The sequence below is a fragment of the Rhodovulum kholense genome (assembly GCF_003053725.1).
Taxonomy (GTDB): domain Bacteria; phylum Pseudomonadota; class Alphaproteobacteria; order Rhodobacterales; family Rhodobacteraceae; genus Rhodovulum; species Rhodovulum kholense.
The window spans coordinates 57,035-113,616 of record NZ_QAYC01000003.1 but is presented as its reverse complement, the minus strand read 5'-3'; the positions used below and the strand labels follow the sequence as shown (position 1 = coordinate 113,616).

Annotated in this window: 48 protein-coding genes and 2 pseudogenes (2 of these 50 running past the window's edge); 28 read left to right on the top strand and 22 right to left on the bottom strand. The window is 68.3% G+C overall.

Annotation, left to right across the window (positions count from 1 at the left end; translation table 11 throughout):
- On the top strand, window positions 1-104 hold the end of the coding sequence (locus C8N38_RS05245; protein WP_075785070.1) for a hypothetical protein. The gene continues 112 nt to the left of window position 1, outside the view; 104 of the gene's 216 nt are visible here — the last part of the coding sequence; its start codon lies off the left edge, out of view; it ends in the stop codon at window positions 102-104.
- On the opposite strand, the gene C8N38_RS05240 is transcribed toward C8N38_RS05245, so the two are convergent.
- The 3 genes from C8N38_RS05240 to C8N38_RS05230 form a co-directional block, all read right to left on the bottom strand.
- Window positions 91-2,208: an enoyl-CoA hydratase/isomerase family protein gene (locus tag C8N38_RS05240; protein WP_108024650.1), complete on the bottom strand. Its 2,118-nt coding sequence runs from the start codon at window positions 2,206-2,208 to the stop codon at window positions 91-93. The genes C8N38_RS05245 and C8N38_RS05240 overlap by 14 nt on opposite strands.
- Window positions 2,209-2,359: 151 nt before the next feature.
- Window positions 2,360-2,572: a hypothetical protein gene (locus C8N38_RS05235; RefSeq protein WP_075785068.1), complete on the bottom strand. Its 213-nt coding sequence runs from the start codon at window positions 2,570-2,572 to the stop codon at window positions 2,360-2,362.
- A 278-nt stretch (window positions 2,573-2,850) separates the two neighbouring features.
- Window positions 2,851-3,168, bottom strand: a complete 318-nt coding sequence (locus tag C8N38_RS05230; RefSeq protein ID WP_108024647.1) for a TraR/DksA family transcriptional regulator — start codon at window positions 3,166-3,168, stop codon at window positions 2,851-2,853.
- A gap of 154 nt (window positions 3,169-3,322) precedes the next feature.
- On the opposite strand from C8N38_RS05230, the gene C8N38_RS05225 reads away from it, so the two are divergent.
- Both C8N38_RS05225 and trpA read left to right on the top strand, forming a co-directional pair.
- The gene (locus C8N38_RS05225; protein ID WP_245895521.1) at window positions 3,323-3,793 is read left to right on the top strand and encodes a protein tyrosine phosphatase family protein; all 471 of its coding nucleotides are present in this window, start codon (window positions 3,323-3,325) and stop codon (window positions 3,791-3,793) included.
- Window positions 3,794-3,931: 138 nt separating this feature from the next.
- On the top strand, window positions 3,932-4,723 hold the full coding sequence (trpA, locus tag C8N38_RS05220) for a tryptophan synthase subunit alpha (protein ID WP_108024645.1): 792 nt from the start codon (window positions 3,932-3,934) through the stop codon (window positions 4,721-4,723).
- A gap of 88 nt (window positions 4,724-4,811) precedes the next feature.
- On the opposite strand, the gene C8N38_RS05215 is transcribed toward trpA, so the two are convergent.
- Window positions 4,812-5,612, bottom strand: a complete 801-nt coding sequence (locus C8N38_RS05215) for an ABC transporter permease (RefSeq protein ID WP_245895518.1) — start codon at window positions 5,610-5,612, stop codon at window positions 4,812-4,814.
- A 143-nt stretch (window positions 5,613-5,755) separates the two neighbouring features.
- On the opposite strand from C8N38_RS05215, the gene C8N38_RS05210 reads away from it, so the two are divergent.
- On the top strand, window positions 5,756-6,385 hold the full coding sequence (locus C8N38_RS05210) for a GcrA family cell cycle regulator (protein WP_108024641.1): 630 nt from the start codon (window positions 5,756-5,758) through the stop codon (window positions 6,383-6,385).
- Between the two features lie 63 nt (window positions 6,386-6,448).
- On the opposite strand, the gene C8N38_RS05205 is transcribed toward C8N38_RS05210, so the two are convergent.
- Window positions 6,449-8,449, bottom strand: coding sequence for an AsmA family protein (locus tag C8N38_RS05205; protein WP_158272305.1), 2,001 nt, complete (start codon window positions 8,447-8,449; stop codon window positions 6,449-6,451).
- Window positions 8,450-8,585: 136 nt separating this feature from the next.
- Here C8N38_RS05205 and rimO point away from each other — a divergent pair, with 136 nt between their 5' ends.
- Window positions 8,586-9,974: a 30S ribosomal protein S12 methylthiotransferase RimO gene (gene rimO / locus C8N38_RS05200; protein WP_108024637.1), complete on the top strand. Its 1,389-nt coding sequence runs from the start codon at window positions 8,586-8,588 to the stop codon at window positions 9,972-9,974.
- A gap of 121 nt (window positions 9,975-10,095) precedes the next feature.
- Here the strand turns inward: rimO and C8N38_RS05195 are convergent, their stop codons facing one another.
- Window positions 10,096-10,584, bottom strand: coding sequence for an Lrp/AsnC family transcriptional regulator (locus C8N38_RS05195; protein ID WP_108024635.1), 489 nt, complete (start codon window positions 10,582-10,584; stop codon window positions 10,096-10,098).
- Window positions 10,585-11,489: 905 nt separating this feature from the next.
- Between C8N38_RS05195 and C8N38_RS05190 the strand changes: the two genes are divergently transcribed.
- The 5 genes from C8N38_RS05190 (at window position 11,490) to C8N38_RS05170 (ending at window position 16,585) form a co-directional block, all read left to right on the top strand.
- Entirely contained in the window at window positions 11,490-12,422 is a 933-nt protein-coding gene (locus C8N38_RS05190) for a sulfate ABC transporter substrate-binding protein (protein ID WP_215731095.1), read from the top strand.
- Window positions 12,423-12,425: 3 nt separating this feature from the next.
- Window positions 12,426-13,265, top strand: a complete 840-nt coding sequence (gene cysT / locus C8N38_RS05185; protein ID WP_108024631.1) for a sulfate ABC transporter permease subunit CysT — start codon at window positions 12,426-12,428, stop codon at window positions 13,263-13,265.
- Window positions 13,258-14,121, top strand: coding sequence for a sulfate ABC transporter permease subunit CysW (gene cysW / locus C8N38_RS05180; protein WP_108024629.1), 864 nt, complete (start codon window positions 13,258-13,260; stop codon window positions 14,119-14,121). The genes cysT and cysW overlap by 8 nt, the downstream gene beginning before the upstream one ends.
- Before the next feature lie 13 nt (window positions 14,122-14,134).
- On the top strand, window positions 14,135-14,854 hold the full coding sequence (locus C8N38_RS05175; RefSeq protein WP_108024627.1) for a sulfate/molybdate ABC transporter ATP-binding protein: 720 nt from the start codon (window positions 14,135-14,137) through the stop codon (window positions 14,852-14,854).
- 387 nt (window positions 14,855-15,241) lie between these two features.
- Complete coding sequence (locus C8N38_RS05170; RefSeq protein WP_108024626.1) at window positions 15,242-16,585, top strand: RsmB/NOP family class I SAM-dependent RNA methyltransferase; 1,344 nt, start codon at window positions 15,242-15,244, stop codon at window positions 16,583-16,585.
- Between the two features lie 9 nt (window positions 16,586-16,594).
- Here C8N38_RS05170 and C8N38_RS05165 read toward each other — a convergent pair whose 3' ends face one another.
- Window positions 16,595-18,619, bottom strand: a complete 2,025-nt coding sequence (locus C8N38_RS05165) for a YgiQ family radical SAM protein (protein ID WP_108024624.1) — start codon at window positions 18,617-18,619, stop codon at window positions 16,595-16,597.
- Window positions 18,620-18,854: 235 nt separating this feature from the next.
- Entirely contained in the window at window positions 18,855-19,829 is a 975-nt protein-coding gene (locus tag C8N38_RS05160; RefSeq protein ID WP_245895516.1) for a murein L,D-transpeptidase catalytic domain-containing protein, read from the bottom strand.
- A gap of 267 nt (window positions 19,830-20,096) precedes the next feature.
- Here C8N38_RS05160 and C8N38_RS05155 point away from each other — a divergent pair, with 267 nt between their 5' ends.
- The gene (locus C8N38_RS05155; protein ID WP_108024620.1) at window positions 20,097-22,058 is read left to right on the top strand and encodes a putative bifunctional diguanylate cyclase/phosphodiesterase; all 1,962 of its coding nucleotides are present in this window, start codon (window positions 20,097-20,099) and stop codon (window positions 22,056-22,058) included.
- Window positions 22,059-22,265: 207 nt separating this feature from the next.
- On the opposite strand, the gene C8N38_RS05150 is transcribed toward C8N38_RS05155, so the two are convergent.
- Both C8N38_RS05150 and C8N38_RS05145 read right to left on the bottom strand, forming a co-directional pair.
- Window positions 22,266-23,822 carry an alanine/glycine:cation symporter family protein gene (locus C8N38_RS05150; RefSeq protein ID WP_108024618.1) on the bottom strand — a complete coding sequence of 519 codons (1,557 nt, stop codon included), beginning with the start codon at window positions 23,820-23,822 and terminating at the stop codon, window positions 22,266-22,268.
- A gap of 11 nt (window positions 23,823-23,833) precedes the next feature.
- Window positions 23,834-24,265 carry a universal stress protein gene (locus C8N38_RS05145; protein ID WP_108024616.1) on the bottom strand — a complete coding sequence of 144 codons (432 nt, stop codon included), beginning with the start codon at window positions 24,263-24,265 and terminating at the stop codon, window positions 23,834-23,836.
- A 416-nt stretch (window positions 24,266-24,681) separates the two neighbouring features.
- Here C8N38_RS05145 and C8N38_RS05140 point away from each other — a divergent pair, with 416 nt between their 5' ends.
- Both C8N38_RS05140 and C8N38_RS05135 read left to right on the top strand, forming a co-directional pair.
- A complete protein-coding gene (locus C8N38_RS05140) occupies window positions 24,682-26,598 on the top strand; it encodes a zinc dependent phospholipase C family protein (protein WP_146176227.1) in 1,917 nt (638 codons plus the stop codon).
- A 46-nt stretch (window positions 26,599-26,644) separates the two neighbouring features.
- Window positions 26,645-27,778, top strand: a complete 1,134-nt coding sequence (locus C8N38_RS05135) for a hypothetical protein (RefSeq protein WP_108024612.1) — start codon at window positions 26,645-26,647, stop codon at window positions 27,776-27,778.
- A gap of 467 nt (window positions 27,779-28,245) precedes the next feature.
- Here C8N38_RS05135 and C8N38_RS05130 read toward each other — a convergent pair.
- The 3 genes and pseudogenes from C8N38_RS05130 to C8N38_RS05120 form a co-directional block, all read right to left on the bottom strand.
- A pseudogene (locus C8N38_RS05130) lies at window positions 28,246-29,211 on the bottom strand (DEAD/DEAH box helicase); the annotation flags it as partial.
- A 145-nt stretch (window positions 29,212-29,356) separates the two neighbouring features.
- A pseudogene (locus tag C8N38_RS05125) lies at window positions 29,357-30,345 on the bottom strand (DDE-type integrase/transposase/recombinase).
- 217 nt (window positions 30,346-30,562) lie between these two features.
- Window positions 30,563-31,375, bottom strand: a complete 813-nt coding sequence (locus tag C8N38_RS05120) for a zinc-ribbon domain-containing protein (protein ID WP_158272304.1) — start codon at window positions 31,373-31,375, stop codon at window positions 30,563-30,565.
- A 176-nt stretch (window positions 31,376-31,551) separates the two neighbouring features.
- Between C8N38_RS05120 and C8N38_RS05115 the strand changes: the two genes are divergently transcribed.
- The 3 genes from C8N38_RS05115 to C8N38_RS05105 are packed head-to-tail and all read left to right on the top strand — an operon-like array spanning window position 31,552 to window position 33,875.
- Window positions 31,552-32,229, top strand: coding sequence for a cell division ATP-binding protein FtsE (locus C8N38_RS05115; RefSeq protein WP_108024609.1), 678 nt, complete (start codon window positions 31,552-31,554; stop codon window positions 32,227-32,229).
- The gene (locus C8N38_RS05110) at window positions 32,226-33,137 is read left to right on the top strand and encodes a cell division protein FtsX (protein ID WP_245895515.1); all 912 of its coding nucleotides are present in this window, start codon (window positions 32,226-32,228) and stop codon (window positions 33,135-33,137) included. Before C8N38_RS05115 ends, C8N38_RS05110 begins: the two co-directional genes overlap by 4 nt.
- Window positions 33,138-33,140: 3 nt before the next feature.
- Window positions 33,141-33,875: a lysophospholipid acyltransferase family protein gene (locus C8N38_RS05105; protein WP_108024607.1), complete on the top strand. Its 735-nt coding sequence runs from the start codon at window positions 33,141-33,143 to the stop codon at window positions 33,873-33,875.
- Between the two features lie 15 nt (window positions 33,876-33,890).
- On the opposite strand, the gene C8N38_RS05100 is transcribed toward C8N38_RS05105, so the two are convergent.
- Together C8N38_RS05100 and C8N38_RS05095 are read right to left on the bottom strand one after the other, a co-directional pair.
- Window positions 33,891-34,328 (bottom strand): hypothetical protein, encoded by a 438-nt coding sequence (locus C8N38_RS05100; RefSeq protein ID WP_108024605.1) that lies wholly within the window; start codon window positions 34,326-34,328, stop codon window positions 33,891-33,893.
- 178 nt (window positions 34,329-34,506) lie between these two features.
- Entirely contained in the window at window positions 34,507-35,466 is a 960-nt protein-coding gene (locus C8N38_RS05095; protein WP_108024603.1) for an acetyl-CoA carboxylase carboxyltransferase subunit alpha, read from the bottom strand.
- Window positions 35,467-35,631: 165 nt separating this feature from the next.
- Here C8N38_RS05095 and C8N38_RS05090 point away from each other — a divergent pair, with 165 nt between their 5' ends.
- A complete protein-coding gene (locus tag C8N38_RS05090) occupies window positions 35,632-36,096 on the top strand; it encodes an AraC family transcriptional regulator (protein WP_158272303.1) in 465 nt (154 codons plus the stop codon).
- A 42-nt stretch (window positions 36,097-36,138) separates the two neighbouring features.
- On the opposite strand, the gene cysK is transcribed toward C8N38_RS05090, so the two are convergent.
- From cysK to C8N38_RS05075, 3 genes are all read right to left on the bottom strand, one after another.
- Entirely contained in the window at window positions 36,139-37,218 is a 1,080-nt protein-coding gene (gene cysK / locus C8N38_RS05085; protein ID WP_108024599.1) for a cysteine synthase A, read from the bottom strand.
- Window positions 37,219-37,459: 241 nt separating this feature from the next.
- The gene (locus tag C8N38_RS05080) at window positions 37,460-38,056 is read right to left on the bottom strand and encodes a LysE family translocator (RefSeq protein WP_108024597.1); all 597 of its coding nucleotides are present in this window, start codon (window positions 38,054-38,056) and stop codon (window positions 37,460-37,462) included.
- Between the two features lie 236 nt (window positions 38,057-38,292).
- On the bottom strand, window positions 38,293-39,252 hold the full coding sequence (locus C8N38_RS05075) for an L-malyl-CoA/beta-methylmalyl-CoA lyase (RefSeq protein WP_075786195.1): 960 nt from the start codon (window positions 39,250-39,252) through the stop codon (window positions 38,293-38,295).
- A 285-nt stretch (window positions 39,253-39,537) separates the two neighbouring features.
- On the opposite strand from C8N38_RS05075, the gene dgcN reads away from it, so the two are divergent.
- From dgcN to C8N38_RS05055, 4 genes are all read left to right on the top strand, one after another.
- The gene (gene dgcN, locus C8N38_RS05070; protein ID WP_108024595.1) at window positions 39,538-40,539 is read left to right on the top strand and encodes an N-acetyltransferase DgcN; all 1,002 of its coding nucleotides are present in this window, start codon (window positions 39,538-39,540) and stop codon (window positions 40,537-40,539) included.
- Between the two features lie 9 nt (window positions 40,540-40,548).
- The gene (gene dgcA, locus C8N38_RS05065) at window positions 40,549-41,514 is read left to right on the top strand and encodes an N-acetyl-D-Glu racemase DgcA (protein WP_108024594.1); all 966 of its coding nucleotides are present in this window, start codon (window positions 40,549-40,551) and stop codon (window positions 41,512-41,514) included.
- Between the two features lie 58 nt (window positions 41,515-41,572).
- Complete coding sequence (locus C8N38_RS05060) at window positions 41,573-42,433, top strand: D-amino-acid transaminase (RefSeq protein ID WP_108024592.1); 861 nt, start codon at window positions 41,573-41,575, stop codon at window positions 42,431-42,433.
- 230 nt (window positions 42,434-42,663) lie between these two features.
- Window positions 42,664-44,547, top strand: a complete 1,884-nt coding sequence (locus C8N38_RS05055) for an extracellular solute-binding protein (protein WP_108024589.1) — start codon at window positions 42,664-42,666, stop codon at window positions 44,545-44,547.
- On the opposite strand, the gene C8N38_RS05050 is transcribed toward C8N38_RS05055, so the two are convergent.
- On the bottom strand, window positions 44,522-45,613 hold the full coding sequence (locus C8N38_RS05050) for a YihY/virulence factor BrkB family protein (RefSeq protein ID WP_108024588.1): 1,092 nt from the start codon (window positions 45,611-45,613) through the stop codon (window positions 44,522-44,524). The two genes, C8N38_RS05055 and C8N38_RS05050, sit on opposite strands and share 26 nt — an antisense overlap.
- Before the next feature lie 274 nt (window positions 45,614-45,887).
- On the opposite strand from C8N38_RS05050, the gene C8N38_RS05045 reads away from it, so the two are divergent.
- Window positions 45,888-46,799: a diacylglycerol/lipid kinase family protein gene (locus C8N38_RS05045; RefSeq protein ID WP_108024586.1), complete on the top strand. Its 912-nt coding sequence runs from the start codon at window positions 45,888-45,890 to the stop codon at window positions 46,797-46,799.
- Window positions 46,796-47,584 carry a metallophosphoesterase family protein gene (locus C8N38_RS05040; protein WP_108024584.1) on the top strand — a complete coding sequence of 263 codons (789 nt, stop codon included), beginning with the start codon at window positions 46,796-46,798 and terminating at the stop codon, window positions 47,582-47,584. Before C8N38_RS05045 ends, C8N38_RS05040 begins: the two co-directional genes overlap by 4 nt.
- A gap of 8 nt (window positions 47,585-47,592) precedes the next feature.
- On the opposite strand, the gene C8N38_RS05035 is transcribed toward C8N38_RS05040, so the two are convergent.
- Complete coding sequence (locus C8N38_RS05035) at window positions 47,593-49,137, bottom strand: DHA2 family efflux MFS transporter permease subunit (RefSeq protein WP_108024582.1); 1,545 nt, start codon at window positions 49,135-49,137, stop codon at window positions 47,593-47,595.
- Between the two features lie 27 nt (window positions 49,138-49,164).
- Window positions 49,165-50,316 carry an HlyD family secretion protein gene (locus C8N38_RS05030; RefSeq protein ID WP_108024580.1) on the bottom strand — a complete coding sequence of 384 codons (1,152 nt, stop codon included), beginning with the start codon at window positions 50,314-50,316 and terminating at the stop codon, window positions 49,165-49,167.
- Window positions 50,317-50,550: 234 nt separating this feature from the next.
- On the opposite strand from C8N38_RS05030, the gene C8N38_RS05025 reads away from it, so the two are divergent.
- Window positions 50,551-51,231 carry a TetR/AcrR family transcriptional regulator gene (locus tag C8N38_RS05025; protein ID WP_108024578.1) on the top strand — a complete coding sequence of 227 codons (681 nt, stop codon included), beginning with the start codon at window positions 50,551-50,553 and terminating at the stop codon, window positions 51,229-51,231.
- Window positions 51,232-51,266: 35 nt separating this feature from the next.
- On the opposite strand, the gene C8N38_RS05020 is transcribed toward C8N38_RS05025, so the two are convergent.
- Window positions 51,267-52,028, bottom strand: a complete 762-nt coding sequence (locus C8N38_RS05020; protein ID WP_108024576.1) for a DeoR/GlpR family DNA-binding transcription regulator — start codon at window positions 52,026-52,028, stop codon at window positions 51,267-51,269.
- Window positions 52,029-52,284: 256 nt separating this feature from the next.
- On the opposite strand from C8N38_RS05020, the gene glpD reads away from it, so the two are divergent.
- The 4 genes in view from glpD to C8N38_RS05000 are tightly spaced (at most 45 nt apart) and all read left to right on the top strand, a layout consistent with a single transcriptional unit that may run on beyond the window.
- Entirely contained in the window at window positions 52,285-53,895 is a 1,611-nt protein-coding gene (gene glpD / locus C8N38_RS05015) for a glycerol-3-phosphate dehydrogenase (protein WP_108024574.1), read from the top strand.
- Between the two features lie 45 nt (window positions 53,896-53,940).
- Window positions 53,941-55,029, top strand: a complete 1,089-nt coding sequence (locus C8N38_RS05010; RefSeq protein WP_108024572.1) for an ABC transporter ATP-binding protein — start codon at window positions 53,941-53,943, stop codon at window positions 55,027-55,029.
- A 12-nt stretch (window positions 55,030-55,041) separates the two neighbouring features.
- Window positions 55,042-56,127: an ABC transporter ATP-binding protein gene (locus C8N38_RS05005; RefSeq protein WP_108024570.1), complete on the top strand. Its 1,086-nt coding sequence runs from the start codon at window positions 55,042-55,044 to the stop codon at window positions 56,125-56,127.
- Window positions 56,127-56,582, top strand: partial view of a carbohydrate ABC transporter permease gene (locus tag C8N38_RS05000; RefSeq protein WP_108024568.1) — the 5' portion only. The gene runs 417 nt beyond the window's last position; 456 of the gene's 873 nt are visible here — the first part of the coding sequence; its start codon is at window positions 56,127-56,129; its stop codon lies beyond the right edge, outside the window. Before C8N38_RS05005 ends, C8N38_RS05000 begins: the two co-directional genes overlap by 1 nt.

The following is a 56,582-nucleotide window of genomic DNA, read 5'->3' as shown; positions in this document are numbered from 1 at the left end:
AGATGCGCGCCCGGCTGCAAAAGGCGGTGGCCCAGAACATGGCCGCGCTCGCTTTGTCAGCGGTGGGGCTGATGATGGTCGTCATCGGCATCATGCTGGGCTGAGCGCGCCCCGGCCCGGTGCCTCGGACCGTGACAGCGCGTGGCCCATCTTGATCGCCTCGGCGATCAGCGGATCGAGGTCCCACAGCCCGCCCTGCGGCCGCTCGGCCGCCATGTCGCGCAGGGTCTTGCGCAGCGACAGGAGCCCGGCCTCGTCGGCCGCCCGCATCGGCCCGCCGCGCCAGCGCGCGACGCCCAGCCCATGGACCGCCGCAAGGTCCAGATCGGCAGCCCGGCGCACTGCCCCCAGCCCCAGCATCGCCGCCCCGGCCTGCACCATCCCGGCCAGCACACGCGCCTGGATCGCGGCCCGGGAAAAGCTGCGCGGCGGGACCGCGCCCAGCACCTCGCGGGCCGCGGCGGCGATCTCGGCCACCTGCGGATCGGGTTCGGCCGCGCCCCCGGGGCCGTACCGATAATACCCGCGCCCGGCCAGATAGCCGTCGCGCCCCTCGCGCACCAGTTGACCCAGGATCAGCGTCGGCCGCGCCTCGGGATCGTCGCCGCCGGGCTGACGCCGGCGCAGCGCCAGCAGCATCGGCAGGCCAACGCGGTCGGCCATGCGGTAAGGCCCATGGGCCATGCCCCAGGCCTGCATCGCGGCATCGACATCGGCCGGAGCGGCCCCGGCCTCGACCGTCGCATCGGCCGCATCGAGCGCGCCCAGCAACAGCCCGAGCGTCGGGCTTTCGGTTTCGGAGACAAGGACCAGACGCTCCAGCCGCCGCGCCAGGTCGGACAGCACGGCTGTCGCGCGCGGGCCGGTGCGGGGCGAGCGCACGATCTCGGCCAGGCGGGTGCCCGGCACCGCGTCGGGCAGATGAAACCAGAGCGTGTCGGCCTCGCGCCCCGCCGGAGCCCCCAGCGCCGAGGGGCTCGCCAGCACCCCGGTCGCGGCCAGCACCGCCCCCGGTGCGGCCGTGCGCGCAAGATCGGGGAACCGCGCCTGCCGGTCGCTCATCCGTCCGCCCCCGGCCTCGATCAAGAGGTCGCAGCCCGACAGTGCGGCGGGTCCGACCCCGCCCGACAGCCGCGACCGATAGCGGACCCGCGTGGCCTCGTCCCAGCCCGCCGCCGTCCGCGCCGCATCCAGAAGCGACTCGACCTCGGCGATGGCGCGGTCCAGCGCGGCGGCATCGGGGGCACCCAGACGGACCGACGGACCGGTCGCCAGAAGCGCCGCCCCCAGCGCGGCCGCCCCCGGCCCCCAGCCCCAAAGCCCGATCCGCCGGGGCGGGACGCCGGGATCGACCACCTCCCGCATCCCGTCCCGCACCCGCCGCTCGGCCTGCGCCAGATGGCAGAGCGCGCGATGCGCGGCGCTGTCGCGGCAGTCCTCGACCGCCGCCGCCTCATAGGCCAGCGCCGCCTCGGGAGGCAGCAACGCCGCCGCCTCGACGCAATCCAGAATGGCCCCCCGCGCGCGGACCGGCCCGTCGGGGTCGAGCGCCCCCTTCAGACGTTGCACCGCCGCCTGGAGGGACCGGAAATCGGGCAGCGGCCGCGACGGTGCGGGCCGGGGTCCCGCATGTTCGGCCAGAAGCCCCAGCGCGAAGCGCAGGCCCGCCGCATCGACATCGCCATCGACCACCGCATCGAAAAGCCCGGCCTGGCGCGCCCGGGCCGACGGCACCGCCCGCCCCGACAGCATCATGTCGAGCGCGGTCGCGGGGTCGGTCAGACGCGGCAGGCGCAGGGTCGTGCCAGCCTGCGGCGGCAGCCCCAGCGCGATGTCGGGCAGGCACAACTCGGCCTCGCGCGCGGCGACGCGGTAATGGCAGGCCAGCGCCAGTTCGCACCCCCCGCCCGAGGCTGGTCCCGGCAAGAGCGCGACCACCGGCACCCCGGCCGCATCGATCAGCGCCGCGATCGCGCCCAGCGTGGCGGCCCGGCCGTCCTCGTCATCGGTATCGGGAAGACCCGCGGAAAACACCGCCCCGCGCGCGGCGATCAAGACCGCGCGGGTGTTGCGGGCCGCGAGCGCCGCGGTCAGCGCCGCCTCCAGCGCGTCGCGCAGCGGGGCGGTCAGGGCGTTGTCGGGCGGTGCGTCCAGCACCAGGCGCACCACGCCCGGAGCCGGATGCTCTGCTGTCACAGGACGCGTCATCGCTCGGTCCCCCGTCCGGCCGGACCCGGCGCACCGACGGCGCGCAGAGGCCCGGGATCATCCCGGGAACATTTGGGACAAGCCTGAGGCGAAACGCAATATCCGGAAGGCGCGCAATCTGCGGTCCGGGCGCGCCCGAGCGTGTCCGGCCTCAGACCGGCATGTCGTCGTAGAGATCGTCGGAATCGTCGTCCTCGAGTTCCTGCTCGAGCCGCAGGATATCCTCGGGCACCGGCAAGCCCAGCGCGTGCATCTCGGCGATCTTGCCGCGCAGCTCTTCCTGCAGGACGTGACGGTCCTCGGGCCGCTTCTCGATCTCTTCGAGGATCAGAGCGATCCCTGCCTTGAGTTGTTCGAACGCCATCCGTGTCTCCCTGTCATGCTTCTGCAGGTCTGCGCAGTCTCGCGCGCCGCCCGATCATCCTCGCCCGCCGAGGCCGAGGCAAGGGCCCACGGGCTGTGGCAACCTTTGGTCCTGAGCTGGCGGTTGACCTGGCTGGCCACCGCTCCGCTGGTCAGAAGGCTCTCGATCCGGGCCCGGATCAGGGCGCGGGTTTCTTCGGGGACGGCGTTGTTGGAAAATCCTGGCATACGGCTGGTTCGGCTCGTTTGGCTCATGGGGCGGGTCCTATACAGCGGCCGTTACCGCGCGCAGATGCGACAAAATGGCGTTGCGGGCACCAGATCCAGCCGCTCTGCGGCGATCTCGTCGCCGCAGCGCACGCAAAAACCGTAGCTGCCGTCTTCGATTCGCGCGAGGGCTGCGCGGATCTGCCGGGCCTCGGCCAGGCCGGAACTGCCCATGCCCTGCAGCACCTCGTCTTCCTCGCGCTCGACCGCAAGCTCCCCCCAGTCCTTCGACTGATGGGTGTCGAGCTCGGCCTCGATGTCCTGCAGCCGACCGTCGAGTTCGGCCAGCCGCCTCAGCAACTGGCGCTTTCTGTCGTGAAGCGTCGCCATGGTCCCCCCCGGATGGCCAATCCCATGACTGTGGCATTATGGCAGAATTTGGGCATTGACACATATCAAATGGATCTGAACGCGCATTGAACCTTGCCCGGAAAGCCGCGAATGTGGGGGACGAACGATTCCCCCAAGAAGGAGAAGTCCAGCCATGGCAAAGACTTTCAAAGGCATCGCCCAGGGACTGGACCTGCCGCCCATGGTTTGGCTGTCCGACGATTTCGCGGCGGCGCCACAGCCCGGGATTGAATCGCTCGCGGCACTGGCCGAGGCAGGGTTTCGCTCGATCCTCTGCAACCGGCCGGACGAGGAGGTGGCCCCGTCCGAGAACTCGGCCGCAATGGCCGCGGCGGCCGAGGCGGTCGGGCTGGGGTTCGCGGCGATTCCCGTCAGCCATGCCCCGATCACGCCCGCGATGATCGCGGCCCAGGCCCGCGCGATGGACGATCTGCCCGGCCCCTATTTCGCCTATTGCCGGGCCGGGTTTCGGTCCTCGGTCATCTGGGCGCTGACCCAGGCCGGGCGCCGCCCGACCTCGGAAATCGTGGGGGCCCTGGAACGGGCGGGATTTGCCCTGCCCGGCCTGCGCGTGCAGATCGAAGCGCTGGCCGCAGGCCGCTGAGCCGCGGCCCTCCGGCCAGACATGGCCGTCCTCGCGCTGCAGCGTGGCCGGTGCCCTGCCTGTGCGCGTCGCCAAACGACCCATTGATTTTCGCCGCAGGCTGGCCCAAACCGCTCGGGCAACGCCCGGAGGACGCCCATGACCCGCATCGACGCCAAATTCGCCGCGCTGAAGGCGGAGAACCGCAAGGCTTTCGTGGCCTATGTGATGGCGGGCGATCCCGATTTCGCGACCTCGCTGGAGATCGTGAAGGGTCTTCCCAGCGCGGGCGTCGACATCATCGAGCTGGGCCTGCCCTTCACCGACCCGATGGCCGACGGCCCGACCATCCAGCTGGCGGGGCAACGCGCGCTCGATGCCGGCCAGACCCTGCAGAAGACGCTGGATCTGGCCCGCGCCTTCCGCGAGGCCGACGACACCACCCCGATCGTGATGATGGGCTATTTCAACCCGATCTATTCGCGCGGGGTCGAGACCTTCCTGACCGATGCGAAGGCCGCCGGGATCGACGGGCTGATCGTCGTGGACCTGCCCCCCGAGGAAGATAGCGAACTTTGCCTGCCCGCGCAGGCCGCCGGTCTGAACTTCATCCGCCTCGCGACGCCCACGACCGATGACAAGCGCCTGCCGAAGGTGCTGCAGAATACCAGCGGCTTCGTCTATTACGTCTCGATTACCGGGATCACCGGCGCCGCCTCGGCCGAGGCCAGCGATGTCGCCCCCGAGGTCGCGCGCATCAAGGCCCGGACCGACCTGCCGGTGATCGTGGGCTTCGGCATCCGCACGCCCGAAACCGCGCGGTCCATCGCCTCGGTCGCCGATGGCGCGGTGGTGGGTTCGGCCATCGTCAAGCTGGTCGAGGAGAAAAAGCCCGTGGCCGAGATCCTTGCCTATGTGAAGGGCCTCGCCGAGGGTGCGCACAGCGCCTGAGGCCCCCAGACGGTGCCCCGGGCGCGGCCCCTCGTCCAGAGGCGTCCCTCGGCCGGGACCAGTCCGGCAAGACCGCTGCGCGGAAGGCTCAGGCCTTCATCCGGTAGCCGGTCCGGAACCAGTGCCAGCACAGCGCCATGACCAGCAGGGTCGCCAGGGTGCAGACCCCGAGCCCCAACCAGGGAGAGCTGTCGGACCGGCCGATGACGCCATAGCGCACGCCGTCGATCAGGTAGAAGACCGGGTTCACATGGGTCGCGACCTGCATCGCGACCGGCAGCCGCTCGATCGAGTAGAAGGTGCCCGACAGGAAGCTCAGCGGCGTGATGATGAAATTGGTGATCGCCGCCATCTGGTCGAACTTGTTCGACAGGATCGCCGCCATGATCCCCAGCGCCGACAGGAAGGCCGACCCCAGCAGCACGAAGACCAGCGCCCAGAGCGGATGCGCGATGCCCATGCCCAGCACGGTCAGCATCAACAGCCCCACGGCCACCGCCACCAGCAGCCCCCGCGCCACGCCCCCCGCAGTATAGCCCAGCAACAGCTCGGTCGGCGACAGGGGCGGCATCAGCGTGTCGACGATATTGCCCTGCACCTTCGAGATCAGGATCGACGACGAGGTATTGGCAAAGGCGTTCTGGATCACCGTCATCATCAGGATGCCGGGCGCCAGGAAATGCACGAAGGGCACCCCCATCACCTCGCCCCGCGACGGGCCGATGGCCAGCGAAAAGACGCCGAGAAACAACCCCGCCGTGGCCAGGGGGGCAGCCAGCGTCTGGGTCCAGACCGCAAGGAAGCGCTGGATCTCGCGGGCGCTCAGGGTATAGAGCCCCAGCCAGTTGACCTGCCCGAAACGGCGCACGCCCATACCGGTTGCGTTCATACGTCCTGCCTCCTTGATCTGCCTTGCGCTTGTATCCCCGAAGCCGCCCGGATTAGAATAGGGCCTTGTCGGATTTCTCCAAGGCGTCGGGCGCCGGGGCCAAGGGGCCTAATGCCTGCACTGCCGCGAGCCAAGGGAATGTCATGTCCTGGACGGATGAACGTGTCGAAACGCTGAAACGCATGTGGGCCGAGGGCCAGTCGGCGAGCCAGATCGCCAAGGAGCTGGGCGGCGTGACCCGCAACGCGGTGATCGGCAAGGTGCACCGGCTGGGCCTGTCGAACCGTGCGGGGGCCGCGCCCGCGCGCCCGGCCCCGGAGGCTGCGGCGGCTCCAGCCGCCAAGGACAAGCCTGCACCCAAACCCGAGGCCGAACAGCCCGCTGCGGCGGCGGCCCCTGCGCCACGGCCCGAACCGGCCCCTGCAAGCCGCCCAGCCGCCGCAAGCCCCGCTCCCGAGGCGCAAAGCGCGGCCCCGCCGCCGCCCTCGTCGCGCAAGGCCATCGTGCCCGCAGGCCAGCCGCTGCCGCCTCAGCCCTCGGCCAATGAAATCAGCCCCGAGGCGCTGGCCTCGGTGCGCGAGGTGGAAAAGACCGCCAAGCGGCTGACCCTGATGGAGCTGACCGAACGTACCTGCAAATGGCCGATCGGCGATCCCGCGACCGACGATTTCTGGTTCTGCGGGCTGCCGGTCCAGCAGGGCAAACCCTATTGCGAGGCCCATGTGGGCGTCGCCTTCCAGCCGATGAGCGCGCGGCGCGACCGCAAGCGCTAGGCTCCGTCTGCGCGCGCCCCCGGGGTCCGGGGGCGCCGCGCGGCCCGGCCGATCAATCCCCGATCAATCCCCGAACAGTTTCCGCAACCCCTTGGACGCCTCTTCGCCCAGCCGACGCCGGGCCGCATCCTCGAGGCTTTCGTCGGTTCCCGCGCCCAGCTCCTCGGCCGCGCGGTCGCGCGCCTTCCGTTCCAGCGCCTCGCGCTCCTGTTTCAGCCGCGCCTCGGCCAGGGCCTCGACGTCCAGCCGGACATTCGGCGCGGCCCAGGGGCCGGTGATCCTCAGCGGCACGCTGACGCCGCCGCCATCGGCCCCCGGCAAGGCGGTCGGCACGATGGTATAGTCGAGCGTCCGCGCCGCAAGGCCCACACGGCCGCTGCCCCTGGCGGTCAGCAGCGGCGCCGAGATGCTGAGATCGGAATTCGACAGAACGCCCCGGTCAATGGTGAAGCTCGCCGAAATCGAGTCGAAGATCGTCCGCGCCCCCGCGCCCATATAGGACGGGTCGAGATTTACCAGCATCCCCGCCAGATCGAGCCCGCGAAACTCGCCCTGCCCGAAGCCAAGCGCCCCGCCCCCCGACAGCGACCCCATCAGCGCCGCCACGGAATTGCCCGAGGCCTGCAGGTCGAGCTGCAGATCGGCCGAGGTCACCAGCCGGTCGAACCCGGCGAAATCGCTCAGCAACGTTTGGGCCGACACCCCCGCAATATCGAGATCGCCCGCCAGCGACAGGCCGGTCCGGCCATTTGCCACCACACTGCCGGTGACATTGCCCGCATAGGCCTGCAGCTCGTGCAGATCGACCGCCAGCCGCCGGTCTTCCAGCCGCGCGTCAAGCCGCACCGGCCCCAGCCGCACCTTGCCGGCATTGATGGCCTCGGCCTTGAACCCGATTTCGGCATCGAGCGCGCCGAGCCAGCCCACATCGATCGGGGCCGTCGACCAGCCCCCGCCGTTGGGCTTGCCCGATGAACCGCCCCCGCCCGTGGCGGCGGACGACCCGCTGCCGTCCCCCGAAAAAGCCGTCAGGTCGAGGGTTCCGGCCGAAAGCTGCGCCTCAAGATGCGGCCGGGGGGTGGCGGGCGCGAAGGCCAGGTTGCCGATCAGGGTATTGCCGTCCTGCCGGAGGCTCGCGCGGTCAAGACGGATCGCACCTTCGGGCGTGTAGGCCGCCTGCCCCTCCAGCACGAGCCGCTGGCCGACGCCGGACGGAAGACCGGGCGGCGTGGCCCCCGCGGCGGCGAAGATCGCCCGCAGATCCGACAGGTCGGCGTAAAGCTTGCCCTCGGCCGAAAGGGGCGCAAGGTCCAGTTGCCCGTCGAAAGCCAGGCTGGCCCGGCCCAGCGCACTCTCAAGCGTCAGCCGCGTCGGGTCCCCCGCTGCCAGCGCGGCGGCATGGCCCAGCCGCGCCGACAGCCCGATCTCCTGCCCGTTCAGCACCGCCGTCAGCTTGAGATCGGCCGGACCGTCCCGGTCGGGCAGCGCGAGGGTGGCATCCACGCCCGAAAGCTCGGTCCGCGCGCCGCTGGCATGATCGAGATAGACCAGATCGCCATCCGAGATCTCGCCCCGGTCAAGGGTCAGCCCGGCCAGCGGACCGGGGCCCTGGCCCTCGCCCGGCCCGGCCGCATCCGGGGCGGCGTCGGGCGCGGCCGGGTCGTCCGCCGCCTGCGTTCCAGCGGAAAAGTCCCAGTTGACCCGCCCGTCGGCGGCCCGTTCCAGCAAGATGCGCGGCGCCAGAACCGTGACCTCGCGCACCGCGATTTCGCCCCGCAGAAGTGCTGACAGATCGATGCCCACCGCAAGGCCCTCGGCCGACAGCATCGGCCCGGCCTCGGACCAGTCGGCATTGGCCAGCGTGACGGCACCGGTCTCGACCCCGATCTCGGGCCAGAGCGAGGGCCGGACCCCGCCCGCGACCGTCAGGCTGCGCCCGGTGGCTTTCTGCACCTGATCGGCGGCCAGCCGCGCCACCCGGTCCGCAGGCATCAGCAGAACCGCCGCCACCGCCAGCCCGATCAGAACCGCCACTCCCAGAAGACCCCGGATCACCCAGCGCATCATATCCCCCGCCCGACGATGAAACCCATGGCCCAAGCCTAGGCCGCCCGGACGCCCGCAACAACCCGCCCCGGCAGCCTGCGGCTGCTTTCCAGACCACTTCCCAGACTGGGCGCTCTGGCGTATAGGCTCGCCCATGTCCCAGCCCAGATCGCCGAACCCGCCCGACCTGCGTCCCGACCTGGCGCCCCGCGCCCGGATCGAGACGCCTGCCCGTCCCGGCCAGCCGACCATCGGCATGGTGTCGCTCGGCTGTCCCAAGGCGCTGGTCGACAGCGAACGCATCCTGACCCGGCTTCGCGCCGAAGGCTATGCGATCTCGCCCGATTACGCGGGCGCCGATGCGGTCATCGTCAATACCTGCGGCTTTCTCGACAGCGCCAAGGCCGAAAGCCTTGAGGCCATCGGCGAGGCGCTGAAGGAGAACGGCCGGGTGATCGTCACCGGCTGTCTGGGGGCCGAGCCGGGCTACATCACCGGCGCGCATCCGACCGTGCTGGCGGTCACGGGGCCGCATCAATACGAACAGGTGCTGGATGCGGTCCATGGCGCGGTGCCGCCCGCGCCCGATCCGTTCGTGGACCTGCTGCCCGCCTCGGGGGTCAGCCTGACCCCGCGCCACTACAGCTATCTGAAGATTTCCGAGGGCTGCAATCACCACTGCCGCTTCTGCATCATCCCCGACATGCGCGGCAGGCTTGCCTCGCGCCCGGCCCATGCGGTCCTGCGCGAGGCCGAGAAGCTGGCCGAAGCCGGGGTCAAGGAGCTCTTGGTCATCAGCCAGGACACCTCGGCCTACGGGGTCGACCTGAAGCACGCGACCGAAAAGGGCCACCGGGCGCATATCACCGATCTGGCCCGCGATCTGGGATCGCTCGGGATCTGGGTGCGGCTGCATTACGTCTATCCTTACCCGCATGTGCGCGAGCTGATCCCGCTGATGGCCGAGGGGCTGATCCTGCCCTATCTGGACATCCCGTTCCAGCACGCCCACCCCGACACGCTGAAACGCATGGCCCGGCCCGCGGCGGCCGCGAAGACGCTGGACGAGATCGCCGCCTGGCGCGCGGTCTGCCCCGATCTGGCGCTGCGCTCGACCTTCATCGTCGGCTATCCCGGCGAGACCGAGGCCGAATTCCAGACCCTGCTGGACTGGCTCGACGAGGCGCAACTGGACCGGGTCGGCTGCTTTCAATACGAAAACGTCGCGGGGGCTGCGGCCAACGACCTGCCCGATCATGTTCCCGCCGAGGTCAAGCAGGACCGCTGGGAGCGGTTCATGGAAAAGGCCCAGGCCATTTCCGAGGCGAAGCTGGCGGCCAAGGTCGGCCAACGCATCGAGGTCATCGTCGACGAGATCGACGCCGACGGCATCGCCACCTGCCGCACGAAGGCCGATGCCCCCGAAATCGACGGCTGTCTTTTCATCGACGAGGGCGCCGGGGGGCTGGCGCCGGGCGATCTGGTGACGGTCGAGGTCGAAGAGGCGGGCGAATACGACCTCTGGGGTCGTCCGGGGGCCTGAGCCCCACGCCCCCGTCTTCCGCGCCTGTCCCGGCAAGGACACCGGATCTGCCTTCGGACATGCAAAGGCTCGAGGCGATTTCGGCGGGACACCCCGGCCGACCGGCAGCGTGCCCTTGGGGCTATGACCGGGCGTCGATCCCCGCCCCGCGGGCGGACAGGGGCAGGGCCGTCTCGGCCCTCAGGCATTCCAGCGCGAAGATCGAGTTCACGCTGCGCAGTCGCACCCCGGCCGTCAGCTCCTCATAGAACCGGTCGAACGCGGCCATGTCCGCCACGACCACCCGCAGCAGGAAATCGTGGGTCCCGGCCAGCCGGTACACATCGCGGACCGCCTCCAGTCTTTCGATGACGGCCAGAAAGCCCGCCCGCCAGTCGGGCGTATGTTCGACCGCCTCCACCAGGACGAAGACGGTCATCGACAGCCCAAGCGCATCGGGATCCAGCAGCGCCACACGGGCGCGGATCACGCCGGCCTCCTCGTGTTTCTGGATGCGCTTCCAGCAGGGAGTTTGCGAGAGCCCGACCTGGTCGGCGATACGGGCAACCGGTACGGTCGCATCGCGCTGGAGGATATCGAGGATCTTCAGGTCGATCCGGTCGAACGTCATCGCGCCTCCTTCCGGCCCGGGACGGCCATAGCTGACGAGTCGATGCGAGCATGCCATATTTATACGTAATGTCTATTATGTTTATCGTCTTTTGGCGGCGAACGCCGCGACGCCTGTGACGTTCGGTGGGTCCGTCGCACGGTTGGCCATGCCTTGGGACGAATGATCCGCAGCCGCACCGGATCGGCGATCCGGGCGCTGACGGGCTCTCTTGCAAGGTCGCCGTCGACGCCGGGGAATGGATTACCGCCAACGGGGAGGATGCGTCCGGGTGGCTGCCGAGAAGCCCCGGAGCCTGCCGCCGCCCTGCGCGCAAACCAGTCCTCAAAGCCGGCCGAGTTTCGAAACGGCCATCGGCCGCTTGAGCCCTCGGGGGCTCGTCAAGCCGCACATCCCTTCGCTCTGCCGAGCCCACCGCCCGCCCGGCCCGGACCATGAGATCGAATCGCCGCCACCTGCCGCTCCGAGGCAAGGCGCCCGGTCCGGCGCGGGCCTCGCCTGTCCGCGGTCCTTCCCGGGAGAAGGATCTTCCAAAATCACGACAGAAAAGAGCGAGCTTCTTTCCTTGTTATTCACGATTATTCCTGTCGTTATTATGGAGTCAGGCGGCGCCGGCGGCGCGACCGCGCGGTTTCATCCCCCGCGACAGGCGCTCTGCCCCGCTGGCCTGACACCAGAATTCGACAGGGACCAGCAGAGGACCGGACATGTTTCGAACCATAGAAATCGGTGCACGAAGACGTGCCCGGGGCGCTGTCCGCCGCCGTTCCGGCGACGGCCGGACCGAACGCAATGCGCGTCCGGTGCAAGTCGCAAGCCTTCGGGCCGAGCGGCGCACCAGCCGTCTGAAAGGTATCCTGCGGGCCGCCGCCATCGGTCTTGCCATCGGCGGGCCGCTTCCGGCCATGGCACAGGAGACTGTCGAGATCCTCAACGTGTCCTACGACCCGACCCGGGAATTCTACCGCGCCTACAACGATCTTTTCAGCGCCTGGTGGATCGCGCAGGGCCACGCGCCGGTCACCCTCCGGCAGTCGCACGGCGGCGCGGGCGCGCAGGCCCGGGCCGTGATCGACGGGCTCGAGGCAACGGTGGTGACGCTGGCGCTGTCCGCGGATATCGACCAGATCGCCGAGCGTACGGGCCGTATCCCGGCCGACTGGCAATCGCGCCTGCCGCACAACTCCTCGCCCTATACCTCGACCATCGTGTTCCTCGTGCGCGAAGGCAATCCGCGCGGCATCAAGGATTGGGACGACCTCGTCGCCGACGAGGTGCAGGTCATCACGCCCAACCCCAAGACTTCGGGCGGCGCGCGCTGGAACTTCCTCGCGGCCTGGGCCTATGCCGAGCGCAACGGCCTCGATCCGCGCGACTTCGTCCGCGCGCTTTATCGCAACGTGCCGGTGCTGGATACCGGCGCGCGCGGATCGACCACGACCTTCACCCAGCGCGGCATCGGCGACGTGCTGCTGGCCTGGGAGAACGAGGCCTTCCTCGCCCTTGAAAGCCTTGGCGACGACGCCTTCGACATCGTGGTGCCCTCGGTCTCGATCCTTGCCGAGCCGCCGGTGACGCTGGTCGACGGCAACATCACGTCGGACGCCCAGCGCGAGGTGGCGGAGGCCTATCTCGGCCATCTCTACAGCCCCGAGGCACAGGCGCTGGCGCTGCACCACTACTACCGCGCCTGGGACCTGTCGCAGGCCGCGCCCGAAGATGTCGCGCGCTTCCCCGATCTCGACCTTGTCACCATCGCCGATTTTGGCGGCTGGCCCGTGGTGCAGCCGAAATATTTCGGCGAAGGCGGCATCTTCGACCAGATCTACGAGGACTGAGCTATGAAAGCGGCCCTTCTCCGCGCGCCCTCTCCCCTTCCGGGGTTTGGGCTGAGCTTCGGGATCGCGCTTGCGATGCTGTCCATCGTGGTCCTGCTTCCCATCGGCGCGCTGCTGGGCCGGGGCCTCATGATCGGCCCGGCAGAGCTGTGGGGGATGGTGAACACGCGCCGGGTCTGGTCGGCGCTGGCGCTGTCGTTTCGCGCGGCGCTGATCGCGTCGCTTTTCAACCTCGTCTTCGGGCTGGTGCTGGCCTGGGTGCTGGTGCGTTACCGTTTCTGGGGCCGCCGCCTCATCGACGCCGCGGTGGATCTGCCCTTCGCGCTGCCGACTGCGGTCGCGGGCATCGCGCTGACCGCGCTTTATGCCCCGAACGGCCCCTTCGGACAGGCGCTGGCGCCGGTCGGCCTGCGGATCGCCTATACCGAGACCGGCATCTGGCTGGCGCTTGTCTTCATCGGCCTGCCCTTCGTCGTGCGCACCGTCCAGCCGGTGATCGAGGAACTGGACCGCGATATCGAGGAGGCCAGCGCCACGCTGGGCGCCCGCCGGAGCCACACCCTACGCCGGGTGATCCTGCCGACGCTGACGCCTGCGCTGCTGACGGGCTTCGCCCTCGCGCTGGCGCGGTCGGTGGGCGAATACGGCTCGGTCATCTTCATCGCGGGCAACATTCCCGGCCTGACCGAGATCGCGCCCCTGCTGATCGTGATCCGGCTCGAGGAATACAATTACGACGCCGCCGCGGCGATCGGGATCGCGATGCTGCTGATCTCGTTCGCCATGCTGCTGGCCATCAACGCAATCCAGATCTGGAGCAGACGGAGGATCGGCCTTGTCTGACATCGTCCTTTCGCGACCCGTCCCGGTCACGACCGAACCGCCGCTGGCCCGCGCGCTTCTAGTGGGCCTCGCCATCCTCTTCGTGGCAATCTTTCTCTTCGCGCCGCTTGCGACGGTCTTCGCCGAGGCGCTGGCCCAGGGCTGGCGCGGCATGATCGCAGCGCTTTCGCTGCCCGATGCGCAGGCGGCGATCCGCATGACCCTGAGCATCGCCGTCATCGCGGTGCCGCTGAACGCCGTCTTCGGCATCGCGGCCGCCTGGGCCATCGCCAAGTTCGACTTCCGCGGCAAGGCTTTCCTGATCACCCTGATCGATCTTCCGTTCTCGGTCTCTCCGGTCGTGGCGGGCCTGATGCTGGTGCTGCTTTTCGGGGCGAACTCGTCGCTGGGCGTCTGGCTGATGGCCCATGACATCCGCATCGTCTTCGCCTTCCCGGGGATCCTGCTGGCCACGCTCTTCGTGACCTTCCCCTTCGTCGCGCGCGAGCTGATCCCGGTGATGATCGAACAGGGCCGCACCGAGGAAGAGGCCGCGCTGACGCTGGGCGCGTCGGGCTGGCGCACCTTCTTCACCGTGACGCTGCCCAACATCCGCTGGGCGCTGCTTTACGGCGTGCTGCTGTGCAACGCGCGTGCCATGGGCGAGTTCGGCGCGGTCGCCGTCGTCTCCGGCAAGATCCGCGGCGAGACGGCGACGATGCCCACCATGGTCGAGATGTTCTTTAACGAATACCTCTCGGTCGCGGCCTTCACGCTGGCCTCGGTGCTGGCGATGCTGGCGCTTCTGACCCTGCTGCTGAAATCCCTGCTCGAATGGCGCCATGCGGACCTGCTGGCGGCCACGTGCCGTCACTGAGAAAGGACAGCCCATGAATATCGAACTCGAGGAACTCGCGAAGGAATTCGGCACCGAACGGGCGCTGCATCCGGTGTCGCTGTTCATCCCGTCAGGCGCGCTGATCTCTCTGCTCGGGCCGTCGGGATCGGGCAAGACGACGCTTCTGCGCATCCTCGCGGGGCTTGAATTTCCCACCTCGGGGCGGGTGCGGTTCGACGGGGCGGACGCGACCGGGCTTTCGGTCCAGGATCGGCGCGCGGGCTTCGTCTTCCAGCACTACGCGCTTTTCCGGCACATGACCGTGTTCGAGAACGTGGCCTATGGCCTGCGCGCGCGGCCGCGCAGGGAACGCCCCACCGAGGCCGAGATCGGCCGCCGCGTGACCCGGCTGCTGGACCTGATCCAGTTGCCCGACATCGGCGCCCGCTATCCAAACCAGCTTTCGGGCGGGCAGCGGCAACGTGTGGCACTGGCGCGCGCGCTGGCGATCGAGCCGCGGATGCTGCTGCTGGACGAGCCCTTCGGCGCGCTCGATGCCAGGGTGCGCAAGGAGCTGCGCCAGGGGCTGCGCGAAATCCATGACAATACCGGCCTGACCACCGTTTTCGTGACCCATGATCAGGAAGAGGCAATGGAACTGGCCGATCTCGTCGTCGTCATGTCGATGGGACGCATCGAACAGGTGGGCAAGCCCGCCGAGATCCGCGCAAGACCCGCAACTGAATTCGTGCGAACCTTCACCGCGGTCTGACCAAGGGCCCGAGCCGGTCCGCCGGGAACCGCCCCTCTCTGGCGGTCGCCGGCGGGCCGCGCGCCCGAGCCCTGCACACGGCTGGCCGCAGATCGCGTCCGCCTCGTTGCCCTTGCGCCGGTTCGGGCGCACTTCGCGCGCGGGCCGTGGAACGCTCCCGGCGCCCGCCCCCCTGACCCAGGAGGCGAAGGCGGCGTCCCGCAGGACCGCCCGCGCAGCGCGTCCGACCCTGGCGGCGCGGCGCGAAGGACGGTTTCCAAAGGCGGATCTTCCGGCTAAGACCGCGGCGAGTGCCGCAAGGCCGCCGGGACCGGCCAGGAGGCACGCCCCGCGACCGGACGCGTGTCTCGCCCCTGTCCTGAACCGTTTCGAGCCCGACCTCCGACCGTGACCCCTGCCGCTCGCCTGCAAGCCACCCTCGATCTTCTGAGTGACATCGACAGCGCCGCGCGCCCTGCCGATGCTGTCGTATCCGCCTGGGTCCGCTCGCGGCGCCATATCGGCGACAGGGACCGGGGGGCGATCATCGAGCTGCTGCAGACGCTTCTGCGCCATCATGCACGGCTTGGGTGGTGGCTTGCGAAACAGGGGCGCGACGCCACGCCCCGCGACCGGCTGCTGGCCTGGCTCGTGCTTGGCGAGGGCAGGACGCCCGAACGGATCAGACGCCTTTTCAATGGCGCGAAAGCCGCGCCCGCCGCCCTGACCGAGCGCGAACAGGCGTTCCTGACCCGGCTGCGGGGCTGCACCATCGTTCATCCGGCCATGCCGGACGAGGTGCGCCTTGAATGCCCGGCCTGGGCGGAGGCGGCGCTTCGGCGGCGCTTCGGGGCGGCCTTCGAGGCCGAGATGGCGGCCCTTCTGACCCCCTCCCCGCTTGATCTGAGGGTCAATCCGATCCGATCGACGCGCGAGGCCGTGCTTGGCGGACTGAAGGATCTTGGCCTTCGGCCCGAGGTCTCAAGGCTTGCGCCCTATGGCATCCGTTTGAACGAACGCCTGTCGCTTGCCCGCCTCGACGGGCTCAGGACCGGCGCGATCGAGATCCAGGACGAGGGCTCGCAACTGGTCGCCCTGCTGGTCGATGCCCGGCCCGGAGAGCGCGTGGCCGATTTCTGCGCCGGAGCCGGTGGCAAGACCCTGGCGATTGCGGCCCAGATGGCCAACAAGGGCCGCCTTGTCGCCTGCGATGTCAGCGAGGGGCGCCTGAAGCGCTGTGCCGAACGGGTCCGGCGCGCGGGCATCCAGAATACCGAAACCCGTCTGCTGACCAGCGAAACCGACCGGTGGGTCAAGCGCCAGAAAGGCAGCTTTGATCGCGTCCTGGTCGACGCACCCTGCAGCGGCACAGGCACCTGGCGGCGCAATCCCGATGCTCGCTGGCGGTCGCCGGAGGAACACGGGCTGGACGGTCTCGTGGCGCTGCAAGGCCGGATCCTCGCGAGTGCCGCGCGGCTGGTGAAGCCCGGTGGACGGCTGGTCTATGCGACCTGCTCGATGCTGGCCGAGGAGAACGAAAACCGGGTGGCCGCCTTCCTCTCGGCGCATCCCGGGTTTCGCGTCGTGCCGCCCCGCGAGGCCGCGCCCGGGCTGGCGGCAGCGGTCGAGGGCGAATACCTGTCGCTGACCCCCGCGCGCCACGATACCGACGGCTTCTTCGCCGCCGTCCTGCAGCGCGAGGATCCGGCGCCGGCCGCGGAAGGCGAAAACGGCCCGCCCCCCGGCGCCTGAGCGCGCAGCCTATTTCCGGGGCAGCGGCACGCCCTTGGTGGTGAAGGTCTGCCCCCTGAAGCCGCCGCGCGCGGGACGTTTCTTCGCGCCCATCTTTCCGGTTCCGAGCGGCTGAGTGGCGGGCACAAGCTGGTCCGGGCGCGGCCCGATGAGGTCCGCACGCCCCATGGATCTAAGCGCCTCGCGCAGAAGCGGCCAGTTCTCGGGGTCGTGATAGCGCAAAAAGGCCTTGTGCAGGCGGCGCTGGCGCCCGCCGCGCACGGTCTCGACCCGTTCGGAGGCGCCCCGGCGCACGGCTTTCAGCGTGTTGATGCCGGTGTGGTACATGGCCGAGGCCGTGGCCATGGGCGAGGGCAGGAAGGTCTGCACCTGATCCGCGCGATAGCGGTTCTTCTTCAGCCAGAGCGCGAGGTTCAGCATGTCCTCGTCGGTGGTGCCGGGATGGGCCGCGATGAAATAGGGAATGAGGTAATATTTCTTGCCCGCTTCCCGGGCGGCGGCATCGAACATCTCCTTGAAGCGGTCATAGGTGCCGATGCCAGGCTTCATCATCAGCTCGAGCGGGCCGCGCTCGGTATGTTCGGGCGCGATCTTCAGATAGCCGCCGACATGATGGGTGACGAGTTCCCTGATATAGTCCGGACTCTGGACGGCCAGGTCGTAGCGCACGCCGGAGGCGACCATCACCTTCTTGACGCCCTCGACCTCGCGGACCTTGCGGTACAGCCGGATCAGGTCGTCATGCGAGGTATCGAGATTGGGGCAGATCTCGGGATAGACGCAGGACGGCAGGCGGCAGGCGGCCTCGACCTTCGGGTCCTTGCAGGCCATCCGGTACATGTTGGCGGTCGGCCCGCCGATATCCGAGATCACGCCGGAAAAGCCCGGGGTCTTGTCGCGGATATGCTCGATCTCGCGCAGGATCGAGGCCTCGGACCGGCTCTGGATCTTGCGGCCCTCATGCTCGGTGATCGAACAGAAGGTGCAGCCGCCGAAACAGCCGCGCATCACCGTGACCGAAAACTTGATCATGTCCCAGGCGGGGATCTTCGCATCGCCATAGGACGGATGCGGCGCGCGCGCGTAAGGCAGGTCGTAGACCGCATCCATTTCCGCGCTGCTCAGCGGGATAGGCGGCGGATTGAGCCAGAGATCGCGGTCGCCATGGCGCTGGACAAGCGGGCGGGCATTGCCCGGATTGGCCTCGCGGTGCAGCACGCGCGACGCCCGCGCATAGGCCTCGCGGTCGCTTGCGACCTCGTCGAAGGAGGGCAGCCGGATGACGGTGTCGCCGGACTTGCGGCTGGCGCCCTCGTCGGCAGAGGCAAGATCGTCGGCCCGCAACTCCGTATATTCCGCAGGCACCGGGCGGAACAGGGCAACGCCCCGGATCGCGTCGAGATCGCGGGCCACCTCGCCGGCCGCCAGCCGGTGCGCGACCTCGACGACGGCGCGCTCGGCATTGCCGTAAAGCAGCAGGTCGGCCTTGGCATCGGCCAGGATCGACCGGCGCACCTTGTCGGACCAGTAGTCGTAATGGGCGATGCGCCGCAACGAGGCCTCGATCCCGCCCAGCACCACCGGCACGTCCTTGTAGGCCTCGCGGCAGCGCTGCGTGTAGACGATGGTGCAGCGGTCCGGCCGTTTTCCGCCCTCGCCGCCCGCGGTATAGGCGTCGTCATGGCGCAGCCTGCGGTCCGAGGTATAGCGGTTGACCATCGAATCGAGATTGCCGCCGGTGACGCCGAAGAAGAGCCGCGGGCGCCCCAGCGCCCTGAACGGCTCGGCCGATTGCCAGTCGGGCTGCGAGATGATGCCGACGCGGTATCCCTGGGCCTCGAGCAGGCGCCCGATGATCGCCATGCCGAAGCTCGGATGATCCACATAGGCGTCGCCGGTCACGACAATGACATCGCATTCGTCCCAGCCAAGCGCCGCCATCTCGGCCCGGCTCATCGGCAGGAACGGCGCGGCAGGCCCGCCGGAAGAGGGTCGGCGCGACGGCGGGAAAAGCGGAGGAACAGAGCTGCGCATGATCTTCGCCTATAGTCCGGGTTCCGCGAGACTGCAATTCAACTCGCCTTGGGCGCAGGGTCGACCCGCCCCGCGCCGGAGCCGCTGTGGCGGGCCTGATCCCGTCATGCCCGAACGTTGGCGCGCACCTTTCCGGCCCCTCGAAAAACCCTGCCAGGTCTCGCGAGCGCCTGCCTTGCCCGAGAAGTTCCAGCCAGCACCGCAACACCCGTTCGGCGCAGGAGCCGCCCCGCCCTCACTTGCAGATCGGCAGTTCCGGCGGCGCGAGTTTCGGCAGGGAGGCGCGCCAGTCGTCGATGATCGGCCCGAGCGTCTCTTTCGGCCAGAACCGGGGCGCGCGGATGGTTTGCAGGCAGGTGTCATTCCAGTAAAGGCCGGCGCGCGACAGGGATCTGCCGGCCGTCACCGCGGCCGCGACGGCGTCGATATCGGCCGATTCCGGATAGATATAAAGCGTGGTCGGGTTGTCCTCGACCAGCGCGAGAATCTCCTTGGACGCGGTCTCCGACCATGTGGTGCAGCCATTGCTGCGGCCGCCGGTATAGTTGACCAGTCGTCCATAGGGAACAAAGCCCTTCGCGTCGGCATGGGGGCTGTCCGGGTTCTTGAACCGGCACTGCCATCTCACCAGAACGGCCGGATGTCCGCCGATGGCCCGTTCCCGGGCATTCGCCGTCTCGCCTTCCCCGTCGAAAAGCAGGAACGTGCGGAAGAAGGGTTCGCGCCGGTTCGCGGCGCCGACATAGCCCTTGAAGGAGGTCCGGGTTTCGGCGGTCACATAAGAACCGCCCGCGGTCAGCTTGGACCCTTCGGCATTGCTGAAATGCCTTGCGCAGTCGCGGCCGTTCGAGAAATCCGCACGCTGCAGCTTGCGCCCGTTGCCATGACCCGACGACACCGCGCGAAAGGATTTCCGGGCTTCGCAGATGACGTAGAACCGGCGCCCGGGCGTGCCGTCGCGCGCGGTGCTTGGGCGCGTTGCGTCCATGGCCAGGTAGCAGGGATTGCGCACCGTGCCCTGCTGCAGTTTCTCGTGGTAGAGCCTGCGCGCCCTGTCCAGAACCACCGGGGCGATCTGGCCCTCACCGGTGCCCAGATGCGCGTGCAGCCAGGCCGGAACCTCCGGGGCCCCGGCGCGCGCCGGGGTCGCACCGCCCAGCACGGCCCCGACCCCGGCCGCAAGGGCGAAACAAAGCGCAGTGAACCGCAATGTGCGCGTCTCCTTCTGACCATCGTCCACACCAGTATAGCACAGCTTCGCGATCCGCGGGGATCGGCACCGGCACCGGCGGACAGGACCGTCGCCCGCCCCCGGTCTTGCGGCCGGGCGCCCGAAACTCGCTCCCGCCCGGTCCCGCGGTCCGAGGCGAACCCGATAAGATTGAATCGGTTCTTTTGTCGCAGTTTGGACCGAGTTTACGACTGTTGTGCGATGGGAATGAAGGGGGAACGACGAAATGAGGGAGCGATGCGCCAAATGGCGAACTCCGTTCTGGCGCCGATCCGTTCGGCATTGACCAAGCATCCCAGCCCCGAGGATGCCGCAAGCGTCGTCCACGGGACGCCGGTCGGCGCGCTGGTCACCGCGTTCAATGCCATCGCCTTCGCCGCCAATTCCTATCAGGACGGTAACGCGGTCTTCCTGGCGTTCTGGCTGCCCGCGGTTCTGGTTTTGTGCCTGACCATGACCCGGAAGTCGCGCAAAGCCGCCAGACACAGGGTGTCGCGGGTCTCTCCGCGCGCGGCCCGCATCCTTGCCCGCACATCCGCCCTGCTTGCCCTGCCCTGGGCCGCGCTGGTGGTCTATGTCTTCGCCGCCCACGGTCCGGGCGAGCCGATGATCGTCATGCTGGTCTGCGTCGGCATGCTGTCGGGCGGGGCCTTCATGCTGCACCGGGCCTTCGTCGCGGCGCTGTGCTACATGCTGACAATTCTCGTGCCGGTGATCTTTTCCCTCCATTTCGGGGGCTGGGATCAGGCCTGGTCGGTGACCGCCTTTGCCGCAGCCTACGGCGTTTTCCTCGCCTATTTCGCCTTCACGGCAGGCGAAACCGCGCGGCAGCGCGACGACTCCGTTGCGGCCCTGTCGGACGCCGTGGCACGCCTGAAAAGGGCGCATGACGAGAATTTCCTGCTGGCCAATGTCGACGACGTGACCGGGCTGGTCAACCGCAAGGCCTTCAACGACCGGCTGCGTGAGGCGGTCGACAGACAGAAGGCGGGCGGATGCAGTTTCTCGCTGCTTCTGATGGACCTCGACCGTTTCAAGAACGTGAACGATCTTTTCGGGCATGGCGTGGGCGACGAGCTTCTGGCCGAGGTGTCGCGACGGCTGCGGGCCAACCTGTCCGAAGGGGATCTGATCGGCCGACTGGGGGGCGACGAATTCTGCATCCTGCTGCCCGGCGCCACGGACGAGGCCGCGATCCAGTCGATTGCGGGACGTCTGCTCAGGGTTCTGCATGGTCCGGCCCGGCTCACCGGGGGCGTGGTCTATCCCGGCGCGTCCTTCGGCGCGGCGATCTGTCCCGACGATGCCGCCGATCCGGTCGACCTGCTTCTTCGGGCCGACCTTGCCCTCAACCACGCGAAGGAAACCGGGCGCGGCCAGTGCGTCACCTTCAACGATCAGCTCCGTCAGCAGCTGATCGCCAGCGACGAGATCGAGGCGGGCCTGCGCATCGCGCTTCGGGAAGACCGGCTGAGCATTGCCTATCAGCCCAAGATCTCGCTGCGTGACGGACAGGCCGTCGGTGCCGAGGCGCTGGTCCGCTGGAAAACCGCCGGTGGCGAGAACATACCGCCCGACCGTTTTCTGTCCATCGCCGCCGAACGGGGCGTTTTGCCCGATCTTTCGCGCCACATCGCCGAAATGATCGCCGGGCATATCCTGACCTGGCGCCGGGCGGCGCTGAGCCCGGGCAAGATCGCGTTGAACATTCATCCCGACGACCTGAAATCGCCCGAACTGCTCATGTCCACCATCGCGATGTTCGAGGCGCAGGGGATCGACGGCAACGACCTTCTGCTGGAAATCACCGAGGGCTGTTTCATCGGCCGCGGCACGGACATGGCGGCCATGGTACTGGATTCGCTCGCGGATCGGGGCTATGAGCTGTCGCTTGACGATTTCGGCACCGGCCACGCCTCGCTGTCGCATCTCAAGAAGATCCCGGTCAGCGAGGTGAAGATCGACCGCAGCTTTGTCGCGGGTCTCGCGGTCCGGCGCGACGACCGGGCCATTGTCGCGGCGATTGCCGAAATCACCAAGGGCATGGGGATCCGGTCGGTCGCCGAAGGGGTCGAGCACGACACCCAGCGCGCGATCCTGACAGAGATGGGCATCGACCTCGGCCAGGGCCATCTGTGGTCGAGGCCCATCACCGCCGAGCAATACGCAAGCTTTCTGGGCAAGGACGGCGTGAAAAGGCGCGCGTGAGCCGGTCTTGCCACCACGCCCCCGATGCCGGAAGACCGCGGGGGTCAGCAGACCCGGAGCCTTTGGGGCCGCCCGAAGGCCACCGCAATCTGCTCAGGACGCAGGGACGGTTGCAGCCGCCCGCCTGACGGTCGCGTGAGGGGCGGGTCGTGGACCGCTTTGGCAGATGGGGCCGGCGCCGGAACGCCGCCTCCTGCAGCTGGGCCTCTATTCGGCCGGGGCGCCGCTGAATTTCCGTATCTCGCCGGTTTTCAGACGGGCGAAATAGGAATTCACCTCCCTGCGCACGATCGGCATCAGCACGTAAAGCGACGCGATGTTCACCACCGCCATCGAGAAGATCGCCGCGTCCGAGAAATCGATCACCGGTCCCAGGCTGGCCGACGCCCCGATCACGACGAAGATGCAGAAGATGACCTTGAACGTCAGTTCCTGCACCTTGCCCTCGCCGAAGAGGTAAGTGAACGCCTTGAGCCCGTAATAGGACCAGGAAATCATCGTGGAGAAGGCAAACAGCACCACCGCCAGCACCAGAACCACCGGAAACCAGGAAAAGACCGAGGCGAAGGCAGCCGAGGTCAGGGTCACCCCCGACGTGCCGCCGACGGTCTGGATGGCCCCGTCCTGAACGATGTAGCGGCCGGTGTCGGGGTCGATCATCAGTTGCCGCGTGATGATGATGACCAGCGCCGTCATGGTGCAGATCACGACCGTATCGACGAAGGGCTCCAGCAACGAGACCACGCCCTCGGTCGTGGGTTCCTTGGTCCGCACCGCCGAATGCGCGATCGCGGCCGAGCCCACGCCCGCCTCGTTCGAGAAGGCTGCGCGCCGGAAGCCCTGGATCAGCGCGCCGACCAGCCCGCCCGCCACGCCAAGACCGGTGAAGGCCCCGGCAAAGATCTGGCCGAAGGCCCAGCCGATCTGGTCATAGTTCGCCGCAAGGATCACCAATGCAGCGCCCACGTAGAGAAGCCCCATAAAGGGCACGACCTTTTCGGTGACCCGGGCAATCGACTTGATGCCGCCGACGATGACGGCGAAGACGATGGCCGCGAAGACGATCCCGGTGATCCAGCCCGGATAGTCTCCGACAAGGCCGGAAATCTGCGCATGGGCCTGATTGGCCTGGAACATGTTGCCGGCCCCGAACGAGGCCAGGATGCAGAAGACCGAGAACAGCACCGCAAGGATGCCGCCGCCCTTCCGGCCGCGCTCGGCAAAGCCCTTCTTCATGTAATACATCGGCCCGCCCGACACCGTCCCGTCGGGGTATTCGTTGCGGTATTTGACCGCCAGCGTGCATTCGGTGAACTTCGACGCCATGCCCAGAAGACCGGCAAGGATCATCCAGAACGTGGCCCCGGGCCCGCCGATGCCGACGGCGACCGCCACGCCCGCGATATTGCCAAGCCCGACCGTGCCCGAAAGCGCCGTGGCAAGCGCCTGGAAATGGCTGACCTCTCCGGCATCGTTCGGATCGGAATAGTCGCCCCGGACCAGCGCAATGGCGTGAAAGAAGGCACGCACCTGGATCAGTCGGAAATACCAGGTGAAGATCGAGGCGGCCACCACCAGCCAGAGCACGATCCAGGGAAAGCCGGTGAACGGGATCGGCGCGAAGATCAGCGCCACGAAGGGGCCGGTGATCGTGGCAAAGGCCTCGTTCACCCGGGCGTCGATGGTTGCGGCCTCCTGGGCAAGGCTCATTGCCGGGATCGTCGTCGCGGCCGCGAGGGCGGGGATGAATGTCGATCTGGTCATCTCGGATCTCCTCAGCCGACAACGGTGACGGGAATGGTGGCGTGCATCGCGAGGTTCACGCTCGACGACCCGAAGAGCCGCTGGCTGAACCCGCCTTTCGAGGCACGCCCGATCACGATCAGGTCCGCGCCGTTTTCCTCGGCCAGCCGGTGCAGCGTGTCCGCGACATCGCCGTGATGGACGAGCCCCGAGGCCGTGAACCCGGCCTTTGCGAGCGCCGCCACGGCCGGATCGACGATGCGCTCCTGCGCCGCCGCGACCTCTTCCAGCCGGCGCTTGTGCCGCTCTGCGTTTTCCTCGGCTGTCTGAAAGGAATAGGGCGACCATTCGATGACATAGGCAACAAGCAGGACCGCGTCCTCCATCGCCGCAGCCAGTCGCTTTGCATGATCGAGCGCCCTTGCGCCCGTCTCATGCCCATCCAATCCCACGAGAATCTTCATTGGGTCGGCCCTCCGCTGTCGGTTTCTCTTGATCGTTTTGGTTTGCGCATGTCCCGAAACGGTAGGCTGAATCATCACGAAACCGAAACGATTTGTTAACGAATCTTGATGGCTACGCCGCCACCTGCGGGAAATGCGGTCAAACCGGGCAGGCGCCGGCCCTGTCGGCACGGGGATGCAGGGCTGAACGGATCAGGGGTTTGCCCGGCACGCGGCCCGGGCCGGCCGCGGTCGGTCCCGCCGGAACGGCACGCTCCTTCGGACCGGAACAGGGCAATTCGCCACGAAATTGACTTCGCGTCACCTTGGGCGCATCATTCGGACATTTCGCGGCCGCGTTTCTTTTCAGTTCGTTCGAGTCCGCCTCACCGTTCGAGGCCTTTTGGACCCAAATTCGTTTTCCCAGGGAGGTGCCCATGCCAGGCCCCGCAATGCATCACATGATCGCCGACCGTCTGAAGGCCGCCATTCAAAGCGGGCGCGGGCTCGGCGAGGGTCCGGGACCGGACGAGGTCCAGAAGCTGCAGGACCTTCTGGCCGATCCGAAGAACCTGCCCTACCTCTTCTTCGGCTGCCACGGGCCGGACCCGTTCTTCTTCAACACCAAGGATCTGAACCCGACGGTCGGCAAGCTGGTCGAGATCTACAACGACGTCGGCGACTTCATCGACGACTTCAAGGAGGCCCTGCTTTCGGTCGTGCCGCAGCCGGTCCTGGACGCGCTCGAGGCCTTCGACGAGGCCGTGGACGAGGTGATCGAGGATTCCGCGCTGCTGAGCGAGCTGGAACAGACCTTCAACGACATCAACAACGTCCTGACCGGGCTTCAGGCGACCCTGACCGAGGCGCTGAAGGCCTTCGTGTCCGACTTCAACCTCTTCGACCTGATCTCGCACCCCTATCGCGACGGCGCCGCGGAGGGCGAGTGGTGGTGGTTCGACGCCATGCATTACCGCAAGACCGGGCGCATGGCCGAAGAGCTGCTGAACTCGACCCGCGACATGTCCTCGCCGCATCACCTCTACGCGCTTGGCTACCTGACCCATGTGGGCGCCGACACGGTCGGCCATGCCTATGTCAACCTCTGGTCCGGCGGCCCCTACCGCAGCCAGTCCCAGCGCCACAAGACGGGCGAGAATTTCCAGGATGTCTTCAACCTGCTGAACGTCACCGGGCAGGACTGGAACCGCTCGAAAATCCATGCGCTGTGCAACTTCAACTTCACCGGCACGATCTCGGACGAGGAACCCGAGGGCGACCCGAAGCTGCCCCCCGATTTTGCGGCCTTCCTCGCCGAGGCGATGAACAAGGTCTATCAGGAGGATGGCGACCCCGACCCGGATTATGCCAGCCGGATCACCGCCTCGGATGTCGATGACACCTATCGGCTATGGTACCGGTTCATGAAGAGCTTCACCGACACCGGCACCCTGCCCGCGCCGGTTCCCTATTCGCTGACCGCCGAGCTGCGCGAGGTCTGGGAAAAGACAACGGACAATCTTGATGAGGTCGGCGATTTCCTCGAGGACGCCACCGATACCGCGTCGGATTTCGGGATCCTCTCGATCTTCATCCTGCTGGCTGCGCTGGTCATCGCCGCGGTGATGGCGGCGGCGGCGCTGGCCGACGGCATTGCGGGCGCCGTCGTCACGCTGGGCACCGCGACGATCCGCTATGCCGCCTGCCTGATCTACGAACAGGTCCACAACGCCTTCATGATGTTCCGCCTGTCGCTGGCGCTGAACGGGCTCGGCTTCCCGATGATCGAGCATCTGACCGACCCGCGGCTGCGCCAGTTCGTGACGCCCTCGATGCCGGACCCGACCGGGACCGTCGCCGCCAACGTCGCGGGGCGCGAACCTTTGCTGCGCTTCTCGGCCGATTTTCTCAGCGACCCGCTGGCGGCGATCTTCAACCAGGAACGCCACCTGATCTATCCGTTGACCGATGGCGAGAAATCCGCGGTTCAGCCCGCGCCCGCCAGCTATTTCACGCAATTCGCCACCCATTACGCCTTCGGACGCATCCCGGTGGACGACGATCTGGTGACGCAACTGGCCGCGATGCAGGATGCGGGCGGCGATCCCGACGAGGCCGCGCTGCTGGCGCTTCTGGGTAAGCGCACGCTGGGCAACGGGCTCGACTTCAGCGGCCATCTTTACGGACGCTGGTTCCGCGGGCTCAGGATCCCGGATTTCAACCTCGACAGCGACCGCGGCTACGGCTTCCTGTGCTGGCGGCAGAAAGGCGACAGCCCGAACGAGCCGACCCGGCTGATCACCAATATCGACCAGGCCGATCCCCGAACGGTGAGCCTGACGATCCTGCCCTGACCCATTCTTCCGTGCGCGCAATGGCGCCCCGAGACGGAGACCGACCATGACCGAAACCCTGAAGGTTGCCCGCGACTACCTGGCCGAGCTCAGGAAGCGGCGCGATGCCTATGCCCCCGACACCCTCAAGAAGCTGCAGGACCAGTTTCGCCGCAAAGAGCGCAAGCCGCCCGGCCTGTTCCATGACAGCTCGTTCCTCGTGATCCGGTCCTTCGACGGCGATACCGGGGCGCGGCCGTTTTCGGGGATCACCTTCTGGCATTCGCCCGACCTGACGCTGTCGCCGATCACCAATCTGGGCGCCGCGACGACCCAGCTTCAGGCGGGCGATACCTATGTGATCCGCACCGCGCTGCAGAACCGGGGCGACCTGCCGGTGCCCGCCGCGAAGGTCGAGCATTTCCTTGTCGATCCGACCATCGGCTTTTCCACCCGGTTCGCCGAGAACCTGACGCGGGGCGCGGTGCCCCAGGCCTTCGTGCCGGCGCTGGGGGCTGCCGAAACCCGGTTCGTCTGGACCGTTCCGCCCGGCCAGTCGGGCCATAAATGCCTGTTTGCGCGGGTCTTCTCGTTCTCGCCACTGGATCTGCCGGTCGACGATGACGCGCTCGATCCCCGGCTCGACCGCCATGTCGCCCAGCAGAACCTCAACATCCTCGGGCAGGCGCAGGCGTTCAATTTCAACCTCGTGCACCGGGCCAATGCGCGGATCGACCTCGCGATCCGAGCCTTGCAGCCGACCGAGCTGATGGCCCTGCGGCATCCCGCGCTGGCCGGGATCGCGCCCTTCCCGGAGATCCCCAAGCGCGGATGGGCGGACCTGACCGGGCTAAGGCTTCGCAAGGGCGGGGGCGAGGTCAAGGCCGAACCGATGCCCGAGGGCCTGCGGCTGTCGATCACCGGGCGCGGCATATCGCTGGACGACCAGAAGCGGCTGGGCGCCGAGATGCGCGCGGTGCTGAGGGCGATCGGCGCGGGTGAGACCCGGGCCTCGGCCCATCGCGATCTTTTCGCGCGGTTCCGCGAGATGACGCGCGAGGCCAGGCAAACCCGGCTGTCGCTCCGGACCCCGCGGCTGAGCATCCCGAAGGGCCAGGCCATCGGCTTCGAGGTGATCGGGATCGATCAGGTCGCGGGCGACGGGCCGATGGGCGGGCTGACGCTGGTCGTGACCGGCTGACCCATCCGGGCCCGCCTCAAGGCGGCCCGGGCCTTGCCGGATTGCCCGATGCCAGCAGGTCCTGCCTGCGGAACACCAGTTCGGGCAGGATCGTCTCCCATTCGTCGCGGCGGATATAGGTCTGGAAGGCCTCGTCGTTGTCGGTCTTGCCCCAGCGTATGACCGCCCCGCCCCTTCCCGAGACCGGACCGGTGCCCTCGGGCGGCGCTCAGGTCCTGGCCATGCAGCCCAGCACCCGGCCCTGCCCGTCGAGGATCCTCCATTTCCCGCCTTGCAGGTCCAGCGTGACCGGATCGCCGACCTTGGCCGCGGCGATGGCGCCAAGGGTCGCGTTCCCGTCGCGCAGACGCCCGGCACAGGAAAGATTGACCGAGGTCAGATCCGGCACCTGATACTGGTCGGGCTCGGGTAGACCGAGCCTGCGCGGCATCTCGACCTTGCGCAGCGGCAAACCCCTGATCCTTGAGAAAGCGCGCGACGCGTTCGGTTTCGTTTCGGGGGGCGCAATAGACCACCGCGCCCGACCTGTCGCCTTTGGGCAATCGGTCGGACAGGACCGTCAGGATATCGCCCAGCTTGCTTTCCTTGCCGGTCGGCAGCACCGAGAAGGTCAGGTTGGTCCGCGTGCCCCCCCCATCGAACAGCCGCAGCTCGACGCCCAGCCGGTCGCGGAAATGGTCGGTGATGTCGCGCACGACCTCGGGTTTCGGCGTGGCCGTCACTGCGGACGAGATCCCGGCCCGTTCCATCCCCTGCACCTGGTCGGCCATCAGCGCCACCAGGGGCGAGATCACCACCGTCAGCGCGCCGGTCTTCTCGTAAAGGCTGAGCGCCGGAACCTGATAGCACACGGATTTGCCGGTGCCGGTGGGCAGGATGCCAAGGACATTCGCATGCCGCATCACCTCGGCCACGATGAGCTGTTGCAAGGGCGTGCCGTCGCAGTCCACCGGCTGCGGCCGGAAGCCGTCAAAGACGAACCATGTCCTCAGCGCCGCGACCGGGTCGTTCTTCGTGGCGTACCAAGCGCAGGCGTCGTCGCCACAGCTTATGTCGCACAGGATGAGGCCCGCCTGCGGAAAGCTCGCCCGCACCCAGGGCGGCATCACCGACTCTCCGCCCGCGACCGCGATCCAGGCCAGCGCATAGGCCATCGACCAGCCCGCTTTCGGGTCCGAGAGCGTGTCCAACACCGGCCCGACCCGCGCGCCGCAGACCTGTCCGGCCAACAGGGTCTCGATGGCGGCGAAGGCAGTGGCGCGATCCAGCCGGGGGCGCGCCGCCAGCAGATGTTCGATATCAGGGCGCAGGATATTATGGCCGATGACATGCGCGGATTTGCCCAGCGCCTTTTCAAGCCGGTCGAGCCCCCGGGCGACCGGCCCTTTCGGCGCCACGACCGCGGGTCCGTCGCCAAACCGGACCTCGGCCAGATCGAAGATCCGGGCCGTCTTGGGATCAACTTCCAGATCGACCGACAAACACTGCTCTAGCAGGGGCGTCTTGTCCTCTGCCCGCGATCTCTTGAAACTCGGATACGCCATCGGGCCCGAAAAAATAATACGTTATGTAATAAAGTTAGCTGTCACATCCCGCGAGATTGCAGACGCGCTTCCTGAACTGCCCCGGGTCTGTGGCATCGTCAGCCCTTGAGGAGTGCGACGGGGGTTCGCCCCTTCAGGGCTGATTGCGGGAGCTGTTTCTTGTAGAGCTGGGCGTAGCGCAGGAGGGTCTGCTCGAGGTCCTCGCCACTCTGGACGCGATGGCTCTGCAGGACATCCTCGATCCTGCCGTTGAACCGCTCGACCATGCCGTTCGTCTGCGGCCGCATCGGCGGCGCGAGACGATGCTCGATCCCGAGGTCCGCGCAGAGGAGGTCGAACGCGTGTTATCCGGCTGCAGCGCGTTTGCGCGGGCCGAAGAGGCGGTCGTTGAAAGCCTTGCCGTTATCGGTCAGCACGCGGGCGATCTTCATCGGGGCCGCGCGCTCTAGATCGCGGAGGAAACGGCGGGCATTGGCCGCGGCCTGTGCGGGATAGACGCGCGACGGCGACCCGCCGCGTCGCTCGGTCAATGGCAGCGAAGAGGTAGCGGCGGTGATCCTCGCCGGCCATATGGGGCAGGTATTTGATGTCGATGTGCAGGTAGCCGGGCTCGTAGGCCTTGAAGCTGCCATGCGCGGGCCTAGAGTCCTTCGACTTCAGCGCCCGCAGGTTGCCCACGCCGTGGCGCCGGAGGCCGCGGTCGAGGCCCAAGCGCGAGACATGCGGGGTGAGGAATTCGCGCACCACGGCGAGCAGATCGTCGAGCGGCAGGAGAAGCGCCTTGCGCAGCGCCACGGCGACTTTCTTCGCCACGCTCGAAACCTGCGCCGGCGTCAGCGTCGTCTGCAAGCGGTGCGGCGGCTGGCTCCGGTCGTGGACGTCGTCGCGACCCCGCCACTTCCAGACCGTCTGCCCGGAGATCCCGCAGCGCTCGGCAACCAACCTCGCCGGTTCGCTGCTCGCCTGGATCGCTCCCCGGATCTTCGGTGTCGTGCTGGCCTGCCTGTTCAGAGAGATCAGCATGCTCCCGTCCCTTCCCGAACCTCGCGCAGGATCGACCCTGCCATGAACAGGGCAGACCGGCGAGGGTCTATGTGATCATCCGGGGTGGAACAGCTAGGCGCCCCCCTTTGCACCGCAATAGGACGGGTCGGCCCGGAGCGGGGCATCCCCGGGGCCGAAACCTTGATGCGCGATCTGTCCGGGACACGCGAAATCCGTCCCGAAAAGGCGCTGCTGCCTAGCGGCCGAGCACCCGGTCCAGAAGGTCTGGCGGCACCACCCCGGCGATCCAGTCCCGGGCCGCGTCCACCGCGCCGACATAGGCCGCGACCTGCGGCTCCAGGGCGGGGTCGAGCCCGGCCAGCACGGGCGCGTAGACATAGGCCGCAAGTGCTCCGGCTGCCACCAGAACCGCCAGCAGGAAGCCTCCGAGAAAGGCGCGGCGGCGGCTCCCTTCGGGTTCGGGTGCGGGCGGGATGCTGTGCGCGCCCCGGTCGGAACTGGCCGACAGGGTCGAGGTGATTTCCTCGACATCCGGCAGCAGATCGCGCCGGGCGGGGGGGCTGCGGGTCGGTTCGGGCGGGGCCGTGGGGCGCGCCGGTTCCGGCTCGGGATCGGGGCGGCGAGGGCGCGGCGGGCTCGCAAGCCCCAGATCGGCCTGTTCGGAAAAGGTCTCGGCGGTGGCCTCTTCCTCGCGGGCGCGCTGCTCGCGCTCGGCCTCCTCGCGCAGGATGCTCAGCACATCGTCGTCAAGGCCGCGACGTTGCGGCTCGGGCGCCGTCCCTGCCGCCATCTCGGGGTCGGCCGTCCCGGAGCGGGGCGCGTCGGCATCCGACTCGCCCTCGGGCTTTGGCGCGGGCGGCGCAGAGCCGGGCCCGGCCGGAGCGCGCGGCATGGCGAAGGCCGCCAAAGGGTCCCGGGCCGCCAGCGCGGGCGAGTCCTGGAACCAGATATGATTGCAGTTCGAGCATTGGACGTCGCGGCCCTCTTCGGGGATCACCGCCTCGTCGACCTCGTATTGGGCGCCGCATTTCGGGCACGTCAATCGCATTCCGCTTAACCCCCCGGGGCGCATCGGCCCGCCGGACCTGCCTGCCGTTTCCGCGCCATGTTGTATCACCGCCTGCGGAAATTCAAAGCCTTTGCGTCCCGCCACGATTGCAACCCGCGCAGCCCTGCGCAATACCTTGGGCAAACGGACCCGGACCCCGGCCGACGGAGCGGACCTTGATCGAGCTCGAAAACGTCTCGCACAGCTATGGCGGAAGCGAGCTTTTGTGCGACATGTCGCTGAACCTGGCACCCGCCTCGTTCCATTTCCTGACCGGCCCCTCGGGCGCCGGAAAGACGACTTTCCTCAAGATCTGCTATGCCGAGCTGCATCCGAGCCACGGCGCGGTGCGGCTTTTCGGCGCCGATCTGGCCGGGCTCGACCGCGACGGAGTGGCGCGGATGCGGCGCCGGATCGGCGTCGTGCATCAGGATTGCGGGTTTCTCGACCATCTGCCGCTGCGCGAGAACATCACCCTGCCGCTGCTCGCCGCGGGACGTGACGTCGCCGCCGAGGACCGCAACATGGCCGAGTTGCTGAACTGGGTCGGGCTGACCCAGCGGGCCGATGCGCTGCCGCCCCAGTTGTCGGGCGGCGAACGTCAGCGCGCGGCGCTGGCCCGGGCGGTGATCCTGTCGCCAGACGTGATCCTGGCCGACGAACCCACCGGCAACGTCGACTGGGAGATGTCCTTGCGCATCCTGCAACTGCTGGTCGAGCTGAACCGGATGGGCAAGGCGATCGTGATTGCCACCCATGACATGAACCTGATCCGGGCAGCCAAGACCCAGGTCGCGGCCCGGGTGCTGCGGATCCAGGACCGGCGGCTTTATCTGGCGGGGGCGGATCTGTGAAGGCGCTCCTGACCCCTCTGGGCCGGATCGCCGCTCTGCTGGCCTCGGACCCCGAAGCCAGCCGGGTGGTGCCGCCGACCGGCTTTGCCGCGCGGCTGACGCTGTTCACCGCAGCGACCATGGCGTTTTTGGCGGTCTTCGCGCTGGCGCTGGCGCTGGCCTCGGGGCGGCTGGCCGACCGCTGGGCCGACGCGCTGGCGCGCACCGCCACGGTGCGGATCTCGGCCCCGCCCGGGCAGATGGGCACCCAGACCGAGGCGGTGCTGCAGATCCTGCGCACGACGCCCGGCATCGCCTCGGCCCGGGCGATGAGCGACATCGAACAGCGCCGCCTGCTCGAGCCCTGGTTCGGCCCCGACCTGCCGGTCGAGACCCTGCCCCTGCCCCGGCTGATCGAGGTGACCGAGACCCGCGCGGGCACCGATGCCGAGGCGCTGCGGCTGCGCCTTGCGGTCGAGGCACCGGGCGCGGTCTTCGACGACCATACCCGCTGGCGCCAGCCGCTGGTCCGCGCGGCCGGGCGGCTGAGGCTTCTGGGCTGGACGGCGGTTCTGTTGATCGGCGCCAGCATGGCGGCGATGATCGCGCTGGCCTCGAATGCGGCGCTGGCCGCCAATGCCCAGGTCATCGGGGTGCTGCGGCTGGTGGGGGCGCGAGACATTTTCATTGCGCGCGCCTTCGTGCGGCGCTTTACACGGCGAACGCTGGAAGGCGCGGCGATCGGCACCCTGGCCGGAATGGGCGTGGTCGCGTTGCTGCCGGGCGACGGGCCCGACGGGTTCCTGACCGGGCTTGGCTTTTCCGGCGCGCAATGGATCGTGCCGCTGCTCTTGCCGGTGCTGGCGGGGGCCATCGGCTTTGCCGCCACCCGCTGGACCGCGATGCGGATGCTGAGAAGGATCACCTGACCGATGCGCTCTCCCCTGCAATATCTGCGCTCGCTGGTCTTCGTCGGCCAGATGTACCTGGCGATGCCGGTCATCGGCCTGCTGTACCTGCCCCTTGCGCTGGCCTCGCCGCGCGGCGCCACGCTGGCCGCGCGGCATTATTGTCACTGGGTGCGCTGGACCGCGCGCTGGATGATCGGGCTGAGATCCGAGGTGCGCGGCACGCCGCCCGAAGGCGAGGTGCTGATCGCCGCCAAGCACCAGTCGTTCTTCGACATCATCCTGCTGGCGGGCTCGCTGCCCCGGCCGCGCTTCATCATGAAGAAGTCGCTGACCTGGGCGCCCGTGCTGGGCTGGTATGCGCTGAGGATCGGCTGCGTGCCGGTCGACCGTGGCAAGCGCGGGCAGGCGATCATCTCGATGAGCCAGCAGGTGGCCGAGGGGCGGCAGGCGCCGGGTCAGCTGATCATCTATCCGCAGGGAACCCGGGTCGCGCCGGGCGTGTCGCGGCCCTACAAGATCGGCGCGGGCGTGCTGTACCAGCAGTTCGGCCAGCCCTGCGTGCCCGCCGCCACCAATGTGGGCGTGTTCTGGCCGCGCACCGGGATCTATCGCAAGCCCGGGCTGGCGGTGCTGGAATACCTGCCACCGATCGCGGCGCAAAAGCCCCTCGACCTGTTCATGGCCGATCTGGAAGAGACCGTCGAGACCGCCTCGAACCGGCTGATGGCCGAGGCGGGCTTCGTGGCAGAGGCCTGAGGGCGCCGGGCGCGGTCAGCCGCGCCCGTCACCGTCCTCGTTCCCCACAAGCGTCAATCGCGGCCGCAGCCGCCGCACCGGGCGGGGGCCGGTCGCCGCCGCCACGCGGCGCGGCCGGACCGGCGGCACAGTCAGTTCGAGCGCCGCGCCCTCGACCAGATCGCCATCAGGGCACGCGGTCGACGATTGCGGGCCGGGCTGTCCGGCCGTCCCGTCGGCATGGGCCTTGCGCGGTCGGCGAAACACCAGCACATGGCGCGCCCGGCGCCACGCGAAGGGCCAGAGCCCGACCCGGCAGGGCAGTCTCTCGGCCCCGGCGAAGTCCCAGCCCGACTGACCCATCTCGTTCATGATCTCGCACAGCGCCAGCGAAAAACCGGCCTCTGCCCCGTCAGCAGAATTGCGGCGCAGGCGCGCCGGGGCGGGAAGAACGGTGAACTCGTAACACTGCATGAAAGGCCCTGCCCCTGAAATGCCGACAGGAAGCCATGGACCGCCGCGCCGGACAAGCGCGGTGGCGCCTGATCCGGGGCAAAACTGTGTCCACAATATGGCAACAGGGGCGCCTGCAAGTGTGGCGACACGCCTGAAGACGGGCGGCCCGCGCGTCCCCGACCTGCGGGCAAAAGCCTCAGGCAGCCAGCCCTTTCGACCCCATGTCGAGGAATTTCCGGCGCCGCTCGGCGATCAGCGTGGCGCGGTCCTTGCCCGCCAGTTCGCCCAGCATCCCCGCGAGGTTGCGGCCGACCCGCTCGATGGTGTCCTCGCGGCCGCGCTGGGCGCCGCCGATGGGTTCGGCGATGATCCGGTCGATGACCCCGAGCTTCAGCAGGTCCTGCGCGGTCAGCCGCAGCGCCTCGGCCGCCTCGCGCATCTTCTCGGCATCCTTCCACAGGATCGAGGCGCAGCCCTCGGGCGAGATCACCGAATAGACCGAATGTTCCAGCATCGCGACCTTGTTCGCCGTCGCGAAGGCCACCGCGCCGCCGGACCCGCCCTCGCCGATCACGATCGAGATCAGCGGCACACCGACCTGCAGGCATTTCTCGGTCGAGCGTGCGATGGCTTCGGACTGGCCGCGCTCTTCGGCGCCCTTGCCGGGATAGGCGCCGGGGGTGTCGACAAGGGTCACGACCGGCAGGCCGAACCGGTCGGCCATGTCCATCAGCCGCACCGCCTTGCGGTACCCTTCAGGCCGGGCCATGCCGAAATTGCGTTCGAGCCGGGTCTTGGTGTCGAAGCCTTTCTCATGGCCGATCACCACCAGCGGCTGGTCGTTGAACCGCGCAAGCCCGCCCATCACCGCATTGTCCTCGGCAAAGTTCCGGTCACCCGCCAGCGGCGTGTATTCCTGGAACAGCGCCTCGATATAATCCTTGCAATGCGGCCGGTCGGGATGGCGCGCGACCTGGCATTTCCGCCAGGGGGTGAGGTTCTTGTAGAGTTCCTTCAAGAGGTCGGCGGCCTTGCGGTCGAGCGCCGCCGCCTCCTGCGCCACGTCCATCTCGGCATTGGCGCGGGCGAGCGCCCGAAGCTCTTCGGCCTTGCCTTCGATCTCTGCCAGGGGCTTTTCGAATTCGAGATAGTTCATCGACGCGGCTCCTTGATGCTGGCGGGGTATATGACGCCCGGCGCGGCGATTTGCAACGCCGCCGCGCGTCGACGATGCCGCGCCCGGCCTGCCCCTGTCCCAAGGGCGGTTGACGCCTCCGGGTCCCGGGGTATCGTCGGCCGACCTGCCGCCGTCGGGACGAAGATGTATCCGGTCGAGATCCGCAAGATGCCCCCGCTGACGCTGTTCGGCCTCCCGCATCGGGGGCCCTATCCCGGGATCGGTGCCACTTTCCTGAGGCTCGGTCACCTGCTCGACGCAAGCGGGCTGACCGGGCAGGTCGTGCTGCGCGCCGGGGTCTATCACGACGACCCGGCACGGGTCGCTTCGGACAAACTGCGCAGCCATGCCTGCTGCGGCTTCGGGACCGAGATATGGGTGCCGCTCGCCTTCGACCGGATCGTGATCGACGGCGGCCGGTCGGCGGTCATGACCTATTCCGGTCCCTATTCCGGTCTCGCCGCGGCCTGGGCCTGGCTTTACGCCGAAGGTCTTCCCTCGGGCGAAAGCCCGGCCGCGGCCCCGCCTTACGAGATCTACCGCAGCCTGTTCCCGGCCGTCCCGGTCGAGACGCAGCTGACCGAAGTCGTGGTGCCGCTGCCCCCATGACGCCGGCGCGCCCCCGCAAGGGAGGGCGCGCGGCCGGACGGCTCAGCCGATCTGAAAGCCCGGGGTCGAGGCCGAGATCGCCTTTTCCTCTTCGTTCATCTCTTCGGCCACCGCCTCGAACAGCGGGGTCGAAAGATACCGCTCGCCGGTATCGGGCAGCATCGCAAGGATGACCGAGCCCGGCTCGGCGGTTTCGGCCACCTGCAACGCGACCGCAAAGGTCGCGCCGCCCGATACCCCGGTCAGGATGCCCTCCTTCGCCGCCAGAGCCCGCGCCTGTTTCAGCGCCTCGGGGCCCTCGACCGGAATGAGCTCATCATAAAAGCCCTTGTCGAGCGCCTCCTGCAGCACCAGCGGAATGAAATCGGGCGTCCAGCCCTGGATCGGATGCGGATGGAAGGCCGGGTGGCTTTCGTCCGCCTCGCCCTCGGCATTGCGCTTCTGCGCCCGGCCCGAGGCGATCAGCGCGGCATCTGCCGGTTCGCTGAGGATGATCTTCGTCTCGGGCCGCTCGCGGCGCAGCGCCCGGGCGATGCCCGTGACCGTGCCACCGGTGCCATAGCCCGACACGACATAGTCAAGCCGCTCGCCCTCGAAATCGGCAAGGATCTCGCGCGCGGTGGTGGCCTCGTGGATATCTGCATTGGCTTCGGTCTCGAACTGATGGGCGAGGAACCATCCGTTCTTCGCAGCCAGCTCCTGGGCCTTGCGGTACATCCCCATCGCCTTGTCGGCCTTGGGCGTCAGCACGACCTTGGCGCCCAGCATCCGCATCAGCTTGCGGCGCTCGACCGAAAAGCTCTCGGCCATGGTGATGACCAGCGGATAGCCCTTCTGCGCGCAGACCAGCGCCAGCCCGATACCGGTATTGCCCGAGGTCGCCTCGACCACCGTCTGCCCCGGCTTCAGCGCGCCCGACCGCTCGGCCGCCTCGATGATGTTCACCGCCAGCCGGTCCTTGACCGAGGCGCCGGGGTTGAAGAATTCGGCCTTCACGTACAGCGTGACATGGTTCGGGCCGAGATTGTTGATCCGGATCGCGGGCGTGTCGCCGATCGTGTCGAGCACGCTGTCGAAGCGCCGCCCCCGTCCGGTTGTTGTGCGGATTGCGTCCTCTGCCATGACCCTACCCCTTCCTTCGGTGCCGGGCCGCCCCTTTCGGGCGGCCGCCTTGAACATGCCCCGAACCATAGCACGCCCGCCGGAAAGGGCACGGGGGGCGCGGCGGGCGCGCGGCGGATAGGGAGGATGACAGCGCGGCTCGCGGCAGGTCGGAACAAAGAGGCGTCACCTTACCGCTATCGAGGAAAACCCTCCCCCGTATGAGGTGTCATTTAGGGTCAATTTCCCGCAACATGCCTGTTCAGTGCACGAAGACCGGCACCAGCGATCCCAGCAGCAGCACGGCCATCGTCCGGTTGAACAGCCGCAACCGCTCGGGCCGCGTCAGCACCCGGCGGATCCGGGTGCCCAGCACGGTCCACAAGACGGTCGCGGGCAGGCTGACGGCCGCGAAGGCCGCGGCCACCAGCAGCACCCCGGCAATCTGCTGACCCGGCGCATAAAGCGTCAGTGCCGCCAGCGACATGGTCCAGCCCTTGGGATTGACCCACTGGAAGGCCGCGGCCTGCCAGAACGTCATCGGCCGCCCCGGGGCCGCGTCGGGCGCGGGCGGCGCGGCCCGGGCGATCTTCCAGGCCAGCCAGACCAGATAGGCCGTGCCGAGCCAGGTCAGCGCGACCCGCAGCCCGGGCCAGGCCTCGAAGGCCCGCATCGCCCCAAGGCCGACCAGCACGATCATCGCGACAAAGCCCAGCGCCACCCCGAGGATATGCGGCAGGCTCCGCCTGAACCCGAAATTGGCCCCCGACGCCATCAGCATCAGGTTGTTCGGCCCCGGCGTGATCGAGGCGACAAGGGCGAAGGCGCCAAGCGCCAGCAGAAGGTCGAAATCGTCCATGGTCTGAACTATTGCATGCCCTGTCCCGATTGTCCGCGCTTTCCCCGCCCCCTTCGGGGGTCCGGGGGCAGAGCCCCCGGCGGGTCGGGGCGCGTCAGCGCCTCGAAACCGGGCCGTCAGGCCCGGAGGGCACCCCGGCCACCTCTTCGGGCCTCTTGCCCGGGGGTCCGGGGGCAAAGCCCCCGGCGGGTCGGATCGCGTCAGCGATCCGAAACCGGACACCCTGGTTCGCGGCGTCAGCCGGCCGCGATCATCTCGGCCTGGCGCACGATCACCTCGGCCTGCTTGATCGAGGCGATATCGACCAGCCGCCCCTTGTAGACCGTGGCGCCCGCGCCTTCGGCCTTGGCCTTCTCCATCGCGGCCAGGATCTCGCGGGCCTCGCTCACCGCCGCCTCGGACGGCGTGAAGACCTCGTTGGCCAGTGCCACCTGTTTGGGATGGATCGCCCATTTGCCCACCATCCCCAGCGTCGCCGAGCGCAGCGCCTGGGCGCGGAACCCCTCCTCGTCCGAGAAATCGCCGAACGGCCCGTCAACCGGCAGCACGCCATGGGTGCGGCAGGCGGCAACGATGGCGGTCTGCGCCCAGTGCCACGGGTCCGACCAGTATTTCGCGCCCTCCCGGATCATGTAGTAATTCTCCTGGGTGCCGCCGATGCCCGTGGTCTGCATCCCCATCGAGGCCGCGAAATCGGCCGCGCCAAGGCTCATCGCCTGCAGCCGCGGGCTCGCCGCCGCGATCTCCTCGACATGGGCGATGCCAGCGGCCGATTCGATGATCACCTCAAAGCCCAGCCGCTTGCCGCGCCCCGTCGCCCGCTCGACCGCCGTCACCAGCGCATCGACCGCGTAAAGATCGGCACCGCAACCCACTTTCGGGATCATGATCAGGTCCAGCCGGTCGGACGCCTTTTCCAGCAACTCGACCACATCGCGGTACCAGTAGGGCGTGTCGAGCCCGTTGATCCGCACGCTCAGCGTCTTCGTCCCCCAGTCGAGATCGCCGATGGCCTGGATCACGTTCGCCCGCGCGGCCGCCTTGTCGTCGGGCGCCACCGAATCCTCGAGATCGAGGTTGATCACGTCCGCCGCACTGGCCGCCATCTTCTCGAAGATCGCGGGGCGCGAACCCGGGCCGAACAGCTGGCAGCGGTTCGGGCGGGAGACGGGCGTGGGCTGGATACGGAAGCTCATGGTCGGATCCCTCGGTAATGATGTGTCGCAAAACGTCGGTCAGCGTGATAGAATGTTGCGCCGAAATGCGCAAGCCATTTTGCCGCGCCGCAGCGTTCCCAAGGCAGGTGGCCTGCAGCTCCACAGGACGAACCGCGAACGTTCCTTATCAACGCGCATGTTTCTTCGACATCAACGCCACCTTTTCGCACGATCTTCGTCAAGGGGCGCGGTCCACGCCTCAGATGCGCAACCTCTTCCGCCGCCGGGTGATAGGGTCTGCGCGACTATGAAGGACACGCCACGATGATCGAAACCCCCTATCTTCTGTTTCTGGGCGACGCGCCCGACTCGCTGGCCGCCAAGGTGGCCCAGGGCATCCGCGACTGGCGTCCGGAAAACGCCATCGGCCAGTTCCGGATGGAAGGCTGCAAGGCCGACCTGAAACTGCCCGATCTGGACCTCACGGACGCGAAGGCGCGCGGCGCGAAGACGCTGGTCGTGGGCGTGGCCAACCGCGGCGGCGTGATCTCTCCCGCCTGGAAGAAAGTTCTGGTCGCCGCGTTGGAGGAAGGTTTCGACCTAGCCTCGGGGCTGCACAACCTGCTTCGGAACGAACCCGATCTTGCCGCCGTCGCCGAAGCCACCGGCCGCACCCTGCATGACGTGCGCATCCCGACCGTCGCCTACCCCATCGCCACCGGCAAGAAACGCTCGGGCAAGCGCTGCCTCGCGGTCGGCACCGATTGTTCGGTCGGCAAGATGTATACCTCGCTGGCCATGGACCGCGAGATGAAGGCGCGCGGGCTGAAATCCTCGTTCCGCGCGACCGGCCAGACCGGCATCCTGATCACCGGCGAGGGCGTGCCGCTCGATGCGGTGATCGCCGATTTCATGGCCGGCGCCGTCGAATGGCTGACGCCCGACAATGACGACGACCACTGGGACATGATCGAGGGGCAAGGCAGCCTGTTCCACGTTTCCTATTCCGGCGTGACCATGGCCCTTGTGCATGGCGGCCAGCCCGATGCGCTGGTCCTCAGCCACGAACCGACCCGCCCGCACATGCGCGGCCTGCCCGACTATCAGCTGCCGAGCCTCGAAGACCTGCGCGACGTCGCCCTGACGCTTGCCCGCGTCGCCAACCCGAAAGCCCAGGTGGTCGGTATCTCTGTCAACACCGCCGCGATGGGCGAGGACGAGGCGCTGAGCTGTCTCGAGGGTATCGAGAAACGCATGGGCCTGCCCACGGTCGACCCGTTCCGCCAGGGCGCGGGCCGTCTGGTCGACGCGCTCGACGCGATCTGAGGCGGCCGCATGCAGATTTCGATCACTCCCGAGAGCTTCCGCCTGAAGGAGGCCTTCACCATCTCGCGCGGCTCGCGCACCGAGGCGCGCGTGCTGACCGTGCGCGTCGCCTCGGGCGGCGCCACCGGCTGGGGCGAATGCGTGCCCTATGCCCGCTATGGCGAGTCGCTCGAAAGCGTCAGCGCCCAGATCGGGGCGCTGCCCCGCAGCCTGACCCGTCACGGGTTGCAGGATCTGCTGCCTCCCGGCGCCGCGCGCAACGCGATCGATTGCGCGCTTTGGGACTGGGAGGCCAAAACGGCCCGCGCCCGGGTCTGGGATCTGGCCCGACTGCCCGCGCCGGGTCCCGAGATCACCGCCTTCACGCTGTCGCTCGACACGCCCGAGAACATGCGCGCGGCGGCGGCCAGGAACGCGCACCGGCCGCTTCTGAAGATCAAGCTCGGCACCGATGCCGACATGCCTCGGCTGGAAGCGGTGCGCGCAGGGGCGCCCAAGGCCAGGATCATCGTCGATGCCAACGAGGGCTGGACCGCCGAGGTCTATGCCGATCTCGCGCCGCATCTGGTGCGGCTGGGCGTGGCGCTGGTCGAACAGCCCCTGCCCGCCGGTCAGGACGACATGCTGGCCGAGATCGATCGCCCGCTGCCGGTCTGCGCCGACGAAAGCTGCCATGACCGCGCCAGCCTGCCCGGACTGAAAGGCAAGTACGATCTGGTGAACATCAAGCTCGACAAGACCGGCGGGCTGACCGAGGCGCTGGCCCTGAAGAAACAGGCGCTGGCCGAGGGCTATGGCATCATGGTCGGCTGCATGGTCGGCTCGAGCCTCGCGATGGCGCCCGCCGTGCTGCTGGCGCAAGGCGCGGCGGTGACGGATCTTGACGGGCCGCTGCTTCTGGCCGAAGACCGGCCCGAACCCCTCTGCTTCGACGAGGCGGGCGTGCATGCCCCCGCCGCCGCGCTCTGGGGATGACCACCGGACCCCGGAGACCGGAGACGCCCAGCCCCGGCCCGAACGAAAGGACCTCTCGATGACCCGAAGCGTCTATGTGAACGGCGACTACCTGCCCGAGACCGAAGCCCGCGTCTCGATCTTCGACCGCGGCTTTCTCTTTGCCGACGGCGTCTATGAGGTGGCGAGCGTCGTGGGCGGCAAGCTTCTGGACTTCCACGGGCACACCGCCCGCCTGCAACGCTCGCTGAAAGAGCTGGAGCTGCGCTCGCCCGTCGACATGGACGAGCTGCTGGCGATCCACCGCGAACTGATCGCGCGCAACGCGGTCGACGAGGGCATGGTCTACATGCAGATCACCCGCGGCGCGCCCGGCGATCGCGACTTCCACTTCCCCGATCCCGAACAGGTGCCGCCGACCCTGGTGATGTTCACCCAGTCGAAACAGATCGTCGCCAGCAAGACCGCCGAGACCGGCATCAAGGTCATCTCGATCGACGACCTGCGCTGGGCGCGGCGCGACATCAAGACGGTGCAGCTGCTTTACGCGTCGATGGCCAAGATGGCGGCCGAGAAGGCCGGCGCCGACGATGCCTGGATGGTCGAGGACGGCTTCGTCACAGAAGGCAGCTCGAACAACGCCTATATCGTGAAGAACGGCAAGATCATCACCCGCCAGCTCGGCACCGAGATCCTGCCCGGCATCACCCGCGCCGCGGTGCTGAAATACGCGGCCGAGGCGCAGATGGAAATCGAGGAACGCGCCTTCACCGTCGAGGAAGCCAAGGAGGCCGACGAGGCCTTCTACACCTCGGCCTCGGCCTTCGTGATGCCGGTCGTGTCGGTCGACGGGGTCAGCCTCGGCGACGGCCTGCCCGGCCCGGTCTCACGCCGCCTGCGCGAGATCTATCTGGACGAAGCGGTCAAGACCGCGATCTGAGCCTTCGGGCCCCTCAATCGCCTCATTCGGCCCGGGCCCGCCGCCCGGGCCGTCTCTTTTGCAACCTCCCGGATCGGCCGCACGATCCATCGTCGCCCGCCTGCGGTGCGGTTGGCCTCGCCCAAGCCCGCCCTCGGTACAAAGGCGCCGCTGCCGCCCCGGCGCAACTGCGGGCTGTGCCCGGCCCGGCCCCGTGCTAGCCTTCGCCAAACGCCCTGCCGGAGCCCCGCATGATCCGCCCTCTCGCCGCCCTCGCCCTCACCGCCGCTCTTGCCCTTCCGCTCGCGCTGCACGCCCAGACGGCCCTGCCTGCCGGCCCCGCATCCACCGCCGAAGGCGTGGTCACCAGCCACGGCATCTCGACCTTCGGCGACCTGAAATACCCCGCCGGTTTCGCCCATTTCGACTATGTCGTCCCCGACGCCCCCAAGGGCGGCACGATGAGCTTTCGCGGCACCGGGGCCTCGCGCACCTTCGACAGTCTCAACATGTTCATCCTCGCCGGAGAGCCCGCCCAGGGGATGGAGTTGATCTATGACAGCCTGCTTGCCCCCTCTTTCGACGAACCCGACGCGGCCTACGGGCTTCTGGCCGAAAGCGTCACCTTCCCGCCCGACAGGTCCTGGGCCGTGTTCCGGCTGCGCCCCGAGGCGCGCTTTGCCGATGGCAGCCCCGTCACCGCCGCGGATGTGGTCTTTACCTTCCTCACGTTGCAGCAGAAAGGCGCGCCGCTTTACCGGATGGCGCTGCGCGATCTTGCTTCGGCCGAGGCCCTGTCTCCGACCGAGGTCCGGATCGCGTTCGCCGAGGGTGCGCCGACGCGGGACCTGATCGGCCAGCTGGGCCAACTGCCGATCCTGCCCGCGCATTTCTACGATGCCGTCCCCTTCGAGCGCAGTTCGCTGGAACCGCCGCTGGGCTCGGGCCCCTATGTCGTCTCCAAGGTCGAGCCCGGCAAGGCGATCGCCTATTGCCGCAATCCCGCCTACTGGGCGGCCGATCTGCCGGTGAATGTCGGCAAGGACAATTTCGACTGCTACCGCTACGAATACTACGCCGACGAAACCGGCGCCTTCGAGGCGTTCAAAAGCGGGGGCTACATTTTTCAGGAAGAGTTCAGCTCGGCGATCTGGGCCACGGCCTACGATTTCCCGGCGGTGGCGCGCGGCTGGGTCAAACGCGACGAGTTGCCCGATGCCCGGCCCTCGGGCGCGCAGGGCTTCTGGTTCAACCTCCGCCGCCCGCAATTCGCCGATCCGCGCGTGCGCGAGGCCATCGCGATGATGTTCAACTTCGAATGGGCCAATGAGACGCTGTTCTACGGCCTCTACCAGCGGACCGACAGTTTCTGGGAGAACACCGCTCTGCAGGCCGAGGGCCTGCCCGAGGGCGCCGAACTGGCCGTGCTGGAAAAATACCGCGACCGGCTGCCCGAAACCGTCTTCACCGAGCCCGCGGTCAGCCCCCCGGTCCATGATGCCGCGCGCAATCTCGACCGTCGCACGCTGCGCGCGGCCGGGCGGCTGCTGGACGAGGCGGGCTGGACGGTCGACGACCGGGGCCAGCGGCGCGACGCCTCGGGTCAGGCGCTGCGGGTCGAGTTCGTGTCGGACAGCCCGGTCTTCGAACGGATCGTGCTGCCCTATCTGGCCAATCTGCAACAGCTCGGGATCGAGGCGGTCAACACCACCGTCGATGCCGCCCAGATGCAGCAGAGGCTGGAAGATTTCGACTATGACATCACCAGCACCCGATTCGTGCTGTCGCTGAGCCCCTCGATCGAGCTGCGCAGTCTCTTCGGCAGCGAGGAAGCCGATGCCAAAGGGAGCTACAACCTCTCGGGCCTGAACGATCCGGTGGTCGACGCGTTGATCGAAGAGGTGATCGCGGCCCCCGACCGCGATGCGCTCGACGTCCGGGTGCGGGCGCTCGACCGGGTGCTGCGGGCGCGGCACATCTGGGTTCCGAACTGGTACAGCGGCAAGCACCGGATCGCCTATTGGGACGTGTTCGGGCGGCCTGAAACCAAGCCGCCCTACGACCGCGGGGTCGAGTTCTGGTGGTGGGACCAAGCCCGCTACGAGGCGCTCAGGTCGGCCGGGGCGCTCCGTTAGCGCGCCCCTCGTCCCGGGTCCCGGCGCCGTTGGGCGCCGGCACCGGGTCGCCATCCTCCTGCTCTGCTTCCGCGCCGTTCAGCGCCCCGGTCTCGTCGCGCACATGATCGGCCACATGGGCGCCACGATGGCCTTCGGCGCGCTCGGGCCCGGTGGTGCTGTCGCGCCGGGTCAGAAGTTCCAGTTCCGCGTTCAACGCCGCGCCGATCAGCGTCACGGCCGCGCTGAGATAGAGCCAGAACAGCAGCGCCACCACCGCCCCGAGCGAGCCGTAGACCTCGTTCAGCCGGTCGAAGCTGCGCATGTAGGCGGCCAGCGCCACCGAGCCCAGCGCCCAGGCGATGACGGCAAAGATCGCGCCGGGGGTCACCCATTGAAGCCGCGGCGCGCGCCGGTTGGGCCCGTAGCGGTAGACCAGCGCGATGGCCAGGAACACGACCCCCAGCATCAGGATCCATTTCAGCAGGATGATCGGCAGTTCGATCGCCGCCGGCAACTTGACGAAGGCCAGCACCGCCGGGATCAGCACCACCGCCGAGAAGGCCAGCAGCGCCACGATGATCAGTACCGCCGTCAGCCCGACCGCCAGCGCGATGCGCAGGATCGGATTGCCGCGGTTTCTTTCGCCATAGATCGCGTTCAGCCCGCGGATCAGGCCTGCGACCGCGGCCCGTGCGCTCCAGATCGCCAGGAGGACCGAGACCACACTGGTCCAGCCCAGTGCCGAGGAACTGGTGCTGACCAGTGCCGTCACCTGCCGTTGCAGGATCTCGTAGGCGCCTGCGGGCAGCACCTCGGCCGCCATCGACACCTGCTCCTGCACCATCGCGGGGTCGGCCAGAAAGCCCCAGATCGCGATCAGTGCAGCCAGGGCGGGAAAGATCGACAGAAAGCTGTAGAAGGCGACGCCCGCCGCGATCAGCGCGACATTGCGTTCATCCATGCCCTGCCAAACGCGAAAGACGGCCACCCGCCAGTCGCGGGCGCTGTATTGCGCGGGACGGATCGCGGCCTCGCGGCGGCGCGGGGCGGATCGGGTTTCGGTTCCGGCTTCGGCGGGGCTCATGCCATGCCCTCCGGCCAGAAACAGGCTGTGCCGGACCGAGGGCCCGGGCGGACAGACGGAAACGAAAGGCTCAAGGGCATCTCCTCCGGGGCTGCAAGATCATGTCACTCAACGCGCAAAACCGCGCGCGGTTCCCGCTATTGGCGAAGGGGTCTTGGCGAACGGGACCTCGCGCGCAATCGGTGATGGGCTGTGGCATGGAACGTCGGGCAACCCGGGGCGTTGCGGCTCTGCCCTGCCCGGGACCGGGCGCTTCAAAGGACACCCGCCACCGATGACCCGCCCCGCCGCCATCTGCCTGATCGTCAACGACCGCGCCGGAGACCATTCCGGCCCGACCTCGCGCAGCGAGATGCTGCGCGATCTTCTCGACCGGACCGGCCTCGAGGCCGAGATCCGCAGCCCGCGCCCCGGCCAGAGCCTGACGGCGCTGGCCCATGAGGCGCTGGACCAGGGCTGCGGCACGCTGGTCGCGGCGGGTGGCGACGGTACGATCTGCGCCGTGGCCGAGGCCTGCCATGACCGCGACGCGACGCTTGGCGTGGTCCCGCAAGGCACCTTCAACTATTTTGCGCGCGGGCTCGGCATTCCGCTGGACCCCGAGGCGGCGGTCGCGGCGCTGGCCGGGGGAACCACCGCCGAGCTGCGCCTTGGCGAGGTCAATGGCGCGGTCTTTCTCAACAATGCCAGCCTCGGGCTTTATCCCGCGATCCTCGAGCGGCGCGAGACCACCTACCGCCGCTGGGGCCGAAGCCGCGCCGCTGCCTACTGGTCGGTCGCCCAGACGCTGGCCGGCATGCGCCGTGCGATGCGGCTGCGGATCGACCTGGACGGCCAGACCCTGACCCTGCGCACGCCGCTGGCTTTCGTCGCCAACAGCGCCTACCAGCTGCAGCAGTTCAATCTGGACGGCATCGATGCACTCGAGACGGGCGCCTTCCCGCTCTTCACCGCCCCCGACGCCAGCCGGGCCGAGATCGCCCGCGCAACGCTGGGGCTTGCGCTGCGCGCGGCGCAGGAGGGGCAGGATTTCGAGCTGCACCGCGCCTCCCGGATCGTGATCGACCCGGGGCGGCCCAGGGTTCTGGTCGCGCGCGACGGCGAACGGCAGATGATGCAGGCGCCGCTGACGATCCGCCGCCGCGACCGGCCGCTGCGCGTGCTGGTGCCGGGCGCGGCCGCGTGATCCGGATCGCGCATATCTCGGACCTGCATTTCGGCCGCACCGCGCCCGAACTGCTGGACCCGCTGCTCGACGCGCTGAACGCGGACGAGACCGATCTGGTGGCGGTCACCGGCGATCTGACCCAGCGCGCCCGGACCGGCCAGTTCCGCGCCGCGCGCGGCTTTCTCGACCGGATCGAGGCGCCCTGGCTGGCGGTGCCCGGCAATCACGATGTGCCGCTCGACAATCCCTGGCTGCGGCTGCTGCGCCCTTACGCCCGCTATCGGCGCCATATCTCGGCCGATCTGGCGCCCCGGACCCAAATCGGCACGCTGACGGTGCAGGGCTTCAACACCGTCGATCCGCTGCGCTGGCAGCGCGGCAAGGTCAGGCGGCGCGATCTCGACGCGGCCTGCGCGGCCTTCGAGGGCGCGCCGGGCCCGCGCCTTGCCATGGCGCATCACCCGTTCGAACAGGCGCCCGACACCCCGAAACGTCTGATGAAACATGCCGCGCCCTCGCTCGAGGCGCTGGCGCGCTGCGGCGCCGACATCGTGTTGTCGGGCCATCTGCACCGCTGGCGGGCCGAGCCGTTCCTGACCCGCGAGGCCGGACGTCGGGTCTTGCAGGTGCATGTGGGCACCGGGCTCTCGACCCGGCTGCGCGGGCAGGAAAACGACTTCGCCCGGCTGGCCATCGACGGCGACCAGATCGAGCTGACCCGGATGGTGGCGCGCGAGGGCGCGTTCCGGCCCGAAAGCGTCACGGTCTTCCGCAAGGGGCTGTCGGGCTGGACAGGGGTCTGAGCCCGGCGCTAGTGGCCGCCCCCGCCCGCCTGTTGCGGCGTCCGCATCAGGAAGGCGGTCACCGCAAGCCCCGCGAAGAGCACCGACAGCATCAGGAAGACATCGATGAAGGACATCACCGTCGCCTGCTGGCGCACCCGCGCCGCCATCTGCGCCAGCGCCCCGGTCTGCCCGTCGAGCCCCCGCGCCGAGAGGTTCCCGGCCATCAGCGAAAGCTGCCGCATCGCCTCGTCATTGGTCCAGCTGATGGCCTCGCGCAGGCGGTCGTAATGCAGCGCGCCCCGGTCGGAAAGCTGGGTGTTGATGACCGCCAGCCCCACCGCACCGCCAAGGTTGCGCATCAGGTTGAACAGCCCCGAGCCGCCCTTCATCTTGTCGCGCGACAGCGTGCCGAGCGCGAGGTTGTTGATCGGCACCATGCTCAGCATCAGCGACATGCCGCGCAGGATCTGCGGCACCAGCAGTTCCTGGAAATCCCACTCGGCGGTCATGCCGGTCAGCATCCAGGTCGAGACCGCGAAGCCGACGAAGCCGACCAGCAGCATCAGTCGCAGATCGACCCGGCCCGCCAGAAAGCCCGCGATGGGCGCGGTGACGAACATCGCCAGCCCTGAAACAAAGACCGTCTCGCCGATCATCAGGCTGTCATAGCCGCGGATCGAGGCCAGATAGAGCGGGTAAAGATAGGTCAGCCCGTAAAGCCCGATCCCCATCACGAAGCTGAAGGCCGACCCGACCGCGAAATTGACATTGCCGAAGGCCGACAGATCGACGATGGGCTCGTCGCGGGTCAGCACCCGATAGAAGGTGACGATGCCGCCGACCAGCGTCACGACGACAAAGACCGCGACCGTTTCATCGGCCAGCCAGTCATTGCCCGGCCCCTCTTCCAGAACGTATTCGAGCCCGCCCAGAAACGCCGCCAGCGACAGCAGGCCCCACCAGTCGAAGCGCTCGAAGAGGCTCCAGTTCGGGCGATCGAAATCGATCAGCAGGAAGGCCCCCAGCGTCACGCCGATGCCGGGCAGCACATTCACCAGAAAAAGCCAGTGCCAGGACAGCGTGTAGCTGAGATAGCCGCCCACCGTCGGCCCGACGGTCGGTGCCAGCGTGGCGATCAGGCCGATGATCGGCGAGACCACGTTGCGCTTCGAGGGCGGAAAGATAGTGAAGGCCGCAGCAAAAACCGAGGGGATCATGCCGCCGCCCAGAAATCCCTGGAGCGCACGCCAAAGGATCATCTCTTCGATGCTGGTCGAGGTGGCGCAAAGAAAGCTTGAAATGGTGAACCCCGCCGCCGACAGCGCGAACAGATAGCGCGTCGACATCATCCGGGCGAGAAAGCCCGACAGCGGGATCATCACCACCTCGGCGATCAGATAGCTGGTCTGGACCCAGCTGATCTCGTCGGGGCTGGCGGCAAGCCCAGCCTGGATCTCGGACAGCGAGGCCGAGACGATCTGGATGTCGAGGATCGCCATGAACATACCGAACACCATCACCACGAAGGCGATGGCGCGGCGCGGCGTCAGATGCGGCTCGTCGGCGGACATGATTTCGCGGGCCCCGGAGCGCGGCGCCTAGTGTACGCTGGCCAGCCGCGAGGCAGCCGCGTCGCCGGTGCGCGTGTCGACCGACACCACCGCTGACAGCCCGGCGCGCAGCTGTCCGGTCGCCAGCGCCTCGGGCGGCAGCTGGATGCGCACCGGCACCCGCTGCACGACCTTGGTAAAGTTGCCGGTCGCGTTCTCGGCCGGAAGCAGCGAGAAGACCGCCCCGGTCGCGGGCGCGGCCGAGGTGACCTTACCGTCGAAGCGCTGGCCAGGCAGCGCGTCCAGCGTGACCTCGACCGTCGCACCTGGGGCGATGCCCTGCATCTGGGTTTCCTTGAAATTCGCCTCGACATACAGCGCGTCGTCGGGCACCAGCGCCGCCAGCCGGGTCCCTGCAGTCACCAGGTCGCCAAGCTCGAGCCCCAGATTGGCCAGCGTCCCGTCGGCCGGCGCGCGCAGTACCGTGCGGTCGAGGTCGCGGCGGGCCTGGTCCACGGCCAGTTCCAGCTGATGCTTTTCGCCCTCGGCCTCGGCCCGCTGGGCGATCAGCACATTGACCTCGGCCCGGGCGCTGGCCACGGCGGCGGTGGTCTTGGCCAGCGTCGCCCGCGCGGTGTCGTGATCCTCGGTCGCGGTATCGAGCTGGGCCACCGCCGCGAAATTGCGCGCGGCCAGCCCCTTGACCCGCTCAAGCGCGTTGGTCGCGGTCCGAAGCTGGGCCTCGGCGGCGTCGCGGTCGGCCTCGGCCTGCACGACGGCGGCGCGGGCGGCGGCGATCTGCGCGTCGATCCGGGCCAGCGTGCGGTCGGCGGTGGCGGCGCGGCTTTCGGCGGTGGCCAGCGCGATGCGATAATCGTCGTCCTCCAGCCGCACCAGCACGTCGCCGGACCGAACATGGGCGTTTTCCTCGACCGGCAGGCTCTTGACGTAGCCCTGCACCCGGCTGGAGATCATCGCGATATCGGCCTGGACATAGGCGTCGTCGGTATGCTCGACAAATCGGCCATGGGTCCAGTAGCCCCAGCCGGCATAGCCCGCCCCGCCCAGCGCCAGCACGGCCACGAGCGCCAGCACCGGCTTGCGGCGCGACCGTTTCGGCGCGGCGGACCGATCCTCGCCCGGCGGCACCGGGGCGGCATCGGCAAGGGTCTCGCGAGTCAGGGTTTCCGGCTTCGACATCGGGACAGCTTTCGGAGAAGGCGCAGGGGCGACGGGACGTGAGAAAGTCTGGCGGGACCGGCACAGAGCCGGATCGAACCGCGCGGTTCGATTTATGTGTAGGGCATCGCCGCGAGTCGATCAAGGCTTTATCGAACCGGCCGGTTCGATTAAATGGTCTGACAGCGACGGGCCTGCCGACTCCCGTCAGGCCGCCAGGATCATGCCCTCGGGACCACGAAAGGACCGGCCCAGATGCCGCAAGGCGACAGCCGAACCGACAGCGACACCTGCCCCGGCGGCCGCGTCTGCCGACGCCATGCGGCGGGCGAGGACCCCGCCAAGCGCGACCAGATCCTGCAGGGCGCGATGAAGGAGTTCCTGGAAAAGGGCTTCGACGGCGCCAGCGTGAACGAGATCTGCCGCGCCGCCGGGGTCTCGAAGGGCACGCTTTACGTCTATTTCGAGGACAAGCTCGATCTTTTCGTGGCCCTCGTCGCGCGCGAGCGCGAGGCGATCTTCGCGGGCTTCGATGCGCTTCTGAAAGGCGATCTGCCGCTTGAGGACAAGTTGACCCGGTTCGGCCAGCGCCTCGCCTCGACGATCTGCACCGATCATGTGGTCCAGTGGCAACGCACCATCGCGGGCATCGTCGACCGCATGCCCGAGCTTGGGGCACGGTTCTACGAGGCCGGCGCCCAGCGGACCCATGACGACCTGAACGCGCTTTTGCGCCGCGAACGCGCCGCCGGGCGGCTGGACGTGCCCGACCCCGAACGGGCCAGTTCGCAATTCATCGAGCTGACCGTGGCCGGCATCTGGCGCGCCCGACTCTTCGGCAAACGCCCGACCGCCCCGGACCCCGAGGAAATCGAGGCCTCGGTTGCCTCGGCGGTCCAGGTCTTCATGGCGGCCTATGGCCGGACGCGCGGCTGAAAGGGGCCGTTGCGGCGAGCCTGAGAGACACCGCCTCAATCTGCGATCTCGACCCGGGTGTTCCAGGCCCGGCACCGCTCGGCCAGCGCCCCGGACAAGGGGCGATCGGTGAACAGCGCATCGAGATCGCCCAGCGAGGCGATCCGCACCGGCGCGGTCCGTTCGAACTTGGTGGCGTCGGCGACCAGGAAGGTGCGCCGGGCCTGCGAGATGACGGTCTGGCTGACGCCAACCTCGCGGATGTCGAAATCCAGCAGATCGCCATCCTCGTCCAGCGCCGAACAGCCGATCACCGCATAGTCGACCTTGAAGGCCTGGATCGCGCGCATGGTCAGCGTGCCCACCAGCCCCGCATCCGACCGCCTGAGCGTGCCGCCCGCCACCACGATCTCGCAATCGGGGTTCTCGACCAGAATGTTGGCCACGTTCATGTTGTTGGTCACCACCAGCAGGTTGCGGTGATGCGAAAGCTCGCGCGCGACCGCCTCGGTCGAGGTCCCGATATTGAGAAAGACCGACGCCTCGTCGGGGATCGCTTGGGCACAGCGCCGGGCGATGGCCGCCTTGGCCTCGGGGTTCAGGTCGCGCCGGTGTTCGTAGCCGATATTGGTCACGCCCGAGGGCAGGATCGCCCCGCCATGGACCCGCTCGAGCTTGCCCGCCTCGGCCAGATCGGCGAGGTCGCGGCGGATGGTCTGGACGGTCACCCCGAAATGTTCGGCCAGCGCCTCGACGGTGACACGGCCCTCGCGGCGGGCGATGTCGAGGATGTCGGGCGCGCGCAGGGTCTGGGACATCGGCTTTCCTTTCCGCTCCAAATTGTTCGATTTGCCGATGCCTCGCAAGCGGCGCAGTCCGGACCGGCGGCAGAGATCGCCTGAGTTCCGCCGCGAGAACGCGCGCATGCTGCAAATGCGAAAGGCGTACTCGGCCAAGCGCGCATGAAGCTGCGCGCTTCAGGCCATACCGAACAGAAACGGAATAAAAACGAAAATTCCGATTGACGCAACTTGTCGCAGCGTGGTTCGTTGACTCTACCGAAAGGACCGATTCATGCCCGCGCCCCTTGCGACAACGCCCCAGTCCGACCCGACCGACCTGCTGATCGTGGGCGGCGGCATCAATGGCTGTGGAATCGCCCGCGACGCCGCCGGGCGCGGACTGAGCGTCACGCTGGCCGAGATGGGCGATCTGGCCTCGGCGACCTCCTCGGCCTCGACCAAGCTCTTTCACGGCGGGCTGCGCTATCTCGAGTATTTCGAGTTTCGTCTGGTCCGCGAGGCGCTGATCGAGCGCGAGACGCTGTTGCGCGCGATGCCCCATATCAGCTGGCCGATGCGCTTCGTGCTGCCGCTCGACACGCGAATGCGGTTCGATGCCAGCACCCCCGCGTCGAGGCTGCTGTCCACGGTCATGCCGTGGATGAAGGGCCGCCGTCCGGCCTGGATGATCCGTCTGGGGCTTTTTCTTTACGACAGCCTCGGGGGCCGCAAGATCCTGCCCGCGACCCGCACGCTGGATCTGGCGACAGACCCGGCGGGCCAGCCGCTGAAGGACAGCTTCCAGCGGGCCTATGAATATTCCGACTGCTGGATAGAGGATGCGCGTCTGGTCGCGCTGAACGCCCGCGATGCCGCCGAGCGCGGCGCCGAGATCCTCGTCCGCACCCGTGTCATCGGCGCCGCGCGCGGCCCGGACCTCTGGACGGTCACGCTGCGCGACCAGCAGACCGGCGAGGTCTTCACCCGCCGCGCCCGGATGCTGGTCAATGCCGCCGGCCCCTGGGCGGGCGAGGTGATCGGCGAGACGCTGCACGAAACCTCGTCAGACCGGGTGCGTCTGGTGCGGGGCAGCCATATCGTGACGCGGAAGCTCTTCGATCACGACCGGTGCTATTTCTTCCAGGGGCAGGACGGCCGGATCGTCTTCGCCATCCCATACGAAACCGATTTCACCCTGATCGGCACGACCGATGCCGAACATGCGGACCCCGACACGCCCCCCGTCTGCACCGAGGCCGAACGCGACTATCTGCTGGCCTTCGTGAACCGCTATTTCCGGCAGGACGTCACCGTCGAGGATATCGTCTGGACCTATTCCGGCGTGCGGCCGCTGCATGACGAGGGCGAGGGCTCTGCGACCGCCGCCTCGCGCGATTACGTGGTCAAGCTGAACCGCGCCGGCGCGCCGCTGCTGAACGTCTTCGGCGGCAAGATCACGACCTATCGTCGGCTGGCCGAATCCGCGCTGGAGAAGATCTCCGAGGTGAACGAGGGCCTGCCGGGCCGCTGGACCGCGGGCGTGCCGCTGCCGGGTGGGGATCTTCCGGTCGATGGCGTCGAGGACCTGATCGCGCGGCTCAAGGCGACGCACCCGTTCCTGACCGACCGCTGGGCACGGCGGCTGGTGCGCGCCTATGGCACCGAGGCGGCAGACCTCCTGGACGGCGCGCGCAGCCCCGAGGATCTGGGGCGCGACTTCGGCGCGACCCTGACCGAAGCCGAGGTGCGCTGGCTGATGGACCGCGAATTCGCGCGCGAGGCCGCCGATGTGGTCTGGCGCCGCAGCAAGCTTGGGCTCAGACTGAGCCCCGACGAGATTGCCGGGCTTGACGCCTGGATGACGGATAAGCGCCCCAAGGACTTGCCCGCCGCCGCCGAATAGGCGGCCGAGACGGGCCCAGGGACGGAATAAGGGAGGAGTGCCGCGATGGCGCTGACGCTTGACGGCCTGTCGAAGGTCGTGAACGGCCGGACGCATATCCATGCGACCGATCTGACGCTGGAACCCGGCACGATGAACGTGCTGCTGGGGCCGACGCTTTCGGGAAAGACCACGCTGATGCGGCTGATGGCCGGGCTCGACCGGCCCACGACCGGGCGCATCCTGTGGCAGGGCGAGGACGTGACGGGCATGCGGGTGCAGGACCGCCGCGTCGCGATGGTCTATCAGCAGTTCATCAACTACCCCTCGATGACGGTCTACGACAACATCGCCTCGCCGCTGCGGCTCGAGGGCCGCAGCCGCGACGAGATCGACCGCGCGGTGAAGAAGACCGCCGACATGATGCGGCTGTCGCCGCTTCTTGACCGCAAGCCGCTGGAACTGTCGGGCGGCCAGCAGCAGCGCTGCGCGCTGGCGCGCGCGCTGGTGAAGGACGCGGGCCTCGTGCTGCTGGACGAGCCGCTGGCCAATCTCGACTACAAGCTGCGCGAGGAACTGCGCGCCGAGATCCCGCGGATCTTCGCCTCTTCCGGCGCGATCTTCGTCTATGCCACGACCGAACCCGAAGAGGCGCTTTTGCTGGGGGGCAACACCGCGACGCTGTGGGAAGGACGGATCACCCAGTTCGGCCCCGCCCCCCGGGTCTACCGCCAGCCAGCCGACGCGATCACGGCGCGGGTCTATTCCGACCCGCCGATGAACTTCCTCAGGGTCTCGAAGACCGGCGGACGGCTGATGTTCGGCGACGGCCAGTGGGTCGAGGCGAAGGGCGCTCTCGCCGCGCTCGCCGACGGGCGCTATACCGCCGGCTTCCGCCCGAACCATGTCGAGATCGAACGCCACACCGCCGATGCCATGGTCTTTCACACCGGACTTGCGGTCTTCGAGATCACCGGGTCGGAAACCTTCATCCATCTCGACCACCATGGCGAACGCTGGGTGGGCGTGATCCACGGCATCCGCGATCTTCGGATCGGGGCCGCGCTGCCGGTCTATCTGGACCCGTCGCATGTCTACATCTTCGGCGAGGACGGCGCGCTTGTCGCCCCCGCCGCCTATGCCCTTGCGGCCTGAGGAGGAGCGACCATGGCCCGGATCACGCTGGAACACCTCGCCCATTCCTACCTGCCCGCCCCGCAATCGCCCGACGACTACGCCCTGAAGGAGCTGAACCTCGACTGGGAGGACGGCGCGGCCTACGCGCTGCTGGGCGCGTCCGGCTGCGGCAAGTCCACGCTTCTGAACATCATCTCGGGGCTGCTGACGCCCAGCCGGGGGCGCATCCTCTTCGACGGGGTCGACATGACCGCCGCCCCCACCGCCCAGCGCAACATCGCGCAGGTGTTCCAGTTTCCCGTGGTCTACGACACCATGACCGTGCGCGAGAACCTGGCCTTCCCGTTGCGCAACCGGGGCCGCGACCCGGCCTATATCGCCGAGAGGGTGCAGGCGGTCGCGCGGATGATCGGGATGGAGGATCAGCTGAGCCGCAAGGCGCGCGGGCTGACCGCCGATGCCAAGCAGAAGATCAGTCTGGGGCGCGGGATGGTGCGGCGCGAGGTCAACGCGCTTCTGTTCGACGAGCCGCTGACGGTGATCGACCCGCACATGAAGTGGGAGCTTCGGACCCAGCTGAAGTCGCTGCATCACGAGTTCGGCCATACGATGATCTACGTCACCCACGACCAGACCGAGGCGCTGACCTTCGCCGACAAGGTCGTGGTCATGCATGACGGCCGCGTGGTGCAGGTGGGCACGCCGCAAGAGCTGTTCGAGCGACCCGCCCATACCTTCGTGGGCTATTTCATCGGCTCGCCCGGCATGAACCTGCTGCCCGCGACGATCGAGGGCGACCGGGCCTATGTGAACGGCATCCACGTGCCCCTGGGCGGCCGCTACGGACCGCTGGCGGGCGGCACCCGGATCGGGGTGCGTCCCGAATTCGCCCGGCTGTCGAAGGACGAGGGGCTGCCGGTCCGGATCTCCCGCATCGAGGATGTGGGCCGCCACAAGATCCTGCGCGCGACCTGCTTCGGGACCGAGATCAACATTCTCGCCGCCGAGGGCGAGGCCATTCCGGCCGAGGCCTCGCGCGTCGTGTTCGACCCGGCCAACGTCAATGTTTATGCCGACGACTGGCTGGTCGCCCCGGCACAAGGGAGCGCCGCCTGATGGAAAAGACAGTCAATCACAAGGCGTGGTTCCTGGTACTGCCGGTGCTGGTGCTGGTGGCCTTCTCGGCGGTGATCCCGCTGATGACGGTCGTGAACTACTCGGTGCAGGACACGTTCGGGCAGAACCAGTTCTTCTGGGCCGGGCTCAATTGGTTCCGCGAGACGCTCGCCTCCGAACGGATGTGGGACGCGCTGGGGCGCCAGCTGGTCTTTTCGGGGATCATCCTCGCCATCGAGGTGCCGCTGGGCATTCTGGTGGCGCTGTCGATGCCCAAGAAGGGCGTCTGGGCCTCGGTCTGTCTGGTGCTGATGGCGCTGCCGCTTCTGATCCCGTGGAACGTCGTCGGCACCATCTGGCAGATCTTCGGGCGCGAGGATATCGGGCTGCTGGGCTACACGCTGAACGCGCTGGGGGTCGACTACAACTACACCCAGGGCTTCTTCGCCGCCTGG

Bases quoted from the DNA above. Each gene is read 5' to 3' on its own strand.
- C8N38_RS05145 (WP_108024616.1), bottom strand. From the start codon at position 24,265: ATGAAGATTCTCGTGGGATTGGATGGGCATGAGACGGGCGCAAGGGCG.
- C8N38_RS05035 (WP_108024582.1), bottom strand. From the start codon at position 49,137: ATGTCCGCCGACGAGCCGCATCTGACGCCGCGCCGCGCCATCGCCTTC.
- cysT (WP_108024631.1), top strand. From the start codon at position 12,426: ATGAAAGCGGCCCTTCTCCGCGCGCCCTCTCCCCTTCCGGGGTTTGGG.
- C8N38_RS05100 (WP_108024605.1), bottom strand. From the start codon at position 34,328: ATGCAGTGTTACGAGTTCACCGTTCTTCCCGCCCCGGCGCGCCTGCGC.
- glpD (WP_108024574.1), top strand. From the start codon at position 52,285: ATGCCCGCGCCCCTTGCGACAACGCCCCAGTCCGACCCGACCGACCTG.
- C8N38_RS05060 (WP_108024592.1), top strand. From the start codon at position 41,573: ATGACCCGAAGCGTCTATGTGAACGGCGACTACCTGCCCGAGACCGAA.
- C8N38_RS05205 (WP_158272305.1), bottom strand. From the start codon at position 8,449: ATGCGCTGGGTGATCCGGGGTCTTCTGGGAGTGGCGGTTCTGATCGGG.
- C8N38_RS05135 (WP_108024612.1), top strand. From the start codon at position 26,645: ATGACCGAAACCCTGAAGGTTGCCCGCGACTACCTGGCCGAGCTCAGG.
- C8N38_RS05190 (WP_215731095.1), top strand. From the start codon at position 11,490: ATGGCACAGGAGACTGTCGAGATCCTCAACGTGTCCTACGACCCGACC.
- C8N38_RS05055 (WP_108024589.1), top strand. From the start codon at position 42,664: ATGATCCGCCCTCTCGCCGCCCTCGCCCTCACCGCCGCTCTTGCCCTT.
- C8N38_RS05235 (WP_075785068.1), bottom strand. From the start codon at position 2,572: ATGGCGTTCGAACAACTCAAGGCAGGGATCGCTCTGATCCTCGAAGAG.
- C8N38_RS05215 (WP_245895518.1), bottom strand. From the start codon at position 5,612: ATGAACGCAACCGGTATGGGCGTGCGCCGTTTCGGGCAGGTCAACTGG.
- C8N38_RS05010 (WP_108024572.1), top strand. From the start codon at position 53,941: ATGGCGCTGACGCTTGACGGCCTGTCGAAGGTCGTGAACGGCCGGACG.
- C8N38_RS05120 (WP_158272304.1), bottom strand. From the start codon at position 31,375: ATGCGATTGACGTGCCCGAAATGCGGCGCCCAATACGAGGTCGACGAG.
- C8N38_RS05090 (WP_158272303.1), top strand. From the start codon at position 35,632: ATGTATCCGGTCGAGATCCGCAAGATGCCCCCGCTGACGCTGTTCGGC.
- C8N38_RS05050 (WP_108024588.1), bottom strand. From the start codon at position 45,613: ATGAGCCCCGCCGAAGCCGGAACCGAAACCCGATCCGCCCCGCGCCGC.
- C8N38_RS05080 (WP_108024597.1), bottom strand. From the start codon at position 38,056: ATGGACGATTTCGACCTTCTGCTGGCGCTTGGCGCCTTCGCCCTTGTC.
- C8N38_RS05045 (WP_108024586.1), top strand. From the start codon at position 45,888: ATGACCCGCCCCGCCGCCATCTGCCTGATCGTCAACGACCGCGCCGGA.
- C8N38_RS05030 (WP_108024580.1), bottom strand. From the start codon at position 50,316: ATGTCGAAGCCGGAAACCCTGACTCGCGAGACCCTTGCCGATGCCGCC.
- C8N38_RS05240 (WP_108024650.1), bottom strand. From the start codon at position 2,208: ATGACGCGTCCTGTGACAGCAGAGCATCCGGCTCCGGGCGTGGTGCGC.
- C8N38_RS05225 (WP_245895521.1), top strand. From the start codon at position 3,323: ATGGCAAAGACTTTCAAAGGCATCGCCCAGGGACTGGACCTGCCGCCC.
- C8N38_RS05105 (WP_108024607.1), top strand. From the start codon at position 33,141: ATGCGCTCTCCCCTGCAATATCTGCGCTCGCTGGTCTTCGTCGGCCAG.
- C8N38_RS05020 (WP_108024576.1), bottom strand. From the start codon at position 52,028: ATGTCCCAGACCCTGCGCGCGCCCGACATCCTCGACATCGCCCGCCGC.
- C8N38_RS05095 (WP_108024603.1), bottom strand. From the start codon at position 35,466: ATGAACTATCTCGAATTCGAAAAGCCCCTGGCAGAGATCGAAGGCAAG.
- C8N38_RS05155 (WP_108024620.1), top strand. From the start codon at position 20,097: ATGGCGAACTCCGTTCTGGCGCCGATCCGTTCGGCATTGACCAAGCAT.
- dgcN (WP_108024595.1), top strand. From the start codon at position 39,538: ATGATCGAAACCCCCTATCTTCTGTTTCTGGGCGACGCGCCCGACTCG.
- C8N38_RS05025 (WP_108024578.1), top strand. From the start codon at position 50,551: ATGCCGCAAGGCGACAGCCGAACCGACAGCGACACCTGCCCCGGCGGC.
- dgcA (WP_108024594.1), top strand. From the start codon at position 40,549: ATGCAGATTTCGATCACTCCCGAGAGCTTCCGCCTGAAGGAGGCCTTC.
- C8N38_RS05075 (WP_075786195.1), bottom strand. From the start codon at position 39,252: ATGAGCTTCCGTATCCAGCCCACGCCCGTCTCCCGCCCGAACCGCTGC.
- rimO (WP_108024637.1), top strand. From the start codon at position 8,586: ATGTCCCAGCCCAGATCGCCGAACCCGCCCGACCTGCGTCCCGACCTG.
- C8N38_RS05005 (WP_108024570.1), top strand. From the start codon at position 55,042: ATGGCCCGGATCACGCTGGAACACCTCGCCCATTCCTACCTGCCCGCC.
- C8N38_RS05210 (WP_108024641.1), top strand. From the start codon at position 5,756: ATGTCCTGGACGGATGAACGTGTCGAAACGCTGAAACGCATGTGGGCC.
- C8N38_RS05150 (WP_108024618.1), bottom strand. From the start codon at position 23,822: ATGACCAGATCGACATTCATCCCCGCCCTCGCGGCCGCGACGACGATC.
- trpA (WP_108024645.1), top strand. From the start codon at position 3,932: ATGACCCGCATCGACGCCAAATTCGCCGCGCTGAAGGCGGAGAACCGC.
- C8N38_RS05230 (WP_108024647.1), bottom strand. From the start codon at position 3,168: ATGGCGACGCTTCACGACAGAAAGCGCCAGTTGCTGAGGCGGCTGGCC.
- cysK (WP_108024599.1), bottom strand. From the start codon at position 37,218: ATGGCAGAGGACGCAATCCGCACAACAACCGGACGGGGGCGGCGCTTC.
- C8N38_RS05195 (WP_108024635.1), bottom strand. From the start codon at position 10,584: ATGACGTTCGACCGGATCGACCTGAAGATCCTCGATATCCTCCAGCGC.
- C8N38_RS05175 (WP_108024627.1), top strand. From the start codon at position 14,135: ATGAATATCGAACTCGAGGAACTCGCGAAGGAATTCGGCACCGAACGG.
- C8N38_RS05165 (WP_108024624.1), bottom strand. From the start codon at position 18,619: ATGCGCAGCTCTGTTCCTCCGCTTTTCCCGCCGTCGCGCCGACCCTCT.
- C8N38_RS05140 (WP_146176227.1), top strand. From the start codon at position 24,682: ATGCCAGGCCCCGCAATGCATCACATGATCGCCGACCGTCTGAAGGCC.